We start from the raw sequence: 44575 nt of genomic DNA, 5'->3' as shown, positions 1-44575 counted from the left end.
GCCGCCGTGCTATCGCAGCGCCGACGCTGGAGCCTCTGCGAGGGCCGCCATGATCACTTCGCCACTACACGATGCGCCGCCCGAGAGCGACGGGCTGACCGACTACGACCGCGCGCATGTGAAGCTCTACGTGCGGCTTCTCGACGCGGCGGCCGACGGCGCCGACTGGCAGGAGGTGGCTGCTGTGCTGTTCGGGCTTGATCCGGCACGGGAGCCGGAGCGCGCAAGGCATGTTTATGAGGCCCATCTCGCCCGCGCCCGCTGGATGAGCACGACCGGCTATCGCTTTCTCGCGCGCGAAGAGCAGCACTGACTGCACCCCGTGATGCTGGCGCCGCATCGGGTGATGCCGGCAGGCGGACTTCCCAAGCACAATCGCAGCGGGAATCTTTCAAGGCATCAGCAGCCGCGCGTTTTGCGGCAAGGAGGATGCCATGGTGCCTGATGCATCGCGATGGCGGTCTTCGTCCGACTACGACTATCTCGACGATCTCACGGGTTCCGATCTCGCCTGGGAGTGCCTGCGCCGCAATCCGGACTATCAGCGCGACTTTGCCGAGGTGCAGGACCATGCGCGCAACGCCGCGCATCTGGCGCGCCTGATGCGGCTGCGCTGGGGGATCCGATTTCCCAACGGCACCGAGCGAGACGGCGAACGATGCGACGGTGTTCTGGACGGCCGAGGTCGATCCGGCGACGGTGCTGCTGACGCAGAAGCCGGTTCTTGCCCCTGTTGCCGGCGAGGTTGCTCCGCCGCCTGACGCCGGCGCCGCTCCGGCTGGCACTGATGGTCTCGACCTTGCCTTCGGCGCCGGCCTCTCCTCCCTCCATGTCTTCGTTCTGCCGGGCATCGCGGCCGACGATGCCCTTGCCGCCATCGTTCCGCTGGATGCCGATCTTCCTGACCGGCTGCGCGCGCTGGAGCGCTACCGGCATGTGCTCGCCGGTCGCCGCATTCCGCCCGACGATCGGCTGACGCCGCAGCGGCGCCACACCATCCGGCAAGCGCTGCAGGCCTTCGACGGACGAAGCTGTGGCGCCACCCACCGCGAGATCGCTGCGGTCCTGTTCGGTGCCGGTCGGCTCGCCGACGAGATGTGGAAGACCTCGTCTCTGCGCGACAAGGTCAAACGGCTCGTGCGCGAGGGCACCCGCCTGGTCGGCGGCGGCTATCGCGATCTCTTCCGCCATCGCCGCCACGACTGACCCTTTGCCGCCGAGGGGGCGATTTTTCGCTTTCCCTCTTCGCCCTCCCTCTGCGCGGCGCTTCTCCGCCACCGTGGCCTTCGTTCGCCGCCGATCGCCGGCGGCCTCATTCAACCCTCGAAGGCCCGATCATGACGCCCACCATCCCCGGCTTGCCGCCGCGCTATCTCCGCACGCCCGAAGCCGCCCGCTTCCTTGGTCTTTCCGGCCGCACCCTCGAGAAGCACCGCACCTATGGCACCGGCCCCGCCTACCGCAAGCTCGGCGGCCGTGTCGTCTATTGCCTCGACGATCTCCAGGCCTGGGCCGACCGCGGCGCCGTCACCTCGACTTCCGATCCGCGCGGCTCGCTGCTTCCCGCCAAGCGGCATGCCTCGCCGTTGCTGCGGACCACTGGGCGCGACGCCCGCTGATGCCGGCTCATCCCCACAAGGCCGAACGCGAGCAGCTCGATCTCTTCCGGGCGCTGCCCGGTGATCTTGCCCCGCGCGACGCCCAGGACCTCATGGCCTATCCGTTCTTCTCTCTGGCCAAGTCCAAGCGTCTGGCGCCGATCGACTATCGCGCTGGCACCATCGTCATCCGCGTCGAGGCGGTGCCTGAGCACGGGATGGCCACCATCTGGGATGCCGACGTGCTGATCTGGGCGGCCTCGCAGATCGTCGGGGCCCGCGATGCCGGACTTCGCCCTTCGCGGCTGATGGCCGCGACACCCTATGATATCCTCACCTTCGCCGGCCGTGGCGTGTCGCTGCGCGACTACGCCCGCCTCAAGGCGGCGCTTGATCGGCTGCAGTCGACCACGATCGCCACCTCGATCCGCCAGCCGGCCGAGCGGCGATTACACCGCTTCTCCTGGATCAACGAATGGAAGGAGAAGGCCGACGCCCATGGCCGGCCGCTCGGCCTGGAGCTGATCCTGCCGGATTGGTTCTATGCCGCCGTCCTCGACGATGCGCTCGTCCTTACCATCGACCGGGCGTATTTCGCGCTGACCGGCGGGCTGGAGCGCTGGCTTTACCGTCTCGTGCGCAAGCATGGCGGCCGGCAGCAGTTCGGCTGGAGCTTCGATCTCCCGCATCTCCATGCCAAGTCCGGCAGCCTCTCGCCGCTGAAGCACTTTGCCTACGACCTGCGCGAGATCGTCCGCCGGCAGCGCCTGCCGGGCTACCGGCTCACGCTGGAACAGATCGAGGACGCCCCCGCCCGGCTGTCCTTCGCGCCGATCGGCGCGGCCCCGTTCGGCCCACCGTCCCATCCTCCATCTGCCTGTGCACAAGCTGGGGATAAGCTGTGAATCGTCTCGTGCTATCAGGGACCCGACCCGTCGTGCTATCGGGGACCGTATCCTCGTGCTATCGGGGACCAAAATCGCCTGTTTCCGAAGCGCCATCAGCAGCTTGCGGCGCCCGTAACTTTAGTAACTTAGATTCCTTCGGAATCTTTCTAACGGACCCCGCGATTTGCCCACCGGTGGACAAGGCCGGCGGAAGCTCACCCGACAAGCCACCGCAAAGGCTCGGGAACGGACAAACTGGGCTTCGCCATGGAGCCGAGGTCGGCAGCCATAGCGGTGGCCATGAGGGCTTCCGGGAAGAAGGACGAAGCGGTCGCGGCAGGAGCGACCCGGACCTACCCAATAACAAGCTGACACGCTCGGCACGGCCGGGAAGCGACGTGCATCGGAGAGCACCGACACGTCGCGGCCCGATCGCCTCGTCCGACCAGCACCCGGTCCGCCGCCATCTCGTCATCCACTGTGACGCACTTTGCGGGCTCCCGCCAGCGTGTGCGTGGGACCGCAACGATGGAGGCGCCCGATGAAGCGCAATCCATCTGCTGGAACAGGGCCTCAAATACCGCCGCTCGACGAACTGACCTGCGTCGAACTTACTTGGATCGCAAAGAAGATCGAGTTCTGGATCCGCTTCGGCCGGAAAGCCGGCGAACAACGGTTCGATCGCCGCCGGCGCCTGTTGTTGTTCGCTCCCAACACCGTCTTCGCGTTCGTCCGCTGGGCGGCGAACGACTATGGCACGGTGATTTCGCGAATCGACATCGTGCGCGCCGTTGCACCCGGCGAACTCTATCAAACGCTGCCCTTCGTGCGCCCCGGCGGCGACATTCTGCTCAAGATCGCCGGCTGGCCAAAGGTGGAACGAGTGCTGCAGATGATCGACGCCGTCGAGGCCCTCGGCATCGATCCATGCACCGTCGCGCCGGATTATTGGCGGCACGTTCACAACCGCCTCACCGCTGGTCACGAGCCGCGGGTCTACACTCGCGAACAGCATTCGGCGTACCAACTGCGCCAGAGGATCACCGACGACCGGCACGGCGAAGGAGAGGCGCGTGCAGATCTATCGGGAGAGCGCATGCCATGACGCGCGCGGCCATCCTCGCCGCGAGCTGCGTCGCGGTAGCGCTCGTCGGCGGTTCGCTTGCCACCCCGTCGGCGCCGAAACTGCTCTGGAACGCCTCGGCCAGCGCCCCGATCGGACTTTACCTCACCATGCCGGTGGACACGCTCAAGACTGGCGATCTCGTCGCAGCGACGCCGCCGGAGCGGCTGGCGCGCTTCATGGCGGATCGCGGCTATCTCCCGTGCGGCGTGCCGCTGATCAAGCACGTGCTCGGCTTGCCTGGCCAGAACGTTTGCCGCAACGGCCGCAGCGTCAGGCTCGATGACAAAACCGTCGGAGAGGCACTCGACCGCGACCGCATGGGTCGCCCGCTGCCGGTTTGGCAGGGCTGCCGGCGCATCGTGAAAGACGAAGTCTTTCTGATGAACACGAGCGTCCGAGACAGCTTCGACGGGCGATATTTTGGCCCGCTTCCGGCGCGCACCGTCATCGGACGCGCCATTCCCATCGCCACCGACGCAGATGGCGACGGCCGTTTCGAATGGCGGGGGCCGGCATGGTGACCGGCGCGGATGCCGCCTCTGCGACCGGTGCCGGATGGCGCGCTTTCGGCCCGCGCCCCTGCACAAAGACGACACTCGCGCCACTTGGCCGGAATCAAAGCAGGCGATGGTCACCGAGCTGTCGCTGGTCGCTTCTCCTCGTTCCATGGCTCTTGCTGGCTGCAGCCGCGCCCGTCCCCGTTCAAGCGCAGGCATTCCCGCCGGAGCTCACCGCGACGGCCGATCTGGTCAGTGCCGCGATCTCAGAAGCCGCTCAGCGCTTTGCCATCCCGCCGCATTGGATTCGCGCCGTCATCGTCGCCGAAAGCAACGGCGAGGCTCGCGCTGTCTCGCCGACCGGCGCCATGGGGCTGATGCAGGTGATACCAAGCACCTGGCGGGATATGCGCATCCAAATGGGCCTCGGATCGGACCCGTTCGACCCATACGACAACATCCTCGCTGGCACCGCCTATCTGCGCGCGATGCTCGATCGCTACGGCTCGCCAGGCTTCCTCGCTGCCTACAATGCGGGTCCCCGACGCTACGAGGAGAATCTGCTCCTTGGCCGTCCGCTGCCGGCCGAAACGCGGGCTTACGTCGCCAAGCTCGCCCCGATGATCGGCAGTGAGGTGGCCGCCTCGCTCACCGAGGATGCCATCGCGTCCGTCGACTGGACGCAGTCGCCGCTGTTCACTCGGCATTCCAATGTCACGCCGGCCGCTGCCCCACGGCGCGCCGACGGACAAACCGGTGCAGCCGCGGCAGCGCCCTTGCGGCGCCCATTCTCTCCCTTGCAACCGCCGCCGGACGGGCTGTTTGTGCGGATCACTCCGACGGAAGGCCAGCCATGAGGTCGATCGTGCTTCAGCGCGGCCCAGAGGGGTTGCGGATATTGACGGCGGTAGGCTGGGCGTTGCGGGAGGGCGCAGTGGGGATATGGCAGGATAAAGGCGCGCGAGGTGCGCTGAGAGACGGTCGTGGATTGGCAGGGGTTTGCGCCGCGAAACTGCGATGTGCGCCCGATCGGCGCGGCCTTTGGCGAGCGCTCTTTCGCAAGCATATCAGCGCTTCTGCGCGAGGTGCGGGGCTCCGGCGATGACGAGCGAGGACGATTTCCGCATTCGGCCCGGCCGCATCCGCTCCAGCAAGGCGCAGCGCGCCCGGCCGTTCATCGCCCAGGCCCTTGCAGCCGTCGAACGCGCCGGCGGCACGGTGTCCCGTAGAGACAAGATCGGCTCACCTGCGCGCTCCCGCCTCGGGCGCGGCCAGCGCGCCTCCATCCAGGCCAACCGGCGGATCACCTCCCGCTCGCGCGGCGCCGTCATTAAGGCCCGCTTCGTCAGGCACAGCGGACGCGTTGCATTACTCGCAACGCATCTTGGTTATCTCCGACGCGAGGGTGTCACCCGCGACGGCGAGAAGGCCCGCCTGTTCGGCCCGGGTGCCGATGAGGTCGACGCGAAGGGCTTTGCCGAGCGCTGCCAAGAGGACCGCCACCACTTCCGCTTCATCGTCTCGCCCGACGACGCGCTGGAGATGTCCGACCTCAAGGGCTTCACCCACGATCTGGTCGGTCAGATGGAGACGGACCTCGGCACCAGTCTCGACTGGGCGGCCGTCGATCACTGGAACACCGAGCACCCGCACGTCCACCTGATCGTGCGTGGCGTGCGCGACGACGGCGAAAATCTCGTCATCGCCCGCGACTACATCAAGGAAGGTATGCGCGATCGGGCGCGCAATCTCATCACCCAGGAACTTGGTCCACGCACCGACTACGACATCCGCCAGACGCTTGAACGTCAGATCGACGCCGAGCGCTGGACCGATCTCGATCGCCAGTTGGTGCGGGAAGGCTATCGAGCCGGCGTCATCGACACCGCACCTCGTGCCGACCACAAGCCCGATGAATTCGACGCGCTAAAAGTCGGACGGCTGCGCAAGCTGGAGAGCCTTGGCCTCGCGCAACAGATCGCGCCCGGCCAATGGACGCTCTCGGACCATACAGAAGCGACGCTTCGGGATTTGGGCGAACGCGGCGACATCATCAAGCGCATCCATCGCGGCCTCACCGAGCGCGGCATCGATCGTGGGGCAGCGAGCTATGTCCTCGCGTCCGAAAGCCTCGCAGATCCGGTCATCGGCCGCCTCGTCGCCCGCGGCCTCGACGACGAACTGAAGGGCACGGCCTATGCCGTGGTCGACGGCGTTGACGGCCACACCCACCACATCAAGCTGCCGGATCTCGACGCGGCAGGTGACAGCGCTCAGGGCTCGATCGTCGAGCTGCGCAAGTTCGAAGTTGCGAACGGCCGCCAGCGTGTGGCGCTCGCCGTCAGATCCGATCTTGACATCGCCGCCCAGGTCACAACCACCGGCGCCACCTGGCTCGACCGGCAGGCCATCGCCCGCGTACCGGTTCCCCTCGGCGGCGGCTTTGGCGCCGAGGTTCGCGACGCCATGGATCGCCGCGCCGAACACCTGGTCGCTCAGGGGCTCGCCGAGCGGCAGGGTCAGCGGATCGTCTTCTCACGCAATCTGATCGAGACGCTCCGCCAGCGCGAGCTCCAGACGTTGGGCGAAAAGCTCGCAGCACAAACAGGTCTGCCATTCAACCGCGCTGGCGGCGACGAGTACGTCGCCGGGACCTATCGTCGGCGCTTCGCGCTCGCCTCCGGTCGCTTCGCCATGATCGATGACGGTCTCGGCTTTCAACTCGTACCCTGGTCGCCCTCACTCGAAAAGCAGATCGGTCGCCATGTCTCGGGCATCGCCCGCAACGACGGCGGCATTGATTGGAGATTTGGCCGCAAGCGCGGATTGGGAATATAAGCAGCAGGTCGCACGTTTTGCTTTCGGCAAAAGGCGAGTGGAAAGCTTCCGTGGTAGTCCTTCGCCGGGATCTCAGTCGTTTGAACTCCCCGCCGGACTGGTGAACTTGGCGCTGCTCGGCCTGAACATGAGGGACGGCCTCCGCCTTGCTAGGCGGACAATGCGCTCGAAGCAGGCCAGGACGAGTGGATAAAGCCGAGAATTCGGCCTGACCATGTTGTGGTTTTACCCCGGATATTCGGTAAGCGTCGTCGCTGTCGCACCTTGCTGATGGCGGCGTAGCCGGCGAGTTTCCGGGCCTTTCGGACGAGGGAAAGGCTTGGAGCCATGTCGATGTCATGTGCTGATACTGGTACAAAGCGGCTGGAAGACAGCGCGTTCAAATGGCCGGCGATCACGGACGGTGTCATTCGGCTGACGGCCGCGCAGCTCTCGGCGCTTCTTGAAGGACCGGATTGGCGCCGCGTTCATGAGGCCCGAACGACACGAACACCCGAAGCTGGACGGTTCTATCGACGCCAGGATTTTGGGTTTGGCTGGGCATTGGGAGCGTGAAGTCTCGCAGTGCCGCCTCGGCTGCTGAGCCGCAGCTCCGGCGGGTAGGTGAAGGGCGCTATCCAGGCGTCCGGCTCACGCCACCGCCCTCCTTCCCAGGAAGATCAGGCGCTTGATGTTGTAGACGAGGTTGGCCATGCCGATCTTGGTCGTCGCTCGTGCGATGCCGATCGTGCGGATGAACACGCCCATCCTGTTCTTCTATTCGGCAAAGATGTGCTCGACCGCCGAACGGACCTTGGACTTGGCATTGTTGGCGCGGCGCGCTGCCGTTGGCATCGGCTTGCCCGCCGGCTTCTTGCGATGAACCCGGCTGACGAAGCCGTTCTGAGCCATGAACGCCTCGTTGGCGGCCGAACGATAAGCGGTATCGCCCAGACGTCGCTCGCCGTGTTGGTCTTGTCGAGCAGCTCCTCGCGCAGCCGGGCGCCCTCATAGGCCGCTGCGTCCGTCGCCATGAAGGTCCGGATGAAGCCGAAGCGGCGGTCGATAGCGATGTGGTTCTGATAGCCGAACGTCGGGATGGCGATGTCCACCGGCGGCTTGGTGCCGTCCGCCTTCTCCTTGGCCTTGGCGAACTTCACAGTCCAGCGCGCATCGCGGTCCTTGTGTCGGAGCTTGGCGGGCCGCTTCTTCCACTCCTCCGGCACCCGGCCTTCCTTGATCGCCTTCTTCTCCTCGTCCGTGTTGCTCTGTCGAGGCGCGGCCACGAGGCTGGCGGAGGTCCTCGGGCTTGACCCGGGGATCTGGCCCGACATGGCGATGTAGCCCGACGCCCGAAGTGCTGCATCGAAGCGCTCGAACAGCCCCTTGATGGCATCGGCCTTCGTCAGCTTCTCCCGGAACAGCCAGATCGTGCGGGCGTCCGGCACGCGGCCGGACAAGCCAAGGCCCAGGAAGCGCATGACCGAAAGCCGATCGTTGATCCGAAACTCGGCGCGTTCGTCCGACAGATTGTTGGCTGCCTGGATCACCAGGATCTTGAACATCATCACCGGATCGAACGGCGGGCGGCCCCCTTGCGGACCGCTGGTGTAGTCGAGCGCCGCAACGAGATCGGCCCGGAACATCTCGAAGTCGACCGCCGTGCCGAACGCCTCGAGCTGGTCGCCCAGGTCGCTCAGGCGCTTCAGGCGATCATCGAAATCAAAGAAGCCAGGCGTCGTTCCCATCCCCGTGCCTCCTCCACCCCACTGGAGACACTGAATCATCAAACGCCCGCAATGGCGAGGTTTTTAGAACCCTCCAGCTCCTTATGGAGCCGGTCGCTGACCGCCCAGCCGACCATGCGACGGGCGAAGAGATCAATGACGACAGCCAGATACAGCCAGCCCTCGCGGGTCCAGATGTAGGAGATGTCGCATCCCCACTTCTGGTTCGGGCCGGTTGCCGTAAAGTCCTGATCGAGCGGGTTCGGCGCGACCGGAAAGCCATGCTCGCTGTCCGTTGTCCTCTTGAAGCGCCGCTTCTGGCGAGTCTTCAATCCGTTCTCGCGCATCAGCCGCGCCACCCGGCGACGGCCGACAGGCAGGCCGTTGTCGCGCAGATCGTGGGTCATGCGAGGACTGCCATAGGTTTCGTTCGACAAGGCGAAGGCCGAGCGCACATGCGCCAGGAGAACCAGGTCGTCACGCTGGCGGTGACTGGCGGGGCGAACCTGCCAGGCAAAATAGCCGCTCGGGCTGACGCTAAGAACCTTGCATAGCCGCTGGATGGGGAATTCCGCTTTCGCCCCATCGATGAAGCGGAACCTCATCGACTTCCCTCCCGGGCGAAAAAAGCCGCGGCCTTCTTCAGGATCTCGCGTTCCTGTCGCAGCACCGCATTCTCACGCCGCAGCCGCTTCAATTCCGTCGCCATATCCTCCTGGCGATCCGGCGGCGGCGCATTGGACTTTCGACCCTGCAGCGCTGACCATGGCGTTTGCCACGCATAGAGCGCCGTCAGGCCGTTCATCGGGATCGTCCGCGGCTTCGACGAGGCTCGCGCGGTCGGGTTTGTGCACCACGGAGGCGGCTGGAACCATGATATAGGCGGCCTGCGCCCGGCCCTCCTCGCGCGGCCCTCGCCGACGCCACCAAGAGCGCCATGTACAATATGATCCTGAAGGCGGTGGGCACGGCGATCGAGCAGACGATCATCGAAGGCCTCTACGAGGACCGGTTCCGCAACAAGGCGGGCCAGATCGTCGACCTGCACCAGCGGATCGCGCTGTGCGCCAGGAACGAGACGCAGGCTCGGCAGGCGATGGAGGACCATTTTGATTCGGTCGTCCACGATCTGCTCGAAGTGAGCCGGCCGGCCGAGGACGCGCCGCTGCGGTCCTGAGCCTGCGGCCGGGCGAAGCGCCGGCGCTCGCCCCCGATCGGCCGGTCGTTGCCGCCACGATATCATTGACGGTCCCGCAATGTATTGGACGGCCCGGCGCGGCCGGGCCAAGCTGCTTCGTCACGGTGCGGCGCAGCTCCGGGAGGACAGCGCGCCGCGGCCAACGACAGACCACCGTGCCCTGAAGCCAGGGCGCCGACGCGAGGGGAGGACGCCGTGGACGCGGCCAACATCGTGTTTCTCGACCGCGAGACGCTCTCGCCCGAGATCGCCCTGCGGAACATTGACTTTCCGCACCGCCTAACGGTCTTTCAGCGGACCCGGCCGAGCGAGGTCGCCGGGCGCATCGCCGAGGCCGACATCGTCATCACCAACAAGGTGCCGATCCAGGCCGACTCGATCGCGGCGGCCCGGCGGCTGAAGCTGATCGCCGTCGCCGCCACCGGCTACGATCCGGTCGACGTCAGGGCCTGCGAGGCGGCCGGCATCACCGTCAGCAACGTGCGCAACTACGCCCGGAACACGGTTCCCGAGCACACCTTCGCGCTGATCCTGGCGCTGCGCCGCAGCCTGGTGTCCTATCGCCAGTCCGTGCTCGACGGACGCTGGGAGAAGGCCGGCCAGTTCTGCTATTTCGACCATCCGATCGCCGATCTCGCCGGGGCCACCCTGGGGGTGATCGGCGACGGCGTCCTCGGCCGGGCGGTCGCCAGGCTGGGCGAGGCGTTCGGCATGACCGTCGTCTTTTCCACCTACAAGGGCGTCGACGGCATGGGGCCGCTCTACACCCCCTTCGAGGAGGTGCTGCGCCGCAGCGACGTCATCACGCTCCACTGCCCGCTGCTGCCCTCGACCAGGAACCTGATCTCCACCGCCGAATTCGAGCTGATGCAGCGCCGGCCGCTGCTGATCAACACCGCCAGGGGCGGGCTCGTCGACGAGCAGGCGCTCGAAACCGCGCTGGAGACGGGCCGGATCGCCGGCGCCGGCTTCGACGTGATCAGCCGCGAGCCTCCGGGCGAAAGCCACGTGATGCGCCGGATCGCCGAACGGCCGAACGTCATCGTCACGCCGCACGTGGCCTGGGCGAGCCGGCAGGCCGTTCAGAGCCTCGCCGACCAGTTGGTCTCGATCGTCGAGGCGTTCTGGGAGGGACGGCCGCTTAACGTGGTGTCGCCCGGCTGAGCCGCCCACCCGCGCTGCGGATGCATCCGGCGCCGCGCCAGGGTGCGCGGCGCCGGGGCCTGGCGCGATCCGTCGACGGATGGGCCGCCGCGGGCGCGGACACGCCAAGACGGGCGCTCGCTCGCTCAGGCCGGCCAGGCCACGCCGCGTTCCTCGCCGAGCCGCTTCAGATCGGCCGTCAGCTTGTCGGCGAGTTGAATGCCCTCGCGTTGCCGCTTCGTCTGCAGGCGGTGCTCCACCTCGCCGGCATAAAGGAGCTCCTCGACGCCGGGCGCCCTCGGTTCCGCCTTGAGCTGATCGATGAAGCTGCCGATGCGCCGCTTGAACAGATCGAGCTCGACGAACCGCGCGATGTCGATCGCCAGGAAGAAGTGGCCGACGTTCTGCGGGTTCTGCCAGTCCAGGTACATGTTGCGCACGCCCGGCCCGAAGCCGGCGCCGGTGAGCACGCCCGACATGATGTCGATGGCCATCGACAGGCCCGACCCCTTGGCCCCGCCCATCGGCAGCACGGCGCCGTCGAGCGCGGCCTGGGCGTCCGTCGTCGGCCGCCCCTCCTTGTCGACCGCCCAGCCCAGCGGAATGTCTTCGCCGCGCTTTGCCGCCATGATGATCTTGCCGCGGGCGACGAGGCTCGTCGCCATGTCCAGAATGAACGGCACCTCGCGGTCGCCCGGAAAGCCGAACGCCAGCGGGTTGGTCCCCAGGAACGGCCTGACGCCGCCGGCCGCCGGCATCGTCTGGGAGGCGTTCGACATCACCATCATCGCCAGGCCGTCGCGCACCGCGCGCTCGACGTAATAGGCGGCGGTCCCGAAATGGTTGGAATGGCACACCCCGAGCGCGCAGATGCCGTGCCGCTTCGCCCGTTCGGTCACGGCTTGTAGGGCTTTCACCCCGACATAGGCGCCGAACTGGTTGCCGCCGTCGACGAGGCCGGTGACGCCCTCGTCCTTCGTCAGCACGACCGGCGCGCGCGGTTCGACCATGCCCTTGGCGATCCGCTCCAGATAGATTTCGCAGCGCACGACCCCGTGCGATTCGATCCCCCTCAGATCGGCGTAGACGAGCGATTCGGCGACCACGGCGGCCACCTCGGCCGGCGCGTCGGCGGCCAGGAACAGATCGCGGCAGAAGGCCGTCAGGGCCTCGGCGTCGACGGTGCTCATTCGAACCGGCACCCGTTCGCCTTGAGGGTCCGGTCGATCCAGCTCCGGTCGAACGTGCCCTCCTCGATCTGGTGCATGCTGACGCGCTCTCTGGCGTTGTGCGCCTGCGCCAGTTCCAGGATCTCCTCCGCCTCGGCCAGCGGCACGCACAGGACGCCGTCGCCATCGCCGAGGACGACGTCGCCGGGATGCACGATCATGCCGCCGACGGCGACCGGCACGTTGATCTCGCCCGGGCCGTCCTTGTATGGGCCGCGATGGCTGATGCCGCGGGCGTAGACCGGCATCAGCCTGGAGATCTCGGCGGTGTCGCGAACGGCGCCGTCGATGATCCAGCCCGCGATGTCGTGCCGCAGCGACAGGCGGATCATGATCTCGCCGAGCAGCGAGTTAGTCAGATCGCCGCCGGCGTCGACGACGACGACGTCGCCGGGCTCGGCCATGTCGATCGCCTTGTGCATCATCAGGTTGTCGCCCGGCCGGGTGCGCACGGTCAGCGCCACGCCGGCCAGCCGCATCTCGGGCGCGAGCGGACGAAGCACCGCGCCGCCGGCGAACATGCGGCTCATGTTGTCGCTGATGTTGGCCAGCGGAAGCGCCGCGAAAGCCTCAACGAGGCCGGCGCGCGGACGCGGCCGTTCCTGCTTGATCCTGAAGCCGACGCCCATGTCACCCTCTCCCTGCGCTTGCTCCATTTCGTTCATGCGGAGAAGGCTAGTCAGGGGCCGGTCGAGCGTCCAATATATTGAAGCGTGTCGATTGATGCCTTAGGGTTATCGAATGATCGAACTTCGACATCTCCGCTATTTCGTCGCCGTCGCCGAACAACTGCATTTCGGGCGCGCCGCCCAGCATCTGCACATCGCCCAGCCGGCCCTGAGCCGCCAGATCAAGCGGCTGGAGGCGGAACTGGGCGTCGTGCTGCTCGAGCGCACGCAGCGCTCGGTCGCGCTGACGGCGGCGGGCGCGGCCTATATGAAGTCGGCCAAGCAGTTGCTGGAGCAGATGCGGCGCGCCAGCACCGACGCCGTGCGCGTGGCCAACGGCGAGACCGGCCGACTGAAGGTCACCTTCATCCATTCCTCGACCTACAAGCTGACCCCAACGATCCTCAGCGTCTTCACGAAGCGCCACCCCAACGTCACGTTGAACCTGCAGGAGATGACGGTCATCGAACAGCTCGAGGCGCTGCGGCGGGGCGAGGTGGACGTCGCCCTGCTGCGCCCGCCGGTGGAGGATCGCGCCATCGCCTTCGAGACGGTCATGCGGGAGAGCTTCATCCTGGCGGTTCCCGACGGCCATGTCCTGGCGGACCGGGCCGCGGTTCCGCTGACCAGCCTACGGGACGAGCCTTTCATCCTCTTTGCGGCGCGCCAGAGCCCGCTGTTCAACTCCCGGGTGATCGCGCTCTGCGAAGGCGCCGGGTTCACGCCGAACATCGTTCAGGAGGCGATCCAGATCCACACGGTGCTCGGCCTGGTCGGCGCCGGCCTCGGGGTCGCGCTGGTGCCGGATGCGGCACGGTATCTGAACATGCCGGGCGTCGCGATGGTGCCGCTGGCCGACGCCTCCGAACCGGTCGACGTGCTGCTGGCCTGGCGCAACGACGCCCGCAATCCGGCCGTCCCGCTCTTCCGCGCCGCGGCGACGGACGCCGCTCGGTCGATCCTGCACAGTCGGCGTCCGGCCGATCTTCGGATCGACGCCGATCACCCCATCGTCGACAGCCTCTAGGTCTTGCGAGCCGAGCGCATGGCACGGACCACCACCAGCAATCAGCCGAGGACGGAAGAGGCCGGGAGCCGCCGGTCTGCGGCGGGTCTGGTGGACGCCCACGGCCGGGACGGCGAGAAGAAGCTCTACGAGGTCGTCGCCGACCGGCTGACGGCGATGATCGCCGACGGCCGGCTGAACGCCGGCGACAGGCTGCCGCCGGAGCGCAAGCTCATGGAGATGCTGGCGGTCGGGCGGCCGGCGATCCGCGAGGCGCTGCTGGTTCTCCAGCGCGCCGGGCTGGTTTCCGTCGGCAACGGTCGCCGGCCGATCGTCACCAGGCCGAGCGCGGCGACGATCCTCACCGGCGCCGCGCTTCCCGTGCAGCAATTGCTGGGCGAGCCGAGTTCGCTGGCGGACTTCTTCTCCGCGCGCACCTTCTTCGAGATGGCGCTCGCCCGGCACGCCGCCCTGCACGCCGGTTCGGACGACATGCGCGCCCTCAAGCTGGCGGTCGAGGAAAGCGCGGCCGCCGTCGGCGACCGGACCCGCTACGAGCGGGCCGACCTCGCCTTCCACCGCGTGCTCTTCGCGATGCCCGGCAATCCCCTGTTCATTGCCGTGCACCAGGCGTTCGACGCCTGGCTGATCGAGCGCTGGCGCCGTCTGGACCGGCCGACGGAGCGCGACGTCGCCTCGCACGAAGGGCACCAGGCGATCTACGAGGCGATCCTCATGCGCGACCCGGCGGAAGCTGAAGCGGCGATGGAACAGCACCTCTCCCTGGCATGGGCCTTCTGGCAGACGCGCCTGCCGGCCGCCGCGCCGTAGCGGCCGACCGAATGGTGCCGGGGTGAGCCGCCGCCGCTCACGTCCAGATCGAGGGGGTATCGAGCAGGGCGAACCGTTCGGCTTGCGCTCCGGGGCTGAAGCACACGCAGGACCGGACGGCGAGGAACGGCTCGAGCCAGGCGCCTTCCAGCGCGGCAAGCTCCTCCGACGCCAAGTAGTCGCGATAGTCGTCTTCGTCGTCGAACATGACGACGGACGTCACCTCGGTTCCGCCGCTTCGGCAATCGGCCGGCAGCGGGTCGCGGGCGCCGGCCCAGGCGCCCCGTCCGGCATACCCTTCCCGGACGAGGGGCGACAGCGCGATGTGATCGGACAGCTTCCGCACGTACCGGTCCATGGCCTGCGCACCGGCCGCGGGATCGAACGTTAGGACGGATATGAAAACCAACATGTTCGCTCCTCCCTTGATCTTGGTGACGCCCCGCCGGGCCGGCCGGAACGACGATCCGGCGGAACGCCCGGCGGCGCCTTCGCTCCCCTCCTTCCCCCTCGCGCGCGGCCGAAGCCGCGCCAGTCCGCCGGGCCGCTTGGACCCCGAAGGAGCCGGGGCCTCCCCCAGGAGCGCCGGCCCATCGCCCCCCGCACGGTCTAGAACAGGCGGTAGACGACCTTCGTCGCGGTGTAGAAGCCCCGCGCGGAGGCACCGATGGAATAGGCGCCCTCGCCGGATTTCTTGACCCCGCCGAATGGCACGTGCGGTTGGCTCGCCGTGCCGTGGTTGATGTGGACCATGCCGGCCTCCAGACGGTCGGCGAACCGGGCGGCCAGCTTTGGGTCGGCGGTGAACAGCGAGGCGGCGAGGCCGTACTGCGTATCGTTGGCGATCGCCAGCGCCTGCTCGGCGCCGGAGACCCGGATCACCGGCAGGATCGGGCCGAAGATCTCGTCCACGGCGAGCGGCGACGTCGGGTCGACCCGGTCGAACAGGGCGGGCGAATGGAAATAGCCCTCCGTCTTCGGATCCTCCACCGTCTGGCGGCCCTCGACGATCAGCTCCGCCTCGCCGGCCCGGCCGACGTTCATATAGTGGTTCACCCGGTCGAGCTGGTCCTGGCTGACCATCGGGCCAATCTGCGCGCCCTCCCGGAAGCCCTCCGCCACCTTCAGCTCGCGGGTGGCGGCGGCGAGCTCGGCCACGAGACCGTTGGCGAGATCGTCGGCGACGACGACGCGGCTGAGCGCCGTGCAGCGCTGTCCGGCCGCCTGGAAGGCGGCGGAGACGATCTCCTTGGCCGCGCCTTTGAGGTCCCGACAGTCGATGACGATGGCCGGATTCTTGCCGCCGAGCTCGAGCTGGACCCGGGCGATGCGCCGCGCCGCGGCGGCGTAGATGCGCCTGCCGACCTCGGTGGAGCCGGTGAACGAGACGCCGGCGATCGCCGGATGGGCGGCCAGGGCGGCCCCGACCGCGCCACCGCCGCCCATGACGAGGTTTGCCACACCCTTAGGGAAGCCGGCGCGATCGATCAGCTCGGTCAGCTTCACCGAGCACCAGGGGGTGAGCGAAGCGGGCTTCATCACCAGGGTGCAGCCGTAGGCGATCGCCGGCGCAAGCTTGCGGATCGGCGTCACCACCGGAAAGTTCCACGGCGAGATGAGCGCCACCGGCCCGAGCGGCTCCTGCCGGGCGACGATGTCGACGCCCGCCCGCTCGGAGGCGAAGCTGCCGCCGCCGACGTGCAGCGCCTCGCCCGCCATAAAGCGGCACTCGGCGATGGCGCGGCCGACCTCGCCGCGCGCTTCGGCGAGGACCTTGCCCATCTCCTTGACGATGATGGTCGCCAACTCCTCGGCATTGTCCTGCATCAGATCCGCCAGCCGGGCGAGCAGGCTGGAGCGATAGGACGGTGGGGCGAAGCGGAAGTCCGCGAAGGCCCGACGGGCCGCGTCGACGGCCGCATCCACGTCCTGCGGCCCGGAGCTGGCGAATTCGCCGAGCACGTCCTGCGGCCGAGCCGGATTGAGATTGGGCGCGTAGTCGCCGCTCACCGGCGCCCGCCAGGCGCCGTCGATATAGTTGTCGTATTTCACCCTTGCCTCCGAATATCAGATCGACGCCCGCAGCACCTCGGCGAGCTGCGCCGGGCTGGTCTCGCGCGGATTGACGGCCACGTTGCCGCTCTTCATGGCCTCCGCCACGATGCGCTCCACCCAATCCTCGTTCATGCCGCATTCCCCGAGGCCTCGCGGCAGGCCCAGATCGTCCTTGAGGCGCGCCACCATCTCGACGCTCAGCCTCGCCGCCTCGAGGGGCGGCATGCCGCGGGTGTCGGCGCCGAGCGCCTGGGCCACCGCCGCGTAGCGCTCGGGCGCCGCCTCGACGTTGAAGGCCATGACGCTGGGCAGCGTCAGCGCGATGATCGTGCCGTGCGGAATCTTCAGATTCCAGCTGCCGAGCGGCATGGCGAGGGCATGCGCCAGCCCGAGCCGGGTCGGATTCATGGCGATCCCCGCGAGCACGCTCGCCAGCATCATGTCGCAGCGTGCGGCGCGGTCCGCGCCGTCGTGCACCGCCTTGCGCAGGCTCCGGCCGGCGAAGGCGATGCTCTGCAGCGCCAGCGCGCCCGACACCGGCTGGCAGGCGCGGTTGACGTAGCATTCGCTGGCGTGCGCCAGGGCGTCCATGCCGGTGGCCGCCGTCACCGCCGGCGGCAGGGTCAGCGTCAGGTCGGGATCGCAGAGCGCCACCGTGGCCATGAAGCGCTGGCCGCCGGCCGAAACCTTCATTCCGGTGTCGTCATCAGTTAGCACCGACCAGATGCTGACCTCGCTGCCGGTCCCCGACGTGGTCGGCACGCAGATGCTCGGCAGCGGATCGGCGGGCAGCTTGTTCAGCCCGACATAGTCGAGAATGCTCCCCCCGTTGGTCGCCATAGCGGCGATCGCCTTGGCCGAATCGAGCGCGCTGCCGCCACCGAGCCCGACCACCAGATCCGCATCGAAGCGACGCGCCTCGGCGGCGCCGCGCATGATCAACTGCGACCCCGAATCCTGCCGGACCTCGTCGAAGACCTCCACCTCGACACCGCTCGCCGACAGCGGCTCGCTCAGCCGCGGCGTCAGCCCAGCCATCACAACGCCCGGATCGGTCACGAGGAAGGCCCGGCGAGCGCCAAGGGACCGCGCCAGCGTGCCCAAGTCCGCGGCGATGCCGGCGCCGAACCTGAGATCGACCGGAAACGGCGGAAAGGAGAAGGAACGATCGGGTTGGCTTGGAAAGAGCACGGCGGGCCTCCCTGCGCGAATTGTGCCTGTGGATTTTGGTATGACAGGTTTTTAGCACTTCCGCGACAGACACGCCAGTATCGCGGAGGTCCAAAGGCGACATCTTTGTTGCAGAGAGCCGAAATAGCACTGTTTCTCAGATGCTTGTCGGGATGTTTCCGCCTTTGGCGTCGGCAGGACGCCGCTTGCACGGCTTGCCGCCCATCATATGGCATGATAGCTTTCCGAGAACTTCTGACTGTCTTGGAGAGAGCATATGCAATTCCGCCCCCTCGGCCGGACGGGCCTTCGCGTCAGCGAGCTCTGCCTGGGCACCATGAATTTCGGCGGTCCGACCGACGAGGCGGCGGCCGGCGAGATCTTCGCCATGGCCCGCGACGCCGGGATCAACTTCGTCGACACGGCTGACGTCTACAGCGCCGGCCGGTCCGAAGAGATCACCGGCCGCCTGGTCGGCAGGAACCGGCACGACTGGGTGCTGTCCAGCAAGTCGGGCAACTGGCTGGGCAAGGGCGAGAACGACGGCGGCCTCAGCCGCACATGGCTCCTTCACGCGCTCGACGGTTGCCTTCGGCGCCTCGGCACCGACTATCTCGACGTCTGGTACCTGCACATCGACGACCGTCAGACGCCGTTCGAGGAAATCGTCGTGACGATGGATCTGGCGGTGCGCTCCGGCAAGGTGCGCCACTGGGGCTTTTCCAACTTCATGGGATGGCAGGTGGCCGAGTTCATGCGCGTCGCCGACGCGATGGGCTGCGTGCGCCCTTCGGCGTGCCAGCCCTGCTACAACGCCTTCAATCGGCTGATCGAAACCGACCTCCTGCCGGCCTGCCGGCGTTTCGGCCTCGGCGTGGTGGCGTTCTCGCCGCTGGCGCGCGGCGTGCTCACCGGCAAGTACCTGCCCGACCAGGAGCCGGAGGCAGGCACCCGCGCCGCGCGCAAGGACAAGCGGATGATGGAGACCGAATTCCGCCGCGAGTCGCTGGCGCTGGCGCAGCAGCTCAAGGCCCATGCGCAGGGCAGCGGCCGCACCGCCGGCGACTTCGCGCTGCGCTGGGTGCTCAACAACACGCTGATTTCGAGCGTGCTGATCGGGCCGCGCACGACCGGCCACCTCACCGCCTATCTGAAGTCCCTGGAGACCGGCTTCAGCGAGGCGGACGAAGACTTCCTGACGACGCTGGTCGCCAGCGGCCACACCTCGACGCCGAACTACGGCGATCCGCGCTATCCCTACACCGGCCGCAGCCCGAAGGTCGGCAGCCTGCCGCAGGCGCGGATCAGGAACTGACCGGCCGGCCCGCCGGGCCGCAGACGACCGACCTCCCCCGGGGAGCGGCCGCCGCGAGCCGGCACCGCGCCGGCTCGCGGCGATCCGGCGCTACAGCCGATTGCCCTCGGCCGCGAAGAGATGGACCGCCGAGGCGCGCGGCGTCACCGGGATCGTTTCCCCCGGCTTTGCGCTCACCCGCTGCCGGAACAGTCCGATGACGTTCTGTCCCGCGAGCTTGCCGAGCACCTGCGTCTCGGAGCCGAGCGGCTCAACCACTTCCACCTCGAAGGGCGCGCCGACCTCGCCGCCGAGGCTGAGGTCCTCCGGCCGGATGCCGTAGGTGACCGGCTGGCCGAAGGCCCGCTGCGGCGCCCCCTCGAGCGGCAGCTCGATGCCGCTCTCGGCCTCGAAGATGCTCTTGCCGTCGCGGGCCTTGACGTGCCCGTGCAGGAAATTCATCGCCGGCGAGCCGATGAATGCCGCCACGAAGAGGTTGGCCGGCTGATCGTAGAGCTCCAGGGGCGGCCCGGCCTGCTCCACCACGCCGTTCTGCATGACGACGATCTTGTCGGCCATCGTCATCGCCTCGATCTGGTCGTGCGTGACGTAGACGATCGTGGTGCCCAGCCGCTGGTGCAGCGTCTTGATCTCGGCGCGCATCTGCACGCGCAGCTTGGCGTCGAGGTTGGACAGCGGCTCGTCGAACAGAAACAGCTTGGGGTCGCGCACGATGGCGCGCCCCATGGCGACGCGCTGGCGCTGACCGCCGGAGAGCTGCTTGGGGTAGCGGTCGAGGAGCTGCTGGACGCTGAGGATCTCCGAGCCGCGCTGGACCTGACCCTTGACGACGTCGCGCGGCGTGCCCTTGAGCTTCAGGGAGAAGCTCATGTTGTCGTAGACCGTCATGTGCGGATAAAGCGCATAGTTCTGGAACACCATGGCGATGTCCCGGTCCTTGGGATGCAGCTCGTTCACCACGGTGCCGTCGATGATCACCTCGCCGTCGGTGATCTCCTCCAGGCCCGCGATCATCCGCAGCAGTGTCGATTTGCCACAGCCCGACGGGCCGACCAGCGCCACGAACTCGCCGTCGGCGATGTCGATCGACACGCCGTGGATGACCTCCACGGCGCCGAACGATTTATGGACGTTTCTTATTTCAACAGTGGCCATCGGCCGGTCTCCCAGAGTTTCGGGCGTCCTGCGCCCGCCAGTCCCGCCCTCTCGAGGCCAAGCCGGCCGGGCGGGTTGCACGCTGTTCCTGAAGACTCTCGCACCGCACACCCTCGGCGCGTCGGCGGCAGCGAGCCTCCCGCTCCGCACGTCGCCAGTCCTTCCCCGGCCGCCGTGCTTTCCCGGTGGGCCGCTTGCCGTGCGCCGCTCGGCGGCGGACACGCGAGCCTGCGAAAACCGTCGCCGAACCGGCGGCGCCTCATGCAAGAATTCTTTTCAAGCTGCTAAGTATTTTTTTGAACGACGCGAGCAGAACACCCAATTTGCAAGTGACCAACATGCGACGCGACAGATGCTGCCGGCAACGAGGGAGCGCTGTCAACCCACTTTCGACGCCGCGGTGCGCGCCGGCCGGCACCGCGCCGATGGCCGCATCGCCCCACCCTCGGGCGAACCGCTTTAATGCCGATGGGGGCGTCGCTATGTCCCATATGATACCCGGATGTTATCAGTAAGGCTCTCCTATTGTATTGGACGAGCCTGGGCTTAGCAGCCAACCTAGCCATCGGTCATTTGCAGGGAGGCATCGTCGCCATGTCCGAACCGAACATCAAGAACCGACCCGCGGCGGGTTCCGCGGTCGATCCGTTTCACATCCGCAAGTACTTCGAGCCGGTCCGCGTGGCCGACGTCGCGGACGCGATGGACGGCATCGGCTATTTCAACATCGGCCTGGTTTCGCAGGAGATCCGCCCGCTCTGGCTCGGCATGAAGTTCTGGGGGGTCGCCTTCACGTTGCGCTGCGTGCCGGCCAACAAGCCGATGTGGAAGCTGAACACCACCGAAGACGTGGTCAACGCGCACGGAATCTGGTTCGACAAGACGGGCAACGCGACGGCGGGCTTTCACGAGCAGCTGCAGCCGGGGCACGTCGTCGTCACCGATGTCGGCAGCACCGCCGACGTCGGCTTCTGGGGTTCGGAGAATTCGCTCGGTGCGGTCACGCGCGGGGCCGTCGGCATCGTCACCAACGGCCAGTGCCGCGACACCGGCGAGGTGACGCTGCAGAAGACCCCGGTCTGCGCCAGAGGCCGCGGCCGGACGATCATTCCCGGGCGCATCGAGACCGTGGAATGCCAGACGCCGATCGGCATCGGCGGCGCGCAGGTGCGGCCGGGCGACATCGTCGGCTGCGACGACGACGGCCTCATCGTCGTGCCGATCGAAGTGGCCAAGGAGGTGGCCCTGCACGCGCGCGCCGTGCTTCTGGCCGACATGAAGGCACGCCGTCGGCGCTACGACCAAGCCGGCATGGCACCCGACGCCAGCGTCGACATCGAGGCCGTCGAGCGCCACTACGCCGCCCTCGAGGGCTGACGGCGCCAAGCGGCCGCGCCTGGCCCCGCCGCGGCGGACCAGGCGGGCTGCCGGCGGCAACCGCCAGAGCTTCCACGCCACCGCCGACCCGGCAAGAAGGGGCGGGGCACATCTGAGGAGGAAAAATTCATGACACCAAGGACTCTCCTGATGGCCGGCGCCATCAGCATCGGCACAGTCGCTCCGGCGCTGGCCCAGGACACCGTGACCCTCCAGTTTTGGGAAGGGCACAGCGTCCAGGAGGAAGCCGCCACGATCGAGATGATCAAGGCGTTCGAGGATTCGCACCCGAACATCAAGATCAACCGGACGAAGGTAAGCTTCGGCACGAATTTCGAGAAGATCACGACGGCCGTCGCCTCCAACACGCTGCCCGACGTCAGCCCGATCTGGGGAGGCTTCCTCACCCAGTTCGCCGCGTCCGGCCAGCTCCTCGACCTGAGGCAGTACGGCGTCGAGGACATGCAGGAGGGGATCTATCCCGGCGCCTGGTCCTTCGGCGAATGGCAGGGCGGCGTCTACGGCGTGCCCTACGCCTTCGACGCACGCTTCATCGCCTACAACAAGCAGGCGTTCGAGGAGGCCGGTATCGCCCAGCCGCCGCAGACCTACGACGAGCTCTATGCGGACGCCGAGAAGCTGACCAAGAAGAACGGCAACACCGTCGAGCAATACGGTCTCGGCATCGGCGGCGCCGACGCGCTGGTCAACTTCTACGTCAACCTGCTCTATTCGTTCGGCGGCAAGATCTTCAACGACGACGAAACGCAACTGGCGATCGACAGCGACGCCGGCATCAAGGCCGCCGAATACCTGTCGAAGCTGGCCGAGTCGGGCTACGTCTCCTACGGCGGCAGCACCGGCGACGACCTGCGCAACTCGGTGATCACCGGTCGCGTCGCGATGATCCACGACGGACCGTGGATCTTCTATGCCGAACAGCAGGCCAACGCCGACCATCCCGTCGCAGTCGCGCCGATGCCGGTGGTGAAGCAGGGCGAAAAAAGCGTCAATTTCGGCAGCGTGGGCGCCTATGTCGTCTACAAGTCGTCCCAGCACCCCAAGGAAGCGGCCGAGTTCGTGAAGTTCATGGGCTCGCCCGAGGCCCAGCAGTACCGCGTCAAGCTGCTCAAGACCGGCGTGGCGACCAACGTCTCCGAGCAGCCGGTGGCGATCGAGACCTACAAGGAATGGCCGGAGCTCAAGACCGCCCAGGAGGCCCTCAACGGGTCGCAGATCTTCCCGACGAGCGCCAAGTGGCCGCGCGCCTTCCAGATCATCCTGCCGGCCGCCGAAGCGATCATGGAGGGAGACGACCCGCAATCGACCGTCGAATCGGCCGTTCGCCAGGCCAGCCGGCAACTGCGCCGCTAGCCGCGGCCGGGCGGGATCGGCGCGGCCGGTCTCGCCCCTCGCGCCCTGGCGTTCGGCAGGTCGGGTCCACGGATCGGGATCCGGCTGGTTCGATCGCCGAGGCATTCGGGTAAAAGGGACGGTCGACGACATGCCGCCTCGATGACGGACCGGCCGCGCGGCCGGTCCGTCATCCATCGCTCGGTGGTCGTGCTCGCGTTCGGGAGGATTTGCATGGCTTCGACTATCAAGCGCCAACAACTCCAGATTCGTCTGATTTTTCTTGGAATACCGCTGGCCTGGCTTGTCGTGTTCGTCGTCTCGCCGATATTCCTCATTTTCTACTTGAGTTTCACGGACTACAACATTCTGTCGCCAGCGCAGATGATCGGAACATTGAACTACGAGGATCTCTGGTTCGACAGCCTGTTCTGGAAGGCCACGTGGAACACGTTCTTCTACACGGTCGTCTCCGTCCCGCTCGGGATCGTCTTCTCGTTGCTGCTGGCCGTGCTGGTCAATCGGCGCCTGCCCGGCGCGGCCCTCTACCGGTCGATCTTCTACATTCCGGTGGTGACGCCGCTCGTCGCCGTGTCGGTTGTCTGGATCCTGATCTACCAGACCTCCAACGGCCTGGCGAACTACGTCCTGTCGTGGATCAACGTCCCGCCCCAGCAATGGCTGACGAGCAGCACCCTGGCCATGCCGAGCATCATCGTCATGAGCATCTGGAAGGGCCTCGGCTTCAACATGGTGATCTTCCTGGCGGCGCTGCAGGCCATTCCCCGCGAGCTGCACGAGGCGGCCTGGGTCGACGGCGCCGGCAGGTTCCGCAGCTTCTTCAGCATCACCCTGCCGCTGCTCCGACCGGCGATGATCTACGTCGTTGTCACCTCGATCATCAGTTCGTTCCAGGTGTTCACCCAGGTCTTCGTGATGACGGAAGGCGGCCCGAACAACGCGACGGTGACGCTCGTCCACCTGATCTACCGCACGGCGTTCCTGAACCTCGACATGGGCTACGCCTCGGCGATGGCGATGCTGCTCTTCGTCCTGCTGGTGGCGACGTCGCTGACCAGCTTCTGGCTGATGAGCCGCAACAACTACTACGCGTAATGGGGCAAACCGTGACAACAATCGTCGATGTCGCCCAGGGTGCGACGAAGGTGTACCGGAAATCGCGCAGGCACAACGTTCTCGGCAATCTTTTCGGCTTCTACATTCCGGCCACGATCATTGCGGTGGTCATGGCGTTTCCGCTGCTGTGGATGCTGGCGCTGTCGCTGCGCACCGAGGCGGACGTGTTCATCTTCCCACCCAGGCTGGTGACCCTCCCGGTGATGTGGGAAAACTTCATCGAGATCTGGCGGGATCCGCGCATGCAAATCGGCCTGGAGTTCTGGAACACCTTCGTCTACGCGACGGTGCGCTCGGTGCTGCAGGTGCTGCTCTCCAGCATGGCCGCCTTCGTGCTCGCCCGTTACGAGTTCCGCGGCCGCAACACGATCTTCATCCTCGTGCTCGCGACGACGATGATCCCGCACGAGGTCATGCTGCTGCCGCTCTACATCCTGATCAAGCACGTGCCGCTGGCCGGCGGCAACGACCTCTACGGCGCCGGCGGAACCGGCTGGCTGGACACCTTCCCGGGCCTGATCCTTCCCGGTGTGGTCAGCGGCTATTCGATCTTCTTCCTGCGGCAGTTCTTCCTGACGCTGCCGAAGGAGATCGACGAGGCGGCGCGGCTCGACGGCGCCAGCGAGTTCGGCATCTACTGGCGCATCGCCCTGCCGCTCTCGATTCCGGCGCTGACGACGCTGGGCGTGTTCAGCTTCCAGTTCGCCTGGTCCGACTTCATGTGGCCGCTGATCATCACCAGCAGCGATCACATCAAGACCCTGCAGCTGGGCCTGGCGCTGCTGTCGACCATCGACGGCACGCAGTGGTCCCTGCTGCTCGCCGGCGCCGTCGTCTCCAGCCTGCCGCTGATCGCGATCTTCGTACTGCTGCAGCGCTTCATCGTCACCGGCATCAATCTCGGGGTGGGCAAGTGACAGCGGCACGCCGGAAGCTGCCACTTTCATCGGCGGCAATGACGTATTGAATATGGCGTATTTCCATGAATATTATATGCTACTATATTTGTTTTCTACATTAATATTAAACGTATAATCGATCATTTAAAATTTATATTAGTTCGTATTTTTATCTTAAATGAAAGATGACATACTTATAGCCAATGATGTGTGACTGGTGCTCGTGAGGTCACTCAGCGCGGATTGATTATCACCGCGGACGAATGTGCGCAGGCAGTCCGCCGGCTGGCGTCAGAGTGATGCGGGCGAGCGGAAACACCGTCTGCGGCCGCACCAGATCGATGCGGAAGCGCGCCAGCACCGTGGCGAGGACTGTGAGGATCTCCTGCATCGCGAAGCGCTGGCCGATGCAGATGCGCGGACCGAGGCCGAACGGCAGGTAGGCGCCGTCGGCGATGGCCGCGCGCTCGGCGCCGAGAAATCGCTCCGGTCGGAAGCGATCGGGCTCGCGCCACAGCGCCCGGTGACGGTGGACCAGCCAGGGCGCGATCAGGAGTTCCGCGCCCTTGGGGATGAAATGGCCGGCGACGAGGTCGTCGGCGACCGCCTGCCGGCCGATGAACGGGGCGGGCGGATAGAGCCGCAGCGCCTCCTCGACGACCGCCCGGGTGAAGCGCAGGTCGGCGAGGCGCTCCGGCGCGATCGGCCCGCCGGCAAGGACCGCGTCGATCTCCTGGCGCGCCGCCTCAGCCGCCTCGGGGTGCAGGCCAAGCAGATAGAGCGTCCAGGACAGGGCGTTGCCGGTGGTCTCGTGGCCGGCCGCCAGGAAGGTCAGGACGTTGTCGACGACGCCCTGCCGGTCGAGACCGCGTCCGCTCGCCGGATCGGTGGTGTGGATCAGCCGGTCGAGCAGGTCGACCGCCTCGCGGCCGGTGTCGTCGAGCCGCGCGGCGACGGCGGCCGCGACGATCGCCCGCAGCTCGCGGCGGGTCCGGCGCGAGCGGATCTCGGCCAGGCTTGGCCACCAGTTCGGCAGGGCGTACATGCTGGCGAGGTCGACCCGGCCGACGGTGTCGAAATAGACCGCCATCAGGGCGTGCACGCGGGCGCGGTCGGCGGCGAGCGCGCCGGAGAAGACGGTGCGCGCGACGATCTCGTAGGTCAGCCGCTGGAACTCCGCGGCAAGGTCGAGCTCGGCCGGCCGCCCGGCCTCGGCCCAGCGCTCGCACAACGCCTCCGCCGCCTGCCGCATGTCGTCGAAGAGGCCGGCGACGAGCTTCGGGCTGAACAGCGGCGCGGCGATCCGCCTCGTGGCGCGCCAGGTCTCGCCCTCGGCGGTGAGCAGGCCGTCGCCGAGGGCGGGCCGCAGCCGGCGCTGCTGCAGCACGCTCTTGCGATAGGCGCCGGCATTGCGCACCAGCACCCGCTCGATGCCGGCGGGATCGTTGACGAGGGCGAGCCGGCCGCCGCGCCCGACCTTGAGGAAGGGCTTTTCGTAGGCTTCGCGGGCGAAGGCGGTGATCGGGTTGGCGCGGGCCGCGCGGATCGCGGCGAGAAAGCGGAGCGGCGCGGCCGGAGGAACCGGCGCCGCCGGCCTTACCTTGGCTCGACAGATCGATACCGATGCCACGGTGGCGACTTCTTCGCGCGGGATAGCTGACATTCGATCGTTTCCAGTTGATCGTGAAGCAAAAATGGCGGCCTCCTCGGATGGGAGACCGCCAACCGCTGATATCGGCCGCCGGACGAGGGGTGTTGTCCGGCGGCGCGACTACCAGCGGGAGACGGTGCCCCGCCGCGTGACAGTGGTTCCGTTGGGGCCGGTGGTAGTCCGTGATCCAGAGCAGCTCTGAGCATTGGAATCGCAGGAGACGCTGCCCTGCCGACTCATCGAGCGGCCCTGAGGACCGGTCCGATTGACGCTGCGCGAGCAGGAGCCATTGGCGCAGCCTCCGGAAACGTCGACACTGGCGGTGCCGCGAGAGGTCGAGACCGTGCCATGGCGCTCTCCGGCATAGGCGCTTCCCGCCGATAGGGAAAGCGCGAGGACGGCGGATATCGTCAAGACAGCTTTCACACCCTTCATCGAAAATTCTCCTCGTGTCAGTGGACAGTCCGTTCTGTCGAACGATGCGAAAACTTTGAACGACCGATGTCGCGGTAGCGTGATTGGGTCGAAACAGTCGCCAACAATTTCGTCTTCGTTTGTAACGGCTTGTAATACCGCTGAGCCTATGAACTGACCGCCTTGATCCATGGATAGTTGCAGAGCGAGATGATGCGTTCGATGTCTTCGGTCGCGCGATTCCAGGCTTGGCAGCAAGCATCGATGATGGCGGCCTGGTCGGCGAAGACGCGCAGCGAAAGGCAAGTTTCCTTGAGGTACAGCCAGAGCCGCTCCACCGGGTTGAGTTCGGGGCTGTAGGCGGGCAACGAAACGAGCGTGATGTTGTCCGGCACGTTGAGCGCGGCCTTGCCATGCCAGCCGGCACCGTCGAGCACCATGACGACGTGGACGTCGTCGGCAATGGTCTTGGCGAACTCGGCCAGATAGAGGTTCATCATCTCCTTGTTGGCAAAAGGCAGGACGAGAGCAAAGGACTGCCCCGTCACCGGCGCGACGGCGCCATAAATGTAGGTCCAATCGTAGCGCTGGTCGCACAGGCCGGGCGGGCGCTGTCCGCGGGTCCACCAGCGATGGCAGAGCCGACCCTTCTGGCCGACGCGAGCCTCGTCCTGGAACCACAGCTCGATGCGCTTGCCCGAATGGGTCTGGCAGGCCTGGTTCAGGGCCTCGCGGAGCCCCTTTTTTGGAAGCGCTCCTGCGCCTTGGGATCCTTGAGCGGATGGCTCGGCCGCGTCTTCTGCCTCGAAAAGCCGTTCTGGCGCAGGATGCGCGACAGGCTGGCCGGATGCAGGCTCTTGGCGAAATGCGCCTCGATCCAGCGGCACAGCTCCGACAGCGTCCAGGTCGAGATGCCGTCCGTCTCCGGATCAGGACCGAGGAAGATCACGTTGGACAGCGTCGCCAACTCGCCCTCCGTCAGCCGCGGCGCGGGATGGCCCTTCGGGCGGTCGCGCAGCCCGGCCACGCCTTCGGCCTCATAGCGGACCACCCAATCGCGCAGCGTCTGCCGGTCCATGCCGGCGGCTCGCGCCGCATCCGCTCGGCTCATACCATCCAGGGCGTTGGCGATCGCCAGCATCCGGCTCCCCACGCGCCCGTTCGTCTCCCGCCGGGCCATCGCCCGAAGCTCACCCGCCGAATGTCTGTCGCTGATCTCCAAAGCCATCAGCGTCTCCCTCGTCGCGTCAACGACCAGGGAATCACAGCCGCAAAAACCACGCAAATCACGCCAGAGTCAGTTCATCTGCTCAGCGGTATAATGCCAGTGGGCGACCCAAGCGTCGCCTAAGTCGGCCGGCTTGGCGCGGCAGCTAACGTCTGCGCTCTTCCGGTCCCGGCGGATGGTTCGAGCAACGCGAGCGCATCGGCCCCTTTCCCATCGCCGGATACCCAAGCTCCGTTGATCCGCAAGCTGGGCGTGTCAGCCGCAAGCGGCGGAAGGCGCTGCTTCGACGAGTTCGATCAGGCCGCCCCTCCCGTGACAAATCGATACAAGCTGTCCAATGCCGGAAAAGCAAAGAAGGTAGATTGGTCGGTATTCGACGCGCGCATGAGGCGAGACTTGTCGAGGCAGCTTAGACTAGCACAATCGTCAGGGCGCCCGATTGCCGGCAAGCCCAAGATTGTTTCGACGGTGTCCTCTGGCGCGGCGGCGGCCGTCACAGAAGGAGAGGCGCTATGGATGGAAGAATCGCCGCATTGACTATGACGCTTGCGGCGGCACTCGTCAGCTCACCATCGCCGGGCGAGGCGGCGAGCAGCGATCCCGCACCCCAGGCGGACGGCCCGACGGATCGGTTCTGTTTTCTGTCCGATGACAGCACGTCCGAGACCTGCGTTTCGCTATGGTTCGATGAAGACGGTTACGAAGTCTGCCTTTCCGACGACAGCTCTGATGTTCAGAAGTGCGCCAGCGAGTATCGCGACCCGCCGGAACAGCAGTCCGAGCCCGATCTGGACTTCCAAAATTCCGACATGCTTTTGAAGATCAGTAGGGATGGTGCGGAGTAGGTCGCCGCAAGGAGATGCCGTTGCTCATCGAATCCAGTCTCGAAGATGAGCCATTCCGCTTGCCCTCTTCGGTCGAACAGCAGACAAAGGCGACGATGAGTGTGCCGGCCACCACGATCCTGATCGTCGAGGACGACCCTGACATCCGTCGGCTGGTCGGCGATCTTCTACGGCGTGAAGGCTTTGCCGTCGAAGAGGCCCAAGATGGCTTTGCCATGGACGCTGTGTTCGCGCGCACCCGGCCCGATCTCATCATTCTCGATCTGATGCTGCCCGGCGAGGATGGTCTGTCGATCTGTCGTCGGATCCGGGCGCGGGATGCGCTGCCGATCCTGATGCTGACGGCCAAGAGTGACGAGATTGACCGGGTGATCGGCCTTGAAATGGGTGCCGATGACTATCTGGTGAAGCCGTTCGGCCCGCGCGAACTCCTGGCTCGGGTGCGAGCGATTCTTCGGCGCGGCAGTGGTCCGACTATTTCGGCACCGACCCGACGATACGGCTTCGACCGTTTCATCGTCGATCTCGATGCCCGTGAACTCGTCCGCGAGGATGGCGATGCGATCTCGCTGACGACCGGCGAATTCGACCTGCTGTCCTGTTTTGTCCAGCGACCGCGTCGTGTCCTGACCCGCGACCAGATCCTCGACTGGACGCACGGGCGCAGTGCCGACCCGTTCGACCGCACCGTCGACATGCTGGTCTCGCGGCTGCGCAAGAAGCTCGATGTCGCCAGCCCCGGTTCCAAACTGATCAGCACCGTGCGCAATGGCGGCTATCTGTTCACGGCGCCGGTCAAGCCTGTTGCCTAGCCCGATGTTCCGTTTCCGCCTGGCAACCCGCATTTCCATCACCGTGGTTGTCGCTCTGCTCGCAGTCTGGCTGGCCAGTCTCGGCTTGGCCTATTGGTGGCGCGCGGATCGGATTCAATCGGCGTTTCCACAGCCCGCCCGAATCGCGGCGATTGCCGAACTGGCGGAACACACAACGACAACCCAGCGGGATAACCTCTTCGCGGCAATCCGAGCTCCCGTACTTGACATTCGAATTGAGAACGGCCCCGTGCCGAGCCGCTCGGGAGCGGTGTGCCATGGCGTTGCCGAGGCGGTTTGCGGCTCCTATGCGGCTGCCCTGGACGGGCGTTTCCTCTCCTTGTCGCCCCGTCCGATCTCGCCTCTCAATCGCCGCTTTCCCAACCTCTTCGGCTCGGCGGTCAACGCGCTGGATTTCCACATCGCACTTCGCTCAGGTGATTGGCTCGTCATCGACACCACCGCTCCGGTGCCCGTCACTCGGCTCGGGCTGCCGGTCGGCTTCGGTGCAGGATTGCTCGGAACGTTGGTGGCTCTGGCTGCGCTCATCGTCATGCACCGCGAGACCCGACCACTCGTTCATCTGGCCCAAGCAGCCGACAGGATGGACCTGTCGGGCGTTCCAGTTCTTCTGCCGCCATCGCGGTCGAGCGCCCCCGAGATCCGGTCATTGATCGACGCTTTCGGGCGGCTCCAGACCCGCCTGTCGCAGCTCCTGCGCGCGCGGATGGCCATGCTCGGCGGCATTTCTCATGACGTGCGAACCTTCGCGACGCGGTTGCGCCTGCGTATCGAGACCATGCCCGACAGCCCCGAACGCGACCGAGCCGTTGCCGACATTGCCGACATGATCCGGCTTCTCGACGACGCGCTACTGACGAGCCGGGCCGGTGCCGGCGAACTGACCGAGGAACTCGTCGAGATCGACGAACTGGTGCGCACCGAGATCGCCGACAGATGCTCGGCCGGCGCCGAAGTCACGCTCCGCGTCGAGCCGCATGCGTTGGGCGTGGCGGTGCTGGGCGACAGGATCGCGCTGCGCCGTATCTTCTGCAATCTCCTCGACAACGCGCTCAAATACGGCTACGCGGCTCATCTTGTCGTGACCGCCGATGGCGGATCGATCAGCGTCATTGTCGATGACGAAGGAACGGGGATACCGCCGGATTTGCGGGAGATCTTGTTCGAGCCATTCGTGCGTGCCGAGTCTTCCCGCAGCCGGGCGACGGGCGGCGCCGGCCTCGGCCTAGCGGTCGTGCGCAACCTTGTCGAGGCGCATCACGGCAGCCTTACCGTCGAAGATGCGCCGAGTGGCGGCGCGCGGTTCAAGGTGACATTGCCCTGCTTCGTAGTGGCATAGGTCAGGGCCGCTGGGGCAAAAGGCCAACAGCTTCGGGACGTACTTTGTCGGCACTCCGTTCCTCGCCAACGATCCTGCCGTCCGCGAATTCGTAGATCCGGTCGAAAAGATCAAGCGACCGCGGATCATGGGTGACCACAACCACCGCGGCCTGGCGGACATCGGCGATTTGCCGGAACAGCTCCATGACCTGGCGCCCGCGATGGCTGTCGAGCGCGGCCGTCGGCTCGTCGGCGAGGATCAGCGGCGGATCGTTGGCGAGAGCACGGGCGATCGCCACCCGCTGCTGTTCACCGCCGGACAGGCGCGCCGGGGGATTGTCGATCCGGTGTCCCAACCCAAGGTTGATCAGCAGGTCGGTGGCGTAGGCGCGCGCCGGGCGGGCGGCTACGTCGTCGATCTCCAGGGCCAAAGCGACGTTTTCGCCCGCCGTCAGAAAGGGAATGAGATTGGCCTTCTGAAAGACGAAGCCGATCGCATGCCGGCGGAAGTCGCGCAGACGATCGAGGTTGGCGCCCGGTTCGGAGACCTTTTGTCCGCGAATGGTGACGTCTCCCGCGGTCGGCGGCTCCAGCAGACCGGCGATCAGCAGAAACGTGCTCTTGCCCGAGCCGCTGGGGCCGACGATGCCGACCAGCTCGCCGCCATGCGCCTCCAGTGAGACGCCATCCAGCGCCTTCACGATGCTGTCGCCGCTGACGTAGTGGCGTGTCGCGCCGTGCACGTCGAGGATCGCTCCGGTCATGACAGCACCTCCTGCGCCCGCACCTTGAGAGCGCGTACGATGCCGAGCAAACTGGCGACGCCACAGATCAGGGCGACCGCCGTGAAGAGCAAGGCAAGGTCGCCCGTATCCATGACGATACGCCGCGGGAAGTGCGGAAAGACGAGTTTGGAGACCACCAGCCCGAAACCGAAGCCGCCGACGCCGATCAGAGCCGCCTGCTCGGCGATCATCGCGATGATAATCGAGTTGCGGGCGCCGATCAGCTTCAGCATGGCGATCTGGTGCAGCTTCTCGATCGTCATCGTGTAGATGATCAGCGAGATCACGATCGCCATGACCACCAACAGCACGACGGTGAAGGCGAGGATCTGGACCCTGAGGCGCCAGAGTCGCTGATTGAGCAGCAGATTGTGCTGGTCAGCCTGGCTGAGGACGTTGGCGTCGCCCCAGGCCAAGACCGCCGCCGCGACTTGGCGCTGATCAGCCGCCGGGTCGAGAGAGACGAGCACAGCAGCGATCTTGCTCTCTTGCGGCACCGAACTGTTCGCACCGGCGGCGGCATCCGTTCCGCCCGCCTTGGCGCGCGCCAGCAAGACCTCCTCGTCCGTGCGCCGCTTGGCGATATCCACCGCATCGTTGATTGTCACGAACAGGAGCCCGTCCCCCTGCACGTCGACCATCCCGTTGGTGAGGCCGACAATGCGAAAATCGTCCTGGCCGAGGTGGACGACATCGCCGAGCCCAAGGCCGATGCTGGCGTCGGCAATCGCCTCGAAATGACCTGAGGCCAAGTAACGTCCGTCGCTAAGCCGCAGCCATTCGCCTGTGTCCGCCGGATAGTCCAAACCGGTGATCGACGCTCTCAGGTTGCGCCCGTCGACGTCGAACTGTTGGCTGAACTGGACGAAACGGCGAACGCTGGCGACGCCCGCCAGCCCCTCGACGCGCCGGTCCATCGTCGAGGGCACGGAGGAGCCCTCGGCGAACGGGCCCGAACGACCACCCTGGACCACCCAGAGATCGGCACCGATCGTGTCGATGACCAGCAAGGCGTCATCGACGATCCCGCGATAAAGGCCGACCATGCCGACCGAAGCGGTGATCAAAAAGCCAACGCCGGCCACGGTCAGCAGGAAACGCGGCAATCCGAAGCGGATATCCCGGAGCGCCAAGTTCATGGGGTGGTGCCCCGAGCTGGGCGAAGACGCATTTTCTCGAAGATTCGGGAGCCATGGATCAGCATGTCGCCGGCTCGTAATCCGGCCCGTATCTCGACCCGCTCCTCGCCCAGCGCGCCCAGATCCACCGGCTGCCACTGGGCACGGTCATGCCTAGCAACCCAAACCCCCGGCGCACCGTCGCGGCGCGTGATGAACCGGGTGGGAACGGCGAGAACGTCCGTCCTGGTGCCGGTCGTGACCGTGGCGGTGCCACGCTGCCCAATGGCCCAGTTCTTCGGCAGTTCGTCGGGCACGATATCGGCCGTGAACTCGCGCGTTTCGGTGTCGACCTCCCGGCTCAACCGCAGCACATGGCCGGATATCGGCCGATCCGATTGCGAACCAAAGTGCAGGATCGCGACTTGACCGGGCTCGATTGATGCGATGGCGCTTTCGTCGAAGCGAGCCGTCAGAACGACGCTCCGGGGATCGGCAATCTCGATGATCGGCGATCCAGGTGAAGCGAGGTCGCCGGGATTTTGGTCGCGGGCAATGACGATACCGTTGAACGGCGCTCGAATCGTCGCCTCCGAGACGTTGGTGCGGGCGACAGCGACATTTGCCTCGGCCGATTGGGCTTGTGCTTCGGCCTGCGCGATACTGGCCTCGGCGGCCGATTGGTCCGCTTCGGCCTGCCGCAAGGTCGATTGGGCCGTGTCGTAGCTCGACTGGGTGGTCGTCTTGCTTTTGAGCAGCTTTGCCTGCTGCTCGAACTTTTGACGGGCATCGGCGAGAGCGGCTTGTTTGCGCTGGCTTTCCGCTCGTGCTTGATCCACCGCCTGCTCGGACGCTTTCTGAGAGGCGACGGCCGCCGCCAGCTCGCTTTCGAGATCGTCGGAGGCAAGGCGCGCGATCTCGTCGCCTGCCTTGACCTGATCGTTTCGGTCGACGGCGACGGAGACGATGCGCGCCTGGATCTTCGGGCTAAGCGACGCGCGACGAGTGGCATCAAGCGTGCCAGGGCCGGCTCGCTCAGTTGTCAAAGACCCGGCGGCAACTTGCCATGTCTCGACGGGACGCGGGACCCAATACCGCACTCCCAGCACCGCCACGAGGACCAGGACGAGGCTCGCGAGCACCAGACCGGCTCGCCAGCGGCGAGGCGGACGCGAGAGCGGCTTCCGCCCAACGAGACCAGGAGAGGTTTCCGGTGCACTCCCGTCCGTTGGCTGCGCGACAGGCGCGGCCGGTCGGTCGTTCTGGCCTGGCGCGGGAGCTTCGAACATCGAGGGATCGGCGGAACGGTCGAGTTGATCCATGACGATTCCCCGCTGCGCCATTGTTCTTCCACCGTCTCTGCCGGACGCTCACAAGACGGTGGGCTGCTGCGCGGTTCGGTCGGGCGTTCGACTATTGGCCGACAATGGTGGTCAGCGCGGAGTGGCAGGCTGGCGTCAGACGTGCCGCGTTGGCTTGCAGGCATTCCAGGATGCGACCGCCACCCGGCTGAACATTCGGGCAATAGCGGCGAAAGTCCGCTTCGCAGGCTTGCTTGACAGCCCTGGCCTCGGCACGCGTGATGTTCGGCATCGGGCGGCTCTGCGGCGGCGGCGTTTGGGAAAAGGCGCTCACTGAAGCAAACGTGGCCGTGGCGAGCGTCAAGGCGCATAAGAAGTGCCGGAAATGTCGTTCCTGCATGGAAAGTCCTTTGAACGTTCGAGGGGAAAGGTCGGCGGCCGATTTGTTCCGTGGTGCGACTGGCCGCCTCGGTATGCGTCCGGGCATTATGGCGCGGGGCCTTACCGACGGAAGCCCCCGACACCCGCACGGGTGCCGCCATTGGGGCCAACGGCCCGATAGCCACCGACACAGCCGCGGGGGCCACACGCGCGGGCGCCCTGGATGGTACCTCCGTTGGGACCGGTGATCGTGCCGGCGCCGCCACATCCGCGAGGACCGCAGCCGCGGGCCCCGGTGGCGCTGCCGCCGTAAGGTCCGGTGACCGTGCCGCCGCAGCCATGCGGGCCGCAGCCACGAGTCACGGTGCTTCCCGGAGGCGGGCCATAAGGCGGCGGCGCACCGTAGTAGGCGGGGCCGCGATAGTACCAGGGGTAGTTCGTATAGTAGTGGTCCCAGTAGGCCGCATTGAAGACCACAACCGGCAGTCCGACGCGCGGTCCGACGACGACGGTAGAGCCGTCGACAACAGTCGTCAGATAGTGTGCCGACACCCAGCCGCGGGCGCCGCCGTAACTCGTGTCGCACCAGGAATAGTCGGCGAGGCAGCCATAGGTTGTAACACGTCCGCCGTTTGGCACGACCCGGATGGCCGGGTAGCGAGTGCCGGGACCGGCACGCATGTTGACGTCGGCCGTCGCAACTGCTGAAGAAGCGGCCAGAGCGCCAGTCGGCGCAAGCGCGCCGACCACCAGCAGAATCGTCGCAAGCAGCGTGTTTCGCATGGAAACTCTCCCGATCGAATCGAACGTCGGTTCACCTTCGGTACTGCACACCGTTCGGTGCCCAGTGCCTTGTGTCCCAACTCGCTGATCAGCCTAAGGCGCTGCTGTCTTCGGAGTTTGCCCGCCAGGTCTTCAAACGTCGAGCTTTGTCACGGATCGTAACAGGGCAGACGGCGTCCATTGCAATAGCTATGACCTTTTATCCAGATCGTGCATCGCGGCCATTCTCTGTCTTTCTCCGCCACAGCACGATCACGCCGCCGATCTCCCGATAGCCGCTTGAACCGCCCCGGCGCCCTGCCCGACCTTCTCCAGAAAGGAGACGCGCGTGCCGGCATCGAAGATCCTCTGGGGGCAGATTGTCATCGTCGTTGCGATCGTCCTGGTGACGACGTGGACGGCGACGGAGTGGACGGCCTGGCGGCTGGGGTTTCAGGCGCAGCTTGGAACGTCATGGTTCGAGCTCGGGGGCTGGCCGGTCTACGCTCCACCGTCCTTCTTCTGGTGGTGGTATTTCTACGACGCCTATGCGCCGCCGATCTTCGTCGAGGGCGCGTACATCGCCGCCTCGGGTGGCTTCCTCGCGATCGCAGTCGCGATCGGCCTGTCCGTTTGGCGGGCGCGAGAGGCGAAGAACGCCGAGACCTTCGGCTCAGCCCGCTGGGCGCGGCCGGATGAGGTGAAGGCGGTTGGGCTGCTTGGGTCCGACGGCGTCGTGCTCGGCAAGCTCGATTGCCATTACCTCCGCCATGATGGACCTGAGCACGTGCTGTGCTTTGCCCCGACACGCTCCGGCAAGGGCGTCGGTCTCGTCGTGCCGTCGCTGCTGACCTGGCCAGGCTCGGCGATCGTTCACGACATCAAGGGCGAGAACTGGCAGATCACCGCCGGCTTTCGTGCGCGGCACGGCCGCGTGCTGCTGTTCGACCCGACCAATCCGAAGTCGGCCGCCTACAATCCGCTGCTCGAAGTTCGTCGAGGCGAATGGGAGGTTCGCGACGTCCAGAACATCGCCGACATCCTGGTCGATCCGGAAGGCTCGCTCGAGAAGCGGAACCACTGGGAGAAGACCAGCCACGCGCTGCTCGTCGGCGCCATCCTCCATGTCCTCTATGCCGAAGAGGATAAGACGCTGGCTGGCGTTGCCGCCTTCCTCTCCGATCCTCGCCGACCGATCGAGGCGACGCTCGCCGCGATGATGAAGACGCCGCATCTGGGCGATGCCGGGCCGCACCCCGTCATTGCCAGCGCGGCGCGCGAACTCTTCAACAAGTCGGACAACGAGCGCTCCGGCGTCCTCTCCACCGCCATGTCGTTCCTCGGCCTCTACCGCGATCCGGTCGTGGCCGAGGTGACGCGGCGCTGCGACTGGCGCATCGCGGACATCGTCAGCGGTGCACAGCCGGTGACGCTCTACCTCGTCGTGCCGCCCTCCGACATCGCCCGCACCAAGCCGCTGATCCGCCTGATCCTCAACCAGATCGGCCGCAGGCTGACGGAGGATCTGCAAGCGAAGGGCAACCGACATCGGCTCTTGCTGATGCTGGACGAGTTTCCGGCGCTGGGGCGGCTCGACTTCTTCGAAAGCGCGCTCGCCTTCATGGCGGGCTATGGGCTGAAGGCCTTCCTCATCGCGCAGTCGCTGAACCAGATCGAGAAGGCCTATGGACCGAACAACTCGATCCTCGACAACTGCCATGTCCGGGTGAGCTTTGCGACCAACGACGAGCGCACCGCCAAACGCGTATCGGACGCCCTGGGTACCGCCACGGAGCTACGGGCGATGAAGAATTATGCCGGCCATCGGTTGTCGCCCTGGCTCGGCCATCTGATGGTGTCGCGTTCGGAGACGGCGCGGCCGCTGCTGACGCCCGGCGAGGTGATGCAACTGCCGCCGGCGGACGAGATGGTCATGGTGGCAGGCACACCGCCGATCCGGGCGAAGAAGGCGCGGTACTTCGAGGACGCGAGGTTTGCCGAGCGGGTGCTGCCGCCGCCGGTGCTGATCAAGCAGGACGCTTCGGCTGCCGACGATTGGAGCACATTGCCGATGCCGACCCAGCCGGCAAGCGCCGCAGAGACTGCCAACGGCGCCTCCGGCGACGATGAGGACCCCGCAGGCTCAGAGCGCCGCAAGCAGCCGGAGCTGGCCCGCGTCCAACCGATCGAACAACCGGCGATGCCGCCCACCAACGAATTCGATCTCGACTTCGATGCGGACGCTGATGACGACGCGGCGCGGATCGGCCGCGTCGACCGGCTGATGCAGGGCGTGGCGCGGCAGGTTTCGCTCGATCCCGCCGACGGCATGGATTTGTGAGGCGCCGATGAACAAGCCGCAAAAGAAGCAGCGCCTGTCGGTCTATCTCGATCCGCCGATCATGAAGGCTCTCGCCGAATATGCCGCCCGCCGCGACCATTCGCGGTCCCTCGTCGCCGAAGCGGCGATCGCCTCCTTCCTGTCCCCGGATGCTGCCGAGCGGCAGGAAGCGGCCACGACCAAGCGTCTCGACCAGCTTGATCGCCGGCTGACACGGATCGAGCGTGATCTCGGCATCTCGGTCGAGATGCTCGCCCTCTTCGTGCGCTTCTGGCTGATCTCCAATCCGCCGCTGCCAGAGACCACGCAGGCGGCCGCACGCGCTCAGGCCGGCGAACGCTACGATGCCTTCGTCGCGGCGCTCGGCCGACGGCTCGCCAAGGGCCCAAAGCTCAGGCAAGAGATCTCCGAGGATATCGATCCATAGCACAACGAGTGATAGGTCGTCGTCGTCCACACCCTCGCTGAACGCCACTTCGCCGATCGCCTGTCTTTCTTCGCCAGGCTACGACGGCTGTCCGGGACCTGTTGAACTCGTCCCTTTTCCGGTTCTCTTAATCGTCCCCGATCCGGAGCCGCCGTCGGCGGGCCGCCGGCAATGGGGACAAGATGGCGGTTTCTTCGCATCAGCATTCGGAGGCGGTCTCACGCGGGGCGCGCATGCTGCGCACGGCGCTGGGACCGGCGATTGCCGGATACCTGGAGGATCCGGGCGTCGTCGAGGTGATGCTGAACCCCGATGGCCGGCTCTGGATCGATCGGCTCGCCGAAGGGCTGGCCGAAACCGGCGAGAGACTCTCTGCGGCCGACGGCGAGCGGATCGTCCGGCTCGTCGCCCATCATGTCGGCGCAGAGGTTCATGCGGGCGCGCCGCGCGTTTCGGCCGAACTTCCGGAGACCGGTGAGCGGTTCGAGGGTTTGCTGCCGCCGGTCGTCGCCGCACCGGCCTTCGCCATTCGCAAGCCGGCGGTCGCCGTGTTCACACTGGAGGACTACGTTGCTGCCGGCATCATGAGCGCCGATCAGGCCGCGCAGCTGCGCCAGGCTGTCACCGAGCGGAAGAACATCCTTGTCGCCGGTGGCACTTCCACCGGCAAGACGACGCTCACCAACGCGCTGCTCGCCGAAGTCGCCCGCACCGCCGATCGCGTGGTGCTGATCGAGGATATGCGCGAGTTGCAGTGCGCCGCGCCAAACCTCGTCGCCTTGCGCACCAAGGACGGTGTCGCCTCGCTCTCCGATCTGGTGCGCTCATCGTTGCGCCTTCGGCCCGACCGCATACCCATCGGCGAAGTGCGGGGGCCGGAGGCGCTCGATCTCCTGAAGGCCTGGGGCACCGGCCATCCTGGAGGCATCGGCACCATTCATGCCGGCTCCGCCATCGGCGCGCTGCGGCGGCTGGAGCAGCTCATCCAGGAAGCCGTTGTCACCGTCCCGCGGGCGCTGATCGCCGAGACCATCGATCTCGTCGCCGTGCTCTCCGGCCGAGGATCCTCACGCCGCCTCGCCGAGCTTTCCCGCGTCGTCGGTCTCGACCGCCATGGCGACTACCGCATCACGCCCACCCTTCCGCCTCGCACCGGAGACCGCGCATGATCTCTCGCCCTCATTGCCTTCGCCGATCTCTTGGTCGGCGCATCACTGCAACAGCCGCGACCATCGGGGCAGCCAACATCGCCTTGGCCTCGGCCGCCCACGCTGCCGGCTCATCGATGCCGTGGGAGGAGCCGCTGGAGCAGATCCTCGAATCCATCGAGGGGCCGGTGGCGAAGATCGTCGCGGTGATCATCATCATCGTCACTGGCTTGTCGCTGGCCTTCGGCGACACCTCGGGCGGCTTTCGCCGGCTGATCCAGATCGTCTTCGGCCTGTCGATCGCCTTTGCCGCTTCGAGCTTCTTCCTGTCGTTCTTCTCCTTCGGCGGCGGAGCGCTGGTCTGATGGCCGCCTCTTTCACTTCCGCCGGCGAGGTCGCCGGCTTCAGCGTGGCCGTGCACCGCTCGCTGACCGAGCCGATCCTGCTTGGCGGCGCGCCACGCTCCATCGCCATCCTCAACGGCACGCTCGCCGCCGTCCTCGGGCTCGGCCTGCGCCTCTGGCTGGTTGGACTTGCCCTATGGGCGATCGGTCACTTCGCCGCCGTCTGGGCGGCGAGGCGCGATCCGCTGTTTGCCGATGCCGTGCGCCGGCATCTGCGCATTCCCGGCCACCTGGATCTCTGAGGAAGGCGCGCACAATGATGAACCTTGCCGAATACCGCCGCACCGCCACTCGGCTCGCCGACTTCCTGCCCTGGGCCGCCCTGGTCGAGGCCGGCGTCGTCCTCAACAAGGACGGCAGCCTGCAAAGGACCGCCCGGTTTCGCGGGCCTGACCTCGACAGCGCCGTGGAGGCCGAGCTGGTGGCGGTTGCCGCCCGGCTCAACAACGCCTTCCGCCGCCTCGGCTCCGGCTGGGCACTCTTCGTCGAGGCCGTTCGGCTCGGCGCGCAGCGCTATCCGGAAAGCACCTTTCCCGATCCGGCCTCGGCGCTGGTCGATGCCGAGCGCAAGGCCGAGTTCGAAGCCGAAGGCGCACATTACGAGTCGAGCTATTTTCTCACTTTCGTCTATCTGCCGCCGGCGGAGACGGCCGCGCGCACCGAGGGCTGGCTCTACGAGGGGAAGAGCGGCAAGGGCATCGACGCCCGCGAGGTCCTGCGCGGCTTCATCGACCGCACCGACCGTGTCCTGCAGCTCATCGAAAGCTTCATGCCTGAGTGCCAATGGCTCGATGATCACGAGACGCTCTCCTACCTCCACGCCACCATCTCGACCAAGCGCCAGCGCGTGCGCGTACCCGAGGTGCCGATGCACCTCGATGCGCTGCTCGCCGACCAGCCGCTCACCGGCGGCCTGGAGCCGATGCTGGGAATCGCGCATCTGCGCGTTCTCACCATCACCGGCTTTCCGACCGCCACCACGCCCGGCATTCTCGACGAGCTGAACCGGCTCGCCTTCGCCTATCGCTGGTCGACCCGCGCCATCCTCCTCGACAAGGTCGATGCCGTCCGGCTGCTGACCAAAATCCGCCGGCAGTGGTTCGCCAAGCGCAAATCCCTTGTGGCCATCCTCAAGGAGGTTCTGACCAACGAAGCCTCGGTGCTGGTCGACACGGACGCCGCCAACAAGACGGCCGATGCCGACCTCGCTTTGCAGGAACTGGGCGCCGACTATGCCGGGGCCGCCTTCGTCACCGCGACGGTCACCGTCTGGGACGAGGATCCCCGGATTGCCGAGGAGAAGTTGCGGCTGGTGGAGAAGGTTGTCCAGGGCCGCGACTTCACGGCGATGCCCGAGACGATCAACGCGGTCGATGCCTGGCTCGGCTCGCTGCCGGGCCATGTCTATGCTAATGTCCGCCAACCGCCGATCTCGACGCTGAACCTGGCCCACATGATCCCGCTCTCGGCGGTCTGGGCGGGACCAGACAAAGACGAGCATCTCGGCGCGCCGCCGATGCTCTTCGGGCAGACGGAGGGCTCGACGCCGTTCCGCCTGTCGCTCCATGTCGGCGATGTCGGCCACACGCTGGTGGTCGGGCCGACCGGCGCCGGCAAGAGCGTGCTGCTCGCGCTGATGGCGCTGCAGTTCCGCCGCTATCGAAACGCTCAGGTCTTCGCCTTCGACTTCGGCGGGAGTATTCGCGCCGCGGCGCTGGCCATGGGCGGCGACTGGCACGACCTCGGCGGCGGGCTGACCGAGAGTGCCTCTGTCTCTCTGCAGCCGCTGGCGCGCATTCCCGACACGCCCGAGCGCGCCTGGGCGGCCGACTGGATCGTCGCGATCCTCACGCGCGAGGGCATAGCCATCACCCCGGAGGTCAAGGAGCATCTCTGGACGGCACTGACCTCGCTCAGTACGGCGCCTATCACCGAGCGCACCATCACCGGGCTCTCCGTTCTCCTGCAGTCGAACGTCCTCAAGCGGGCCCTGCAGCCCTATTGTCTCGGTGGCGCCTATGGCCGGCTGCTCGATGCCGAGGCTGAGCATCTGGGCGAAGCGTCCGTTCAAGCGTTCGAGACCGAGGGCCTGATCGGCACCGGCGCGGCCTCGGCCGTGCTGGCCTATCTCTTCCACCGCATCGAGGATCGGCTCGACGGCTCACCGACACTTCTCATTATCGACGAAGGCTGGCTCGCCCTCGATGATGAGGGCTTTGCCGGCCAGATCCGCGAATGGCTGAAGACGTTGAGGAAGAAGAACGCCTCCGTCGTCTTCGCCACCCAGTCGCTCTCCGACATCGACGGCAGTCCGATCGCGCCGGCGATCATCGAGAGCTGCCACACCCGCATCCTGTTGCCGAACGAGCGGGCGATCGAGCCGCAGATCGCATCGATCTACCGCAAGTTTGGTCTCAACGATCGTCAGATCGAGATTTTGGCCCGCGCGACGCCGAAGCGCGACTACTACTGCCAGAGCCGGCGCGGCAACCGCCTGTTCGAGCTCGGCCTCGGCGAGATCGCGCTCGCCCTTTGCGCCGCCTCCGCCAAGACCGACCAGACCGAGATCGAGGATGTCCTCGCGCAATACGGCCCGGACGGCTTCCTTGCCGCCTGGCTGAAGCGCCGCGGCCTTGCCTGGGCCGCCGATCTCGCCAATCTGGAGATGCCGTCATGATCCCTCATGCTTTGCGTTGTCAGACGCTGGCTGCGGCGCTTATCGCTCCCGTTGCTCTGTCGCCGATGACCGTCACACCTGCTGCGGCCGCCTGGCTCGTCTTCGACCCGACGAACTACGCCCAGAACGTGCTGCAGGCGGCCCGGGCGCTGGAGCAGATCAACAACCAGATCACCTCGCTTCAGAACGAAGCGCAGATGCTGATCAACCAGGCGCGCAATCTGGCGAGCCTGCCATACTCCTCGCTGCAGCAGCTGCAGCAGTCGATCAGCCGCACCCGGCAGCTTCTCGATCAGGCCCAGAAGATCGCCTTCGACGTCGGCGAGATCGACCAGGCCTTTTCCTCCACCTATGGCGCGGCCTCGACTTCGACCTCCGATCAGGACCTGATCGCAGCCGCCAAGACTCGCTGGCAGAACACCGTGGCGGGGTTGCAGGACGCCATGCGCGTTCAGGCCGGCGTCGTCGGCAATCTCGACACCAACCGGACCCAGATGTCGGCGCTCGTTGGCGAGAGCCAGGGCGCGACCGGTGCCCTGCAGGCGACGCAGGCCGGCAACCAGCTCCTGGCGTTGCAGGCCCAGCAGCTCGCCGATCTCGTTGCTGTCGTTGCCGCGGACGGACGGGCCCACGCGCTGCAATCGGCCGAACAGGCGGCAGCCGCCGATCAGGGCCGCGAGCAGCGCCGACGGTTCCTGACGCCTGGCGCCGGCTATGAACCCGGCAGCGCGCAAATGTTCTACGGCGATTGAGATGCAGGCGGAGCACTTTGCCCGGCTCGCTGCCGGCGTCTTCGTGGCCGTCGCTCTGGCCGTCGCGGTGTTGGGTGGGGCCGGAAGGGAGGAGGAACCAGCGTCAGAGGCATCGGTGCCGAGCTCGGCCATCCCGGCCAATCCGCTGCGGGCGGAGATGATCCGCTGTGCCAGGATCGGCGAGGCCGCCATACACGATGCCGCCTGTCTCGAGACCTGGGCGGAGAACCGCCGCCGCTTTCTGTCGGCGAACGACGACTGGATCCGCGACCGCCTGCCGGTCCCGCCGCGGATAAAGCCGGAGGCCCGTTAGCGCCATGCAGGGCACCGGCGTCATCGACCACTTCCTCGAGGTCTTCACCCGCTATATCGATTCCGGCTTCGGCCTGCTCGGCGGCGAGGTTGCCTTCATCGCCACCACGCTGATCGTCATCGATGTGACGCTCGCCGCCCTCTTCTGGTCCTGGGGCGCCGATGACGACATCATCGCGCGCCTCGTCCGGAAGACTCTCTTCGTCGGCGTCTTCGCCTGGCTGATCTCCAACTGGAACAGCCTCGCCAGGATCATCTTCGAAAGCTTTGCCGGTCTCGGCCTGAAGGCGTCCGGCACCGGCTTTACCGCCGCCGACCTCTTGCGCCCCGGCAAGGTGGCGCAGACCGGTCTCGATGCGGGGCGCCCGCTGCTCGACTCGATCTCCGGCCTGATGGGCTATTGGTCGTTCTTCGAGAACTTCATCCAGATCGCCTGCATGTTCCTCGCCTGGGCGCTGGTGCTCTTCGCCTTCTTCATCCTCGCCGTCCAGCTCTTCGTCACCCTGATCGAGTTCAAGCTGACGACGCTCGCAGGCTTCGTGCTGATCCCCTTCGGGCTCTTCGGCAAGTCCGCCTTCATGGCCGAGCGGGTGCTCGGCAACGTCATCTCATCCGGCATCAAAGTGCTCGTCCTCGCAGTCATCATCGGCATCGGCTCGACGCTGTTCTCCGAGTTCACCGCCGGTTT

General features: G+C 66.5%; 46 protein-coding genes and 2 pseudogenes. 31 read left to right on the top strand and 17 right to left on the bottom strand.

Translation table 11 applies throughout. The features are described 5' to 3' along the window. Nucleotides 1–52: 52 nt before the first annotated feature. The 10 genes from B5D38_RS20640 (at nucleotide 53) to tnpB (ending at nucleotide 7501) form a co-directional block, all read left to right on the top strand. Nucleotides 53–313 (top strand): DNA -binding domain-containing protein, encoded by a 261-nt coding sequence (locus B5D38_RS20640; protein WP_078707513.1) that lies wholly within the window; start codon nucleotides 53–55, stop codon nucleotides 311–313. Between the two features lie 121 nt (nucleotides 314–434). Beyond that, the gene (locus tag B5D38_RS22310) at nucleotides 435–761 is read left to right on the top strand and encodes a transcriptional regulator domain-containing protein (protein ID WP_165690783.1); all 327 of its coding nucleotides are present in this window, start codon (nucleotides 435–437) and stop codon (nucleotides 759–761) included. Then, nucleotides 667–1206 carry a DUF2285 domain-containing protein gene (locus B5D38_RS20630; RefSeq protein ID WP_078707141.1) on the top strand — a complete coding sequence of 180 codons (540 nt, stop codon included), beginning with the start codon at nucleotides 667–669 and terminating at the stop codon, nucleotides 1204–1206. The genes B5D38_RS22310 and B5D38_RS20630 overlap by 95 nt, the downstream gene beginning before the upstream one ends. Nucleotides 1207–1337: 131 nt before the next feature. Further along, nucleotides 1338–1619: a helix-turn-helix transcriptional regulator gene (locus B5D38_RS20625; RefSeq protein WP_078707140.1), complete on the top strand. Its 282-nt coding sequence runs from the start codon at nucleotides 1338–1340 to the stop codon at nucleotides 1617–1619. Beyond that, nucleotides 1619–2503: a replication initiator protein A gene (locus tag B5D38_RS20620; RefSeq protein WP_078710337.1), complete on the top strand. Its 885-nt coding sequence runs from the start codon at nucleotides 1619–1621 to the stop codon at nucleotides 2501–2503. Before B5D38_RS20625 ends, B5D38_RS20620 begins: the two co-directional genes overlap by 1 nt. A 523-nt stretch (nucleotides 2504–3026) precedes the next feature. Then, nucleotides 3027–3590 carry a DUF2840 domain-containing protein gene (locus B5D38_RS20615; protein ID WP_078710336.1) on the top strand — a complete coding sequence of 188 codons (564 nt, stop codon included), beginning with the start codon at nucleotides 3027–3029 and terminating at the stop codon, nucleotides 3588–3590. Then, complete coding sequence (locus B5D38_RS20610; protein ID WP_078710335.1) at nucleotides 3587–4132, top strand: S26 family signal peptidase; 546 nt, start codon at nucleotides 3587–3589, stop codon at nucleotides 4130–4132. The genes B5D38_RS20615 and B5D38_RS20610 overlap by 4 nt, the downstream gene beginning before the upstream one ends. Nucleotides 4133–4284: 152 nt before the next feature. Continuing rightward, nucleotides 4285–4965 carry a lytic transglycosylase domain-containing protein gene (locus B5D38_RS20605; protein ID WP_245319432.1) on the top strand — a complete coding sequence of 227 codons (681 nt, stop codon included), beginning with the start codon at nucleotides 4285–4287 and terminating at the stop codon, nucleotides 4963–4965. A gap of 244 nt (nucleotides 4966–5209) precedes the next feature. Continuing rightward, the gene (locus B5D38_RS20600; RefSeq protein ID WP_078710334.1) at nucleotides 5210–6946 is read left to right on the top strand and encodes a relaxase/mobilization nuclease domain-containing protein; all 1737 of its coding nucleotides are present in this window, start codon (nucleotides 5210–5212) and stop codon (nucleotides 6944–6946) included. Between the two features lie 327 nt (nucleotides 6947–7273). After that, a complete protein-coding gene (tnpB, locus tag B5D38_RS20595) occupies nucleotides 7274–7501 on the top strand; it encodes an IS66 family insertion sequence element accessory protein TnpB (RefSeq protein WP_078710333.1) in 228 nt (75 codons plus the stop codon). 75 nt (nucleotides 7502–7576) lie between these two features. Here the strand turns inward: tnpB and B5D38_RS20590 are convergent. Both B5D38_RS20590 and B5D38_RS20585 read right to left on the bottom strand, forming a co-directional pair. Then, a pseudogene (locus tag B5D38_RS20590) lies at nucleotides 7577–8673 on the bottom strand (IS5 family transposase). Nucleotides 8674–8747: 74 nt separating this feature from the next. Continuing rightward, a pseudogene (locus B5D38_RS20585) lies at nucleotides 8748–9385 on the bottom strand (IS3 family transposase); the annotation flags it as partial. 204 nt (nucleotides 9386–9589) lie between these two features. Here B5D38_RS20585 and B5D38_RS20580 point away from each other — a divergent pair. Both B5D38_RS20580 and B5D38_RS20575 read left to right on the top strand, forming a co-directional pair. Next, nucleotides 9590–9829, top strand: coding sequence for a hypothetical protein (locus tag B5D38_RS20580; protein ID WP_078710332.1), 240 nt, complete (start codon nucleotides 9590–9592; stop codon nucleotides 9827–9829). A 216-nt stretch (nucleotides 9830–10045) separates the two neighbouring features. Next, entirely contained in the window at nucleotides 10046–11014 is a 969-nt protein-coding gene (locus B5D38_RS20575) for a D-2-hydroxyacid dehydrogenase (RefSeq protein WP_078710331.1), read from the top strand. A 125-nt stretch (nucleotides 11015–11139) separates the two neighbouring features. Here the strand turns inward: B5D38_RS20575 and B5D38_RS20570 are convergent, their stop codons facing one another. After that, nucleotides 11140–12183 (bottom strand): Ldh family oxidoreductase, encoded by a 1044-nt coding sequence (locus B5D38_RS20570; protein WP_078710330.1) that lies wholly within the window; start codon nucleotides 12181–12183, stop codon nucleotides 11140–11142. Next, nucleotides 12180–12851 (bottom strand): RraA family protein, encoded by a 672-nt coding sequence (locus B5D38_RS20565; RefSeq protein WP_078710329.1) that lies wholly within the window; start codon nucleotides 12849–12851, stop codon nucleotides 12180–12182. The genes B5D38_RS20570 and B5D38_RS20565 overlap by 4 nt, the downstream gene beginning before the upstream one ends. 112 nt (nucleotides 12852–12963) lie before the next feature. Between B5D38_RS20565 and B5D38_RS20560 the strand changes: the two genes are divergently transcribed. After that, a complete protein-coding gene (locus B5D38_RS20560) occupies nucleotides 12964–13917 on the top strand; it encodes a LysR substrate-binding domain-containing protein (RefSeq protein WP_078710328.1) in 954 nt (317 codons plus the stop codon). Nucleotides 13918–13935: 18 nt separating this feature from the next. Then, on the top strand, nucleotides 13936–14727 hold the full coding sequence (locus B5D38_RS20555; RefSeq protein ID WP_131829980.1) for an FCD domain-containing protein: 792 nt from the start codon (nucleotides 13936–13938) through the stop codon (nucleotides 14725–14727). A gap of 37 nt (nucleotides 14728–14764) precedes the next feature. Here B5D38_RS20555 and B5D38_RS20550 read toward each other — a convergent pair whose 3' ends face one another. The 3 genes from B5D38_RS20550 to B5D38_RS20540 all read right to left on the bottom strand — a co-directional run bounded on the left by B5D38_RS20550 (nucleotide 14765) and on the right by B5D38_RS20540 (nucleotide 17973). Further along, nucleotides 14765–15139, bottom strand: coding sequence for a hypothetical protein (locus B5D38_RS20550; RefSeq protein WP_078710326.1), 375 nt, complete (start codon nucleotides 15137–15139; stop codon nucleotides 14765–14767). Nucleotides 15140–15336: 197 nt separating this feature from the next. Continuing rightward, the gene (locus B5D38_RS20545; protein WP_078710325.1) at nucleotides 15337–16779 is read right to left on the bottom strand and encodes an aldehyde dehydrogenase family protein; all 1443 of its coding nucleotides are present in this window, start codon (nucleotides 16777–16779) and stop codon (nucleotides 15337–15339) included. 15 nt (nucleotides 16780–16794) lie between these two features. Next, on the bottom strand, nucleotides 16795–17973 hold the full coding sequence (locus tag B5D38_RS20540) for an iron-containing alcohol dehydrogenase (RefSeq protein ID WP_245319430.1): 1179 nt from the start codon (nucleotides 17971–17973) through the stop codon (nucleotides 16795–16797). 256 nt (nucleotides 17974–18229) lie between these two features. On the opposite strand from B5D38_RS20540, the gene B5D38_RS20535 reads away from it, so the two are divergent. Next, entirely contained in the window at nucleotides 18230–19267 is a 1038-nt protein-coding gene (locus B5D38_RS20535; protein ID WP_078710323.1) for an aldo/keto reductase, read from the top strand. Nucleotides 19268–19357: 90 nt separating this feature from the next. On the opposite strand, the gene B5D38_RS20530 is transcribed toward B5D38_RS20535, so the two are convergent. After that, nucleotides 19358–20422, bottom strand: coding sequence for an ABC transporter ATP-binding protein (locus B5D38_RS20530; RefSeq protein WP_078710322.1), 1065 nt, complete (start codon nucleotides 20420–20422; stop codon nucleotides 19358–19360). 594 nt (nucleotides 20423–21016) lie between these two features. On the opposite strand from B5D38_RS20530, the gene B5D38_RS20525 reads away from it, so the two are divergent. The 4 genes from B5D38_RS20525 (at nucleotide 21017) to B5D38_RS20510 (ending at nucleotide 25206) form a co-directional block, all read left to right on the top strand. Continuing rightward, a complete protein-coding gene (locus B5D38_RS20525) occupies nucleotides 21017–21799 on the top strand; it encodes an RraA family protein (protein WP_078710341.1) in 783 nt (260 codons plus the stop codon). Nucleotides 21800–21928: 129 nt separating this feature from the next. Then, complete coding sequence (locus tag B5D38_RS20520; RefSeq protein ID WP_078710321.1) at nucleotides 21929–23173, top strand: ABC transporter substrate-binding protein; 1245 nt, start codon at nucleotides 21929–21931, stop codon at nucleotides 23171–23173. Between the two features lie 213 nt (nucleotides 23174–23386). Further along, on the top strand, nucleotides 23387–24268 hold the full coding sequence (locus B5D38_RS20515) for a carbohydrate ABC transporter permease (RefSeq protein WP_078710340.1): 882 nt from the start codon (nucleotides 23387–23389) through the stop codon (nucleotides 24266–24268). Nucleotides 24269–24279: 11 nt separating this feature from the next. Beyond that, a complete protein-coding gene (locus tag B5D38_RS20510; RefSeq protein WP_245319427.1) occupies nucleotides 24280–25206 on the top strand; it encodes a carbohydrate ABC transporter permease in 927 nt (308 codons plus the stop codon). A 232-nt stretch (nucleotides 25207–25438) separates the two neighbouring features. On the opposite strand, the gene B5D38_RS20505 is transcribed toward B5D38_RS20510, so the two are convergent. The 4 genes from B5D38_RS20505 to B5D38_RS20490 all read right to left on the bottom strand — a co-directional run bounded on the left by B5D38_RS20505 (nucleotide 25439) and on the right by B5D38_RS20490 (nucleotide 28481). Next, the gene (locus B5D38_RS20505; protein ID WP_078710319.1) at nucleotides 25439–26851 is read right to left on the bottom strand and encodes a cytochrome P450; all 1413 of its coding nucleotides are present in this window, start codon (nucleotides 26849–26851) and stop codon (nucleotides 25439–25441) included. A 108-nt stretch (nucleotides 26852–26959) separates the two neighbouring features. Beyond that, nucleotides 26960–27274: a hypothetical protein gene (locus tag B5D38_RS20500; RefSeq protein WP_207553006.1), complete on the bottom strand. Its 315-nt coding sequence runs from the start codon at nucleotides 27272–27274 to the stop codon at nucleotides 26960–26962. A gap of 146 nt (nucleotides 27275–27420) precedes the next feature. Beyond that, nucleotides 27421–27936 (bottom strand): IS630 family transposase, encoded by a 516-nt coding sequence (locus B5D38_RS22305; protein WP_078710339.1) that lies wholly within the window; start codon nucleotides 27934–27936, stop codon nucleotides 27421–27423. A gap of 38 nt (nucleotides 27937–27974) precedes the next feature. Then, nucleotides 27975–28481: a winged helix-turn-helix domain-containing protein gene (locus B5D38_RS20490; protein ID WP_078710318.1), complete on the bottom strand. Its 507-nt coding sequence runs from the start codon at nucleotides 28479–28481 to the stop codon at nucleotides 27975–27977. Between the two features lie 512 nt (nucleotides 28482–28993). On the opposite strand from B5D38_RS20490, the gene B5D38_RS20485 reads away from it, so the two are divergent. The 3 genes from B5D38_RS20485 to B5D38_RS20475 all read left to right on the top strand — a co-directional run bounded on the left by B5D38_RS20485 (nucleotide 28994) and on the right by B5D38_RS20475 (nucleotide 31498). Beyond that, complete coding sequence (locus B5D38_RS20485) at nucleotides 28994–29326, top strand: hypothetical protein (RefSeq protein ID WP_078710317.1); 333 nt, start codon at nucleotides 28994–28996, stop codon at nucleotides 29324–29326. Nucleotides 29327–29421: 95 nt separating this feature from the next. Further along, on the top strand, nucleotides 29422–30138 hold the full coding sequence (locus B5D38_RS20480; RefSeq protein ID WP_078710338.1) for a response regulator: 717 nt from the start codon (nucleotides 29422–29424) through the stop codon (nucleotides 30136–30138). A gap of 4 nt (nucleotides 30139–30142) precedes the next feature. After that, nucleotides 30143–31498 carry a sensor histidine kinase gene (locus B5D38_RS20475; RefSeq protein WP_078710316.1) on the top strand — a complete coding sequence of 452 codons (1356 nt, stop codon included), beginning with the start codon at nucleotides 30143–30145 and terminating at the stop codon, nucleotides 31496–31498. Nucleotide 31499: 1 nt separating this feature from the next. On the opposite strand, the gene B5D38_RS20470 is transcribed toward B5D38_RS20475, so the two are convergent. The 5 genes from B5D38_RS20470 to B5D38_RS20450 form a co-directional block, all read right to left on the bottom strand. After that, nucleotides 31500–32243, bottom strand: coding sequence for an ABC transporter ATP-binding protein (locus B5D38_RS20470; RefSeq protein ID WP_078710315.1), 744 nt, complete (start codon nucleotides 32241–32243; stop codon nucleotides 31500–31502). Next, nucleotides 32240–33403 (bottom strand): ABC transporter permease, encoded by a 1164-nt coding sequence (locus tag B5D38_RS20465; protein WP_078710314.1) that lies wholly within the window; start codon nucleotides 33401–33403, stop codon nucleotides 32240–32242. Before B5D38_RS20465 ends, B5D38_RS20470 begins: the two co-directional genes overlap by 4 nt. Next, the gene (locus B5D38_RS20460) at nucleotides 33400–34704 is read right to left on the bottom strand and encodes an efflux RND transporter periplasmic adaptor subunit (protein WP_165690933.1); all 1305 of its coding nucleotides are present in this window, start codon (nucleotides 34702–34704) and stop codon (nucleotides 33400–33402) included. The genes B5D38_RS20465 and B5D38_RS20460 overlap by 4 nt, the downstream gene beginning before the upstream one ends. A gap of 91 nt (nucleotides 34705–34795) precedes the next feature. Continuing rightward, nucleotides 34796–35083: a cysteine rich repeat-containing protein gene (locus B5D38_RS22300; RefSeq protein WP_165690932.1), complete on the bottom strand. Its 288-nt coding sequence runs from the start codon at nucleotides 35081–35083 to the stop codon at nucleotides 34796–34798. 101 nt (nucleotides 35084–35184) lie between these two features. Then, the gene (locus B5D38_RS20450; RefSeq protein ID WP_078710311.1) at nucleotides 35185–35847 is read right to left on the bottom strand and encodes an SH3 domain-containing protein; all 663 of its coding nucleotides are present in this window, start codon (nucleotides 35845–35847) and stop codon (nucleotides 35185–35187) included. Nucleotides 35848–36175: 328 nt separating this feature from the next. Here B5D38_RS20450 and B5D38_RS20445 point away from each other — a divergent pair, with 328 nt between their 5' ends. From B5D38_RS20445 to trbL, 9 genes are all read left to right on the top strand, one after another. Further along, nucleotides 36176–38167, top strand: coding sequence for a conjugal transfer protein TraG (locus B5D38_RS20445; protein ID WP_078710310.1), 1992 nt, complete (start codon nucleotides 36176–36178; stop codon nucleotides 38165–38167). A 7-nt stretch (nucleotides 38168–38174) separates the two neighbouring features. Further along, nucleotides 38175–38594, top strand: a complete 420-nt coding sequence (locus B5D38_RS20440; RefSeq protein WP_078708514.1) for a ribbon-helix-helix domain-containing protein — start codon at nucleotides 38175–38177, stop codon at nucleotides 38592–38594. 182 nt (nucleotides 38595–38776) lie between these two features. Continuing rightward, the gene (gene trbB, locus B5D38_RS20435; RefSeq protein ID WP_078708515.1) at nucleotides 38777–39763 is read left to right on the top strand and encodes a P-type conjugative transfer ATPase TrbB; all 987 of its coding nucleotides are present in this window, start codon (nucleotides 38777–38779) and stop codon (nucleotides 39761–39763) included. Further along, nucleotides 39760–40107 carry a TrbC/VirB2 family type IV secretion system protein gene (locus B5D38_RS20430; protein ID WP_078708516.1) on the top strand — a complete coding sequence of 116 codons (348 nt, stop codon included), beginning with the start codon at nucleotides 39760–39762 and terminating at the stop codon, nucleotides 40105–40107. The genes trbB and B5D38_RS20430 overlap by 4 nt, the downstream gene beginning before the upstream one ends. Continuing rightward, complete coding sequence (locus B5D38_RS20425) at nucleotides 40107–40388, top strand: VirB3 family type IV secretion system protein (protein WP_078708517.1); 282 nt, start codon at nucleotides 40107–40109, stop codon at nucleotides 40386–40388. Before B5D38_RS20430 ends, B5D38_RS20425 begins: the two co-directional genes overlap by 1 nt. A gap of 14 nt (nucleotides 40389–40402) precedes the next feature. Then, nucleotides 40403–42823 carry a conjugal transfer protein TrbE gene (gene trbE, locus B5D38_RS20420; protein ID WP_078708518.1) on the top strand — a complete coding sequence of 807 codons (2421 nt, stop codon included), beginning with the start codon at nucleotides 40403–40405 and terminating at the stop codon, nucleotides 42821–42823. Continuing rightward, a complete protein-coding gene (gene trbJ, locus B5D38_RS20415) occupies nucleotides 42820–43575 on the top strand; it encodes a P-type conjugative transfer protein TrbJ (RefSeq protein WP_078708519.1) in 756 nt (251 codons plus the stop codon). Before trbE ends, trbJ begins: the two co-directional genes overlap by 4 nt. Nucleotide 43576: 1 nt before the next feature. Continuing rightward, nucleotides 43577–43888: a putative entry exclusion protein TrbK-alt gene (gene trbK-alt, locus B5D38_RS20410; protein WP_078708520.1), complete on the top strand. Its 312-nt coding sequence runs from the start codon at nucleotides 43577–43579 to the stop codon at nucleotides 43886–43888. Between the two features lie 4 nt (nucleotides 43889–43892). Next, nucleotides 43893–44575 (top strand): P-type conjugative transfer protein TrbL (trbL, locus tag B5D38_RS20405; protein ID WP_078710309.1); only part of this gene is annotated, 683 nt, incomplete at its 3' end.

Origin of the sequence: Consotaella salsifontis, assembly GCF_900167365.1 — a bacterium.
Classification (GTDB): domain Bacteria; phylum Pseudomonadota; class Alphaproteobacteria; order Rhizobiales; family Rhizobiaceae; genus Consotaella; species Consotaella salsifontis.
Note: the sequence above shows the minus strand (reverse complement) of the source record. Positions and strands in the feature narration are given on the sequence as shown.

Coding starts and splice junctions, on each gene's coding strand:
- trbB (WP_078708515.1), top strand. CDS start 38,777: ATGGCGGTTTCTTCGCATCAGCATTCGGAGGCGGTCTCACGCGGGGCG.
- B5D38_RS20600 (WP_078710334.1), top strand. CDS start 5,210: ATGACGAGCGAGGACGATTTCCGCATTCGGCCCGGCCGCATCCGCTCC.
- B5D38_RS20565 (WP_078710329.1), bottom strand. CDS start 12,851: ATGGGCGTCGGCTTCAGGATCAAGCAGGAACGGCCGCGTCCGCGCGCC.
- B5D38_RS22310 (WP_165690783.1), top strand. CDS start 435: ATGGTGCCTGATGCATCGCGATGGCGGTCTTCGTCCGACTACGACTAT.
- B5D38_RS20505 (WP_078710319.1), bottom strand. CDS start 26,851: ATGTCAGCTATCCCGCGCGAAGAAGTCGCCACCGTGGCATCGGTATCG.
- B5D38_RS20555 (WP_131829980.1), top strand. CDS start 13,936: ATGGCACGGACCACCACCAGCAATCAGCCGAGGACGGAAGAGGCCGGG.
- B5D38_RS20475 (WP_078710316.1), top strand. CDS start 30,143: ATGTTCCGTTTCCGCCTGGCAACCCGCATTTCCATCACCGTGGTTGTC.
- B5D38_RS20625 (WP_078707140.1), top strand. CDS start 1,338: ATGACGCCCACCATCCCCGGCTTGCCGCCGCGCTATCTCCGCACGCCC.
- B5D38_RS20430 (WP_078708516.1), top strand. CDS start 39,760: ATGATCTCTCGCCCTCATTGCCTTCGCCGATCTCTTGGTCGGCGCATC.
- B5D38_RS20470 (WP_078710315.1), bottom strand. CDS start 32,243: ATGACCGGAGCGATCCTCGACGTGCACGGCGCGACACGCCACTACGTC.
- B5D38_RS20560 (WP_078710328.1), top strand. CDS start 12,964: ATGATCGAACTTCGACATCTCCGCTATTTCGTCGCCGTCGCCGAACAA.
- B5D38_RS20580 (WP_078710332.1), top strand. CDS start 9,590: ATGTACAATATGATCCTGAAGGCGGTGGGCACGGCGATCGAGCAGACG.
- B5D38_RS20465 (WP_078710314.1), bottom strand. CDS start 33,403: ATGAACTTGGCGCTCCGGGATATCCGCTTCGGATTGCCGCGTTTCCTG.
- trbE (WP_078708518.1), top strand. CDS start 40,403: ATGATGAACCTTGCCGAATACCGCCGCACCGCCACTCGGCTCGCCGAC.
- B5D38_RS20520 (WP_078710321.1), top strand. CDS start 21,929: ATGACACCAAGGACTCTCCTGATGGCCGGCGCCATCAGCATCGGCACA.
- trbJ (WP_078708519.1), top strand. CDS start 42,820: ATGATCCCTCATGCTTTGCGTTGTCAGACGCTGGCTGCGGCGCTTATC.
- B5D38_RS20425 (WP_078708517.1), top strand. CDS start 40,107: ATGGCCGCCTCTTTCACTTCCGCCGGCGAGGTCGCCGGCTTCAGCGTG.
- B5D38_RS20450 (WP_078710311.1), bottom strand. CDS start 35,847: ATGCGAAACACGCTGCTTGCGACGATTCTGCTGGTGGTCGGCGCGCTT.
- B5D38_RS20515 (WP_078710340.1), top strand. CDS start 23,387: ATGGCTTCGACTATCAAGCGCCAACAACTCCAGATTCGTCTGATTTTT.
- B5D38_RS22300 (WP_165690932.1), bottom strand. CDS start 35,083: ATGCAGGAACGACATTTCCGGCACTTCTTATGCGCCTTGACGCTCGCC.
- B5D38_RS20610 (WP_078710335.1), top strand. CDS start 3,587: ATGACGCGCGCGGCCATCCTCGCCGCGAGCTGCGTCGCGGTAGCGCTC.
- B5D38_RS20460 (WP_165690933.1), bottom strand. CDS start 34,704: ATGGATCAACTCGACCGTTCCGCCGATCCCTCGATGTTCGAAGCTCCC.
- B5D38_RS20615 (WP_078710336.1), top strand. CDS start 3,027: ATGAAGCGCAATCCATCTGCTGGAACAGGGCCTCAAATACCGCCGCTC.
- B5D38_RS20440 (WP_078708514.1), top strand. CDS start 38,175: ATGAACAAGCCGCAAAAGAAGCAGCGCCTGTCGGTCTATCTCGATCCG.
- B5D38_RS20570 (WP_078710330.1), bottom strand. CDS start 12,183: ATGAGCACCGTCGACGCCGAGGCCCTGACGGCCTTCTGCCGCGATCTG.
- B5D38_RS20480 (WP_078710338.1), top strand. CDS start 29,422: ATGAGTGTGCCGGCCACCACGATCCTGATCGTCGAGGACGACCCTGAC.
- tnpB (WP_078710333.1), top strand. CDS start 7,274: ATGTCGATGTCATGTGCTGATACTGGTACAAAGCGGCTGGAAGACAGC.
- B5D38_RS20530 (WP_078710322.1), bottom strand. CDS start 20,422: ATGGCCACTGTTGAAATAAGAAACGTCCATAAATCGTTCGGCGCCGTG.
- B5D38_RS20500 (WP_207553006.1), bottom strand. CDS start 27,274: ATGAAGGGTGTGAAAGCTGTCTTGACGATATCCGCCGTCCTCGCGCTT.
- B5D38_RS20620 (WP_078710337.1), top strand. CDS start 1,619: ATGCCGGCTCATCCCCACAAGGCCGAACGCGAGCAGCTCGATCTCTTC.
- B5D38_RS20550 (WP_078710326.1), bottom strand. CDS start 15,139: ATGTTGGTTTTCATATCCGTCCTAACGTTCGATCCCGCGGCCGGTGCG.
- B5D38_RS20485 (WP_078710317.1), top strand. CDS start 28,994: ATGGATGGAAGAATCGCCGCATTGACTATGACGCTTGCGGCGGCACTC.
- B5D38_RS20535 (WP_078710323.1), top strand. CDS start 18,230: ATGCAATTCCGCCCCCTCGGCCGGACGGGCCTTCGCGTCAGCGAGCTC.
- trbK-alt (WP_078708520.1), top strand. CDS start 43,577: ATGCAGGCGGAGCACTTTGCCCGGCTCGCTGCCGGCGTCTTCGTGGCC.
- B5D38_RS20490 (WP_078710318.1), bottom strand. CDS start 28,481: ATGGCTTTGGAGATCAGCGACAGACATTCGGCGGGTGAGCTTCGGGCG.
- B5D38_RS20525 (WP_078710341.1), top strand. CDS start 21,017: ATGTCCGAACCGAACATCAAGAACCGACCCGCGGCGGGTTCCGCGGTC.